This is a genomic window from Streptomyces sp. Isolate_45 (assembly GCF_024721315.2).
In the GTDB taxonomy this organism is placed as follows: domain Bacteria; phylum Actinomycetota; class Actinomycetes; order Streptomycetales; family Streptomycetaceae; genus Streptomyces.
The window spans coordinates 1-40,992 of sequence record NZ_JANFAK020000074.1 but is presented as its reverse complement, the minus strand read 5'-3'; the positions used below and the strand labels follow the sequence as shown (position 1 = coordinate 40,992).

General features: G+C 72.2%; 29 protein-coding genes. 14 read left to right on the top strand and 15 right to left on the bottom strand.

Going from position 1 to position 40,992, the window contains the following annotated elements:
• Positions 1 to 99 precede the first annotated feature (99 nt).
• A complete protein-coding gene (locus tag NOD94_RS23060; protein ID WP_281207962.1) occupies positions 100 to 1,044 on the top strand; it encodes a GDP-L-fucose synthase in 945 nt (314 codons plus the stop codon).
• Between the two features lie 14 nt (positions 1,045 to 1,058).
• Here NOD94_RS23060 and NOD94_RS23055 read toward each other — a convergent pair whose 3' ends face one another.
• Positions 1,059 to 2,546: a sugar transferase gene (locus tag NOD94_RS23055; RefSeq protein ID WP_281207961.1), complete on the bottom strand. Its 1,488-nt coding sequence runs from the start codon at positions 2,544 to 2,546 to the stop codon at positions 1,059 to 1,061.
• Positions 2,547 to 2,928: 382 nt separating this feature from the next.
• On the opposite strand from NOD94_RS23055, the gene NOD94_RS23050 reads away from it, so the two are divergent.
• On the top strand, positions 2,929 to 5,196 hold the full coding sequence (locus NOD94_RS23050; RefSeq protein WP_281207960.1) for a M4 family metallopeptidase: 2,268 nt from the start codon (positions 2,929 to 2,931) through the stop codon (positions 5,194 to 5,196).
• A gap of 40 nt (positions 5,197 to 5,236) precedes the next feature.
• Here NOD94_RS23050 and NOD94_RS23045 read toward each other — a convergent pair whose 3' ends face one another.
• Positions 5,237 to 7,099, bottom strand: a complete 1,863-nt coding sequence (locus NOD94_RS23045) for a hypothetical protein (RefSeq protein WP_281207959.1) — start codon at positions 7,097 to 7,099, stop codon at positions 5,237 to 5,239.
• 190 nt (positions 7,100 to 7,289) lie between these two features.
• Here NOD94_RS23045 and NOD94_RS23040 point away from each other — a divergent pair, with 190 nt between their 5' ends.
• Entirely contained in the window at positions 7,290 to 8,741 is a 1,452-nt protein-coding gene (locus NOD94_RS23040; protein ID WP_281207958.1) for a nitronate monooxygenase, read from the top strand.
• Between the two features lie 85 nt (positions 8,742 to 8,826).
• On the opposite strand, the gene NOD94_RS23035 is transcribed toward NOD94_RS23040, so the two are convergent.
• The 4 genes from NOD94_RS23035 to NOD94_RS23020 form a co-directional block, all read right to left on the bottom strand.
• A complete protein-coding gene (locus tag NOD94_RS23035; RefSeq protein ID WP_281207956.1) occupies positions 8,827 to 9,285 on the bottom strand; it encodes a hypothetical protein in 459 nt (152 codons plus the stop codon).
• 224 nt (positions 9,286 to 9,509) lie between these two features.
• Positions 9,510 to 12,146, bottom strand: a complete 2,637-nt coding sequence (glgP, locus tag NOD94_RS23030) for an alpha-glucan family phosphorylase (RefSeq protein WP_281207955.1) — start codon at positions 12,144 to 12,146, stop codon at positions 9,510 to 9,512.
• Positions 12,147 to 12,280: 134 nt separating this feature from the next.
• The gene (locus tag NOD94_RS23025; protein ID WP_281207954.1) at positions 12,281 to 13,147 is read right to left on the bottom strand and encodes a hypothetical protein; all 867 of its coding nucleotides are present in this window, start codon (positions 13,145 to 13,147) and stop codon (positions 12,281 to 12,283) included.
• Between the two features lie 44 nt (positions 13,148 to 13,191).
• A complete protein-coding gene (locus NOD94_RS23020) occupies positions 13,192 to 13,728 on the bottom strand; it encodes a GNAT family N-acetyltransferase (protein WP_319192656.1) in 537 nt (178 codons plus the stop codon).
• A gap of 422 nt (positions 13,729 to 14,150) precedes the next feature.
• Between NOD94_RS23020 and NOD94_RS23015 the strand changes: the two genes are divergently transcribed.
• From NOD94_RS23015 to NOD94_RS22995, 5 genes are all read left to right on the top strand, one after another.
• Positions 14,151 to 16,145, top strand: coding sequence for an alpha-1,4-glucan--maltose-1-phosphate maltosyltransferase (locus NOD94_RS23015; protein ID WP_281207952.1), 1,995 nt, complete (start codon positions 14,151 to 14,153; stop codon positions 16,143 to 16,145).
• A complete protein-coding gene (gene treS, locus NOD94_RS23010; RefSeq protein ID WP_281207951.1) occupies positions 16,142 to 17,848 on the top strand; it encodes a maltose alpha-D-glucosyltransferase in 1,707 nt (568 codons plus the stop codon). The genes NOD94_RS23015 and treS overlap by 4 nt, the downstream gene beginning before the upstream one ends.
• Before the next feature lie 155 nt (positions 17,849 to 18,003).
• Positions 18,004 to 19,452, top strand: a complete 1,449-nt coding sequence (locus NOD94_RS23005; protein ID WP_281207950.1) for a phosphotransferase — start codon at positions 18,004 to 18,006, stop codon at positions 19,450 to 19,452.
• Complete coding sequence (glgB, locus tag NOD94_RS23000) at positions 19,449 to 21,731, top strand: 1,4-alpha-glucan branching enzyme (RefSeq protein WP_281207949.1); 2,283 nt, start codon at positions 19,449 to 19,451, stop codon at positions 21,729 to 21,731. The genes NOD94_RS23005 and glgB overlap by 4 nt, the downstream gene beginning before the upstream one ends.
• A gap of 329 nt (positions 21,732 to 22,060) precedes the next feature.
• Entirely contained in the window at positions 22,061 to 22,747 is a 687-nt protein-coding gene (locus NOD94_RS22995) for a helix-turn-helix domain-containing protein (RefSeq protein WP_281207948.1), read from the top strand.
• A gap of 121 nt (positions 22,748 to 22,868) precedes the next feature.
• Here the strand turns inward: NOD94_RS22995 and NOD94_RS22990 are convergent, their stop codons facing one another.
• Positions 22,869 to 23,894 (bottom strand): ATP-dependent 6-phosphofructokinase, encoded by a 1,026-nt coding sequence (locus NOD94_RS22990; RefSeq protein WP_281207947.1) that lies wholly within the window; start codon positions 23,892 to 23,894, stop codon positions 22,869 to 22,871.
• A gap of 310 nt (positions 23,895 to 24,204) precedes the next feature.
• On the opposite strand from NOD94_RS22990, the gene pta reads away from it, so the two are divergent.
• The 3 genes from pta (at position 24,205) to pyk (ending at position 29,092) form a co-directional block, all read left to right on the top strand.
• Positions 24,205 to 26,319: a phosphate acetyltransferase gene (gene pta, locus NOD94_RS22985; RefSeq protein WP_281207946.1), complete on the top strand. Its 2,115-nt coding sequence runs from the start codon at positions 24,205 to 24,207 to the stop codon at positions 26,317 to 26,319.
• 65 nt (positions 26,320 to 26,384) lie between these two features.
• Complete coding sequence (locus NOD94_RS22980) at positions 26,385 to 27,599, top strand: acetate kinase (RefSeq protein WP_281207945.1); 1,215 nt, start codon at positions 26,385 to 26,387, stop codon at positions 27,597 to 27,599.
• Positions 27,600 to 27,661: 62 nt separating this feature from the next.
• Complete coding sequence (pyk, locus tag NOD94_RS22975; protein ID WP_281207944.1) at positions 27,662 to 29,092, top strand: pyruvate kinase; 1,431 nt, start codon at positions 27,662 to 27,664, stop codon at positions 29,090 to 29,092.
• Positions 29,093 to 29,195: 103 nt separating this feature from the next.
• Here the strand turns inward: pyk and NOD94_RS22970 are convergent, their stop codons facing one another.
• The 4 genes from NOD94_RS22970 to NOD94_RS22955 all read right to left on the bottom strand — a co-directional run bounded on the left by NOD94_RS22970 (position 29,196) and on the right by NOD94_RS22955 (position 33,490).
• Positions 29,196 to 30,554 carry a hypothetical protein gene (locus NOD94_RS22970; RefSeq protein ID WP_281207943.1) on the bottom strand — a complete coding sequence of 453 codons (1,359 nt, stop codon included), beginning with the start codon at positions 30,552 to 30,554 and terminating at the stop codon, positions 29,196 to 29,198.
• Positions 30,544 to 31,146, bottom strand: coding sequence for a DUF6114 domain-containing protein (locus NOD94_RS22965; RefSeq protein WP_281207942.1), 603 nt, complete (start codon positions 31,144 to 31,146; stop codon positions 30,544 to 30,546). The genes NOD94_RS22970 and NOD94_RS22965 overlap by 11 nt, the downstream gene beginning before the upstream one ends.
• Positions 31,147 to 31,253: 107 nt before the next feature.
• Positions 31,254 to 31,892 (bottom strand): DUF6230 family protein, encoded by a 639-nt coding sequence (locus NOD94_RS22960; protein ID WP_281207941.1) that lies wholly within the window; start codon positions 31,890 to 31,892, stop codon positions 31,254 to 31,256.
• A 605-nt stretch (positions 31,893 to 32,497) separates the two neighbouring features.
• Complete coding sequence (locus tag NOD94_RS22955; protein ID WP_281207940.1) at positions 32,498 to 33,490, bottom strand: tetratricopeptide repeat protein; 993 nt, start codon at positions 33,488 to 33,490, stop codon at positions 32,498 to 32,500.
• A gap of 223 nt (positions 33,491 to 33,713) precedes the next feature.
• Here NOD94_RS22955 and NOD94_RS22950 point away from each other — a divergent pair, with 223 nt between their 5' ends.
• Complete coding sequence (locus tag NOD94_RS22950) at positions 33,714 to 34,352, top strand: TetR/AcrR family transcriptional regulator (RefSeq protein ID WP_281207939.1); 639 nt, start codon at positions 33,714 to 33,716, stop codon at positions 34,350 to 34,352.
• Positions 34,353 to 34,475: 123 nt separating this feature from the next.
• On the opposite strand, the gene NOD94_RS22945 is transcribed toward NOD94_RS22950, so the two are convergent.
• From NOD94_RS22945 to NOD94_RS22930, 4 genes are all read right to left on the bottom strand, one after another.
• Entirely contained in the window at positions 34,476 to 36,176 is a 1,701-nt protein-coding gene (locus NOD94_RS22945) for a methylmalonyl-CoA mutase family protein (RefSeq protein WP_281207938.1), read from the bottom strand.
• Positions 36,177 to 36,274: 98 nt separating this feature from the next.
• Positions 36,275 to 36,604 carry a DUF3817 domain-containing protein gene (locus NOD94_RS22940; RefSeq protein WP_281207937.1) on the bottom strand — a complete coding sequence of 110 codons (330 nt, stop codon included), beginning with the start codon at positions 36,602 to 36,604 and terminating at the stop codon, positions 36,275 to 36,277.
• A gap of 98 nt (positions 36,605 to 36,702) precedes the next feature.
• Positions 36,703 to 37,212, bottom strand: a complete 510-nt coding sequence (locus NOD94_RS22935) for a MarR family transcriptional regulator (RefSeq protein WP_281207936.1) — start codon at positions 37,210 to 37,212, stop codon at positions 36,703 to 36,705.
• Between the two features lie 21 nt (positions 37,213 to 37,233).
• Positions 37,234 to 38,502: an MFS transporter gene (locus tag NOD94_RS22930; protein WP_281207935.1), complete on the bottom strand. Its 1,269-nt coding sequence runs from the start codon at positions 38,500 to 38,502 to the stop codon at positions 37,234 to 37,236.
• A 93-nt stretch (positions 38,503 to 38,595) separates the two neighbouring features.
• Here NOD94_RS22930 and NOD94_RS22925 point away from each other — a divergent pair, with 93 nt between their 5' ends.
• A complete protein-coding gene (locus tag NOD94_RS22925; RefSeq protein WP_281207934.1) occupies positions 38,596 to 39,591 on the top strand; it encodes a DUF5937 family protein in 996 nt (331 codons plus the stop codon).
• Between the two features lie 286 nt (positions 39,592 to 39,877).
• Complete coding sequence (locus NOD94_RS22920; RefSeq protein WP_281207933.1) at positions 39,878 to 40,885, top strand: glycoside hydrolase family 6 protein; 1,008 nt, start codon at positions 39,878 to 39,880, stop codon at positions 40,883 to 40,885.
• The last annotated feature ends 107 nt before the right edge of the window (positions 40,886 to 40,992 follow it).

The following is a 40,992-nucleotide window of genomic DNA, read 5'->3' as shown; positions in this document are numbered from 1 at the left end:
CGCCCGGAGTCGCCGGCGGGTCCGCCGTGCCCGGGCCCGGGTACGACCGGATCCGGACCGTGCGGGAAGCCGCGGCGGCGGACTGGCATCATCGGCGGTATGACAAGTTCGCTGCCGCTCCTGCCTCCGCACGCCCGCGTCTTCGTCGCCGGTCACCGCGGCCTCGTCGGTTCCGCGGTCGCCCGCCGGCTGACCGCCGACGGCCACGAGGTGCTCACCCGGGGCCGGGCCGACCTCGACCTGCGCGACGCCGCGGCGACCGAGGCCTACCTGAGGGACGTCCGCCCCGACGCGGTCGTGCTGGCCGCCGCCAAGGTCGGCGGCATCATGGCCAACAGCACGTACCCGGTGCAGTTCCTGGAGGACAACCTCAAGATCCAGCTCAGCGTCATCGCCGGGTCGCACGCGGCCGGCGTCGGGCGCCTGCTGTTCCTCGGGTCGTCCTGCATCTACCCGAAGCTGGCCCCGCAGCCGATCAGCGAGGACGCGCTGCTGACGGGTCCGCTGGAGCCCACCAACGAGGCGTACGCCCTCGCCAAGATCGCCGGCATCGTGCAGGTCCAGTCGTACCGCAAGCAGTACGGGGCCTCGTACATCTCGGCCATGCCGACGAACCTCTACGGTCCGGGCGACAACTTCGACCTGGAGTCCTCGCACGTCCTGCCCGCGCTGATCCGCCGCTTCCACGAGGCCGCGGCCGAGGGGCGCGAGGAGGTCACGCTGTGGGGATCGGGCACCCCGCGCCGCGAGTTCCTCCACGTCGACGACCTCGCGGCCGCCTGCGCCGTGTTGTTGGAGCGCTACGACGGCGACGAGCCCGTCAACATCGGCTGCGGCGAGGACCTGACCATCAAGGCCCTCGCCGAGACGGTCGCCGAGGTGACCGGGTTCCGGGGCGAGCTCGCCTGGGACACCTCGAAGCCCGACGGGACGCCGCGCAAGCTGCTGGACGTCGGCCGCCTCACCTCGCTGGGTTGGAAGCCCGGCATCCCGCTGCGGGACGGCATCGCCGCCACCTACCGGTGGTGGCTGGACCAAAGCTGACTCCACCACGGCCCTCAGTACGCTCCGCGACCGTCGACAACGGCGCGGAGGGTACGGCCCATCACGTCGACATCGCTGGTGAAGGACCAGTTGTCGACGTACTGGAGATCTAGCTGAATCGTTTCATCCCAGGACAGGTCGGACCGTCCGCTGATCTGCCAGAGACCGGTCATACCGGGCCGCACCGCGAGCCTGCGCAGCTCGACCTCGTCGTACTCCGCCACCTCCTCGGGCAGCGGCGGGCGCGGCCCCACCAGCGACATGCTGCCGGCCAGCACGTTCAGCAGCTGGGGCAGTTCGTCCATGGAGGTCCGGCGCAGCAGCCGGCCCACCCGGGTCACCCGGGGGTCGCGGCGCATCTTGAACATCAGGCCGTCGTTCTCGTTGGCCCCGGAGAGCTCCGCCTTCAGCTTGTCCGCGTCCACCACCATCGTGCGGAACTTCCACATGACGAAGGGTTCGCCGTCGCGGCCGATCCGGTCCTGGCTGTAGAAGGCGGGGCCGCGCGAGCCCAGCCGGATCGCCAGCACGACGGCGAGGAACATCGGCGACAGCAGGATCAGGCCGACTCCCGCCCCGATGCGGTCCAGCGCCGACTTGAGCAGGGGCTGCACGCCCCGGCGCACGGGCGGCGCGATCCGCAGCACGGCGAGGCCGCCGGCGGACAGGGTCTCCAGTCGCTTGACGGATATCTCGACCAGTCCCGGGAACACCGCCAGTTCGAGCCCCTCGTCGTGCAGGGCCCACGCCACGCGGCGCAGCCGCTCCCCCGCGATCCGCACGCCGGGCGCGACGAGCACGAGGTCGGCCTGGTGGCTGCGGACGGCGCCGAGGACGGCGGCCGAGTCGCCGTTCGGCGCCTCGGGCATCCCGTCGTCGAGCCGCCCGGCGACGGGTGTTCCGCTGGTCAGGGCGCCTGCGCCGACGGGAACCACGCCGACGACGACGTACGGGTGGTCGGTCCGCGCGGCGAGGTGGGCGATGACGTGCTCGGCCGCCTCGGGCTCTCCGACCACCAGGACCCGGCTGACGGCGTGCGCCTCGCGGCGGGCCGCCGTGAGGTGGCGGTAGGTGAGCTTGTGGCAGGCGACGGTGATGAGCAGCGCCGGCAACAGCGCCCCGAGGGCCGCCAGCCGCGGGGTGCTCTCGCCCGTCACCACCCGGGCGACGGCGAGGACCCCGATGAGAATCAGCCAGTCATGGAGGACCGGCAGGACTCCTCGGGATTCTCCGAGCACGCGGGAGGTGTAACGGCGCCTCAGCGCCTGCACCCCGGTCCACGCCAGGGCGGCGCCGACGGCGCAGTAGACGGGGCGGGCCTGCTGCGCGGCCTCGAACACGAGGCCGACGGGCACGGCGGCGCCGACGAAGTCGGCGGTGATTGCGGCGGGCAGGTACCAGCGGGCCTTGTCACCGAGCCGCCGTGCCGGGGCGGTTGCCGGCCCATCGGACTCGGAGACTGCTCTGGCCACCCTTTGCGCAGGAAAATGGACATGCCTCATGGGCCCCCCTGGCACGTGGTCTATGACATTGGCGCGTGCCCGCGGCTTCCCCTGGCAACGAGCGACTGTCGCACCGGGAAACAGTACGACAAACACCCGTACGGTAAATGCCGTTTGCGTTAACGAGAGCTCTCGTTGCCCAAGTGTTAGAAACCGGTATCAACCACTCCGCATATTGGACACCCCCTTCGCACGCGAAGGTGAATGGTTCGGATACCGGATACGTATCTTCGGACAACGAACCGTTTCCGGCCAACCTTTTGACGCGGCCCTGACATCACGGCCCACAGGTGGCACTCTTCGACCGTTCATCGCACCAGCCCTGATCTGCCCGGAGGCCCTACCCAGCCGTCCGGAACCCCCCTTGCAGAAGGAGTCTGCGTTGAGTCCCACCCCCCAGAGGCGTGCCACCGCGGCCGGAGCGCTCGTCGCCGCGGCAGCACTGCTCGCCGTAGGCATACAGGCCGGCAGTGCCACCGCCGACGCCACCGCGTCGCAGGCCAGTGCGGCAGCCCAGCCCAACCCGGGCGCGGCCAACCTCAAACTCAGCGCTTCGGAGCGTGCGACGCTCCTTGCCGAGGCCAACTCCACCACCGTGCAGGCGGCCAAGGCCCTGGGCCTCGGCTCCGGCGAGAAGCTGGTCGTCCGCGACGTCGTCAAGGACGCGGACGGCACCACGCACACGTCGTACGAGCGGACCTACGACGGCCTGCCCGTGCTCGGTGGTGACCTCACCGTCCATGCCAAGGGCGGCGTCACCAGGAGCGTCACCAAGGCGACCAACCACGAGATCAAGGTCGCGGACACCAACGCCTCGGTCACGCCGGCGGCCGCCGAGAGCCAGGCCGTCTCCGCCGCCAACGCCGAGGGCTCGAAGGAGGCCAAGGCCTCCAAGAACGCCCGCAAGGTGATCTGGGCGGCCGAGGGCGCCCCGGTCCTCGCGTTCGAGACCGTCGTCGGCGGGCTCCAGCACGACGGCACCCCGAACGAGCTGCACGTGGTGACCAACGCCAAGACCGGCGCGAAGATCACCGAGTGGCAGGCCATCGAGACCGGCACCGGCAACACCATGTACAGCGGCCAGGTGACGCTCGGGTCCTCGCAGTCGGGCAGCAACTACACGCTGACCGACGCCACCCGCGGCAACCACAAGACCAACAACCTCAACCGCGGCACCTCCGGCACCGGCACCCTCTTCTCGGGCACCGATGACGTCTGGGGCAACGGCGCGGCCTCCAACCTGGAGACCGCCGCGGCCGACGCGCACTACGGCGCCGCGGTCACGTGGGACTACTACAAGAACGTCCACGGCCGCAACGGCCTGCGCAACGACGGCGTCTCGCCGTACAGCCGCGTCCACTACGGCAACAACTACGTGAACGCCTTCTGGGACGACTCCTGCTTCTGCATGACGTACGGCGACGGTGACGGCAACGCCAAGCCGCTCACCTCCACCGACGTCGCGGCGCACGAGATGACCCACGGCCTCACCTCGGTCACCGGCAACATGACCTACAGCGGTGAGCCCGGCGGCCTGAACGAGGCGACCTCCGACATCTTCGCGGCGGCCGTCGAGTTCTACGCCAACAACCCGCAGGACGTCGGCGACTACCTGGTCGGCGAGAAGATCGACATCCGCGGCAACGGCACCCCGCTGCGCTACATGGACAAGCCGAGCAAGGACGGCTCGTCCAAGGACTCCTGGTACTCGGGTCTGGGCGGCATCGACGTCCACTACTCCTCGGGTCCGGCCAACCACTGGTACTACCTGGCCTCCGAGGGCTCGGGCGCCAAGGTGGTCAACGGGGTCAGCTACGACTCCCCGACCGCGGACGGCCAGCCCGTCACCGCGATCGGCCGTGACGCCGCCTCGAAGATCTGGTTCCGCGCGCTGACGGTCGGCTACTTCAAGTCGAACACGAACTACGCCGCCGCCCGCACCGCCACCCTCCAGGCCGCCGCCGACCTGTACGGCCAGGGCTCGACCACGTACAACAACGTGGCCAACGCCTGGGCCGGCGTCGCCGTCGGTGCCCGCATCGCCAACGGCGTGACGGTCACCAACCCCGGCAACCAGAACACCATCACGGGCAGCGCGGTGAGCCTGCAGATCCAGGCGAACAGCACGAACCCGGGTGCGCTGAGCTACGCGGCGACCGGCCTGCCGGCCGGCCTGTCCATCAACTCCTCCACCGGCCTGATCTCGGGCACGGCCTCCACGGCGGGCACGTCCAACGTGACCGTCACGGTGACCGACTCGCAGGCCAAGTCCGGCACGGCGGCCTTCACCTGGACCGTCGGCACCTCGCAGCCGAGCGTGTTCGAGAACACGACCGACTACGCGATCGCGGACAACTCCACGGTCGAGTCGCCCATCACGGTGAACCGTACGGGCAACGCCTCCAGCGCCCTCAAGGTGGACGTCAACATCCTCCACACCTACGTCGGTGACCTGAAGGTCGACCTGGTCGCCCCCGACGGTTCCGTCTACAACCTGCGCAACCGCACCGGCGGCAGCGCGGACAACATCGTCCAGCAGTTCACCGTGAACGCCTCCTCCGAGGTCGCCCAGGGTGTCTGGAAGCTCCGTGTCGCGGACCTCGCCTCCGCCGACGTCGGCAAGATCGACAGCTGGAAGCTCACCTTCTGACCCACCGGGTCCGAGCGTGAACCACAGCTGAACCGTTAGATCACGGGGCCGCCCGGGAGCAGACCTCCCCGGGCGGCCCTGTTCCATTGCGCGGCGACCGCGGCTGCCGCGGCACCGGGGTGAGGGCCAACAACCCCCGGGCCAGTTCCCTCACCGCCAGGTCCGGGTGCGGCGTCCCGTCGCACGGGAACCCCCCGACGACCCGGCGCGGTGAGGAGGCGATGTGCTCCACCGCCGACCGGGCCTCCTCCGGCAGCATCCGCATCGCCGTCAGTGCGCGCAGCGCGCCCGGGTGCGGCGCGTGGAGGGCGCCCCGGCGGACGAGTTGGCGCGCGATGACCGGGGCCGTGTCGTGCCTGCGGCCCGTGACCCGCCAGACGGCGGCGGCCGCGTCCGCCCGGCTCTCCCGGTCCGGCGCGCCCAGCCGCTCTTCCACCAGCGGCAGCAGCGCCTTCGCGGCCGGGCCGAGTTCGCCCGCCACCCGGACGGCCGCCCGGCGGCGTGCCAAGGCCTCCGGCAGCCCCCGTACCGCGTCCACCGCGGGCCCCGCCTCGCCCGTGACGCGCACCAGCGCCGTGGCCGCCTCCAGGTCCCCGGCCTCGGCCCGGGCCAGCAGGGCGCGCGCCGCCACGGGTCCCGCCGCCGCGCCCAGCGCTCCCAGCACCCCGGCCGAGGTGGGCAGGAGGCGTACGAGTTCGTCCACCCGGCCGGCCGCGAGCGCGGGGAAGCGCCGCAGGGCGTCCACCCACTCGGCGCGGGGCCGGTCCGCGACCCGCCGCGCCACCGGCTCGGCGTCCGCGCCGAACACGTCCACCACCGCGGACACGATCGTGCCCGGCGCGCTGACGGGGGTGAGCCGCAGCTCGGCCGCCTCGTGCGGCAGTTCGTCCATCAGCCGCAGGACGAGGGCGACGGCGCCGGGCACCCGCAGCCGCACCGCGGCGTGCGTCGCCGCCACCCGTACGGCGGGGTCCGCGGACCGCAGGTGCGGGTCCAGCCACGGCGCGGGCCGACCCCCGTCCAGCGCGGCGGCGACGCGCGCCACCCGGCACAGGTCCTCCGCGTCCCGCGCCGTCGCGGCGAGCCACGGCAGCACGTCCCGCTCCCGGTCGCGCCACTGCTCGGTGAGCGCCGCCGCCAGCGGCAGACCCCGCTCCACCGCCCGGAACGCCGCGTCGGGATCGTCCAGCAGCCGTTCCACGAGCGGCCGGTAGGTATCGGGCCACGGATGGCCCGACCCGTCGGCGGGAGCCGCGCCGTGGGCGTCGAGCGCCGAATCCACCAGGTCCGTCGGCAGCGGCAGCGGGGCCGTGCGCAGCAGGTCCGTCACCGCGGCCCTGCGCACCAGGGGTTCCGGCGCGGACAGCAGCGCCCGGTTGCGCGCGTCCCGGCCGCCGGGCGAGACGTCGAGCAGGCCGAGGGCCGTGACGAGGTCGGCCCGCACCTCGGCGTCCCCTTCCTCCTCCATCCGGGCCCGCAACAGCGGGAGCAGCGGCAGGGAGGCCTCCTCGCAGGCGGCGACGATCCACACCATCGCGCGCCGGACCTCCCGGTCCTCGTCCGCCGTCAGGCCGAGCAGGGCCGGCAGCGCGGCGGCCACCGCCCGGCGCACCCGGCGGTGCTCGCGGCCCGTCCCGTCGGCCGCGCCGTGCAGCAACCACAGCAGTGGCAGCCGGTGACCGGGGCCGTCCTTGACGAGCCGCGCGAGGAACGGCACGGCCGCGGCCGTCGCCGAGTAGACCGTCCCCTGGTGGCAGAGCGACGAGTGCAGCTCCTCCGACGCCTCTTCCCGTACCCGGGCGTCCGCCGAGCCGGCCGCCCGCAGCAGGTCGGGCACGTCGTCCGCCCGCCCGTAGGCGTGTTCCAGTTCCGCCCAGTCGATGTCGTCGATCCCGTCCAGCATGCGCACGACCCTACGTCCGCCCCGGCCGGGCGACGGCGCGCGGGCACGTCCACCCGGCCCCCTGCGCGCGGGACCTGCTGCCCCCGACGCCGGGACCTTCGGCGCTGCCGCCGGTCACGACGTCGGGGGGATAGTGGAGTCCGGCGAACCTACGGAACCGTAGGTTCGAGTGATTCCGAGGACGTGCGCCATGCCCCAGAGCCCCACGAACGCTCCTCCCGCGCAGCGCCCCTGGCTGATCCAGGGCGGCATGGGCGTCGGCGTCTCCGGATGGCGGCTCGCCCGGGCGGTGTCCGTGACCGGTCAGTTGGGCGTGGTGTCCGGCACCGCGCTGGACGTCGTACTGGCCCGCGTCCTGCAGACCGGCGACCCGGGCGGCCACGCCCGCCGCGCCCTGGCCGCCTTCCCGCTGCCCGAGCTCGCCCAGGTCGCCCTCGACTGCTGGTTCCGTGAGGAGGGCCTGCCCGACGACCGCACCCCGATGCGGACCACCCCGCGCCTGCGCGCGGCCGGCGGGTCCCCGGCGGAGGTCCTCACCGTCCTCGGCAACTTCGTCGAGGTCTGGCTCGCCAAGGAGGGACACGATGGTGTCGTCGGCGTCAACTACCTGGAGAAGATCCAGCTGGCCACCGCCCCCGCGATGTTCGGCGCGATCCTGGCAGGCGTCGACCACGTGCTCGTGGGCGCGGGAGTCCCCGGTCAGATCCCGGCCCTCGCCACCCGATTGGCGCGCTGCGAACCGTGCGTGACCCGGGTCTCCGTCGTGGGTCAGGAGGAACCGCTGGAGCAGCTCTTCGACCCGCGGGCGCTGCTCGCCGGGCACCTGCCCGGCCCGCTGCGCCGCCCGGACGTCCTGGCCATCGTGTCGCTGCCGGTGCTCGCGGCCTACCTGGCCCGGGACGAGGCCACCCGCCCCGACGGCTTCGTGATCGAGACCAGTCGGGCCGGCGGCCACAGCGCCCCGCCGCGCGGGCCGATGACCCTGGACGCGGCGGGCGAGCCGCTCTACGGGCCTCGGGACCACCCCGATCCCGCCAGGATGGCCGCGCTCGGGCTGCCCTTCTGGCTCGCGGGCGGCCAGGCCTCCCCCGAGGCGGTGGCCGCGGCCCGGGCCGCCGGGGCCGCCGGTGTCCAGATCGGCAGCGCCTTCGCGCTGTGCGAGGAGTCGGGGATGGCCCGTCGGCTGCGCGGGGAGCTCCTCGACCGCGCCCGCGCCGGGACCCTGACGGTCCGCAACGACCCGGGGGCCTCCCCCACCGCGTTCCCGTTCAAGGTGGCCCGGCTGCCCGGCACGGTTTCCGAGCCCGAGGTGGCCGCCGGCCGGCGCCGGGTCTGTGACCTGGGATTCCTGCGCACCCCCGTCCGGGGTCCGCGCGGGCTGGTGTACTGGTGCGCGGCCGAGCCGGTGGCCGCGTACGTCCGCAAGGGCGGGGATCCGGCGGACGCCGAGGGCAAGCAGTGCCTGTGCAACGGCCTGCTGGCCACCATCGGCCTCGCGCAGCGGCGGCCGGGCGGGCGGATCGAACCCCCGCTGGTGACGATCGGCAAGGACCTGTCGTTCCTTCCCCGGCTGTCCCCCGACGCCTCCCCTTATACGGCGGCGGACGTGGTGCGGTGGTTGGAGCCGGGGGCGCGACCGTAGGACCGGGCGGGACGGCGGACGCGCGGGAGCCCGGCACCCACGGGGGTGCCGGGCCCTCATGCGGTTCGGCGTACCGGTCCCGCGATCAGCCGATGTTGCGGAAGACCGACCGGAGGTCGTCCTCGTCGTAGTGGTCGGAGTCGTCGTTGTCGTTGTCGTGGCGGCCGCCGTGGTGGCCGTTGTCGTCGGTCGGCTTGAAGTACACGGAGCGGACGTTCAGGTTCCGCGCCTCGTCGCCCGGCTCCAGCACCTCCTGGGGCTCACCGCCGCAGTTGCGGTCCCGGAAGACCAGCGCGAGCGAGTCGGTGTCGTTCTCCACCTTGAAGGCCGGGTGGTTGCGCGTGCCCGGCAGCTGGTAGCAGGTGTCGTTGTCGGCGGGTTCGATCGACCTGCGGTGTACGTCGCCCTCCTCATCGGCGTACCGGTAGTGCAGTTCGCCGAGGGAGTCGCGGTCGTGCCGGTCGTTGGCCATCGACTGGCCGGCGGTGGGCAGCACGAGCGCGAGGCCGGCGAGCAGCACGGTTGCTGTGGTGCGAAGACGCATGGGGGATCCGTTTCTCGGGGTTCACGGATGCCTGTCGGTGGGCATCCGCGAGACAACGTAGGAGCGAATCCCTTTGCCGAAACGTTTCCTCATACGCAACGTGTTCGATGGTTCACCCTCCCGGGGCGCCCCCCGGAGTGACCCGCGTCCGTACGGCCCACCGCCCCGCCCCGCGGTGGCGGGACGGGGCGGGGCGGGGCGGACGGGGTGTGCGGGACCGGGGCTCAGCGCAGGACGACGCCGCCCGGAACCTCGGTGTTCACCGGGGCGGCGACCAGCCCGAGCTCGGCCGGGGCGGCCAGCAGGGGGTGCGACGGCAGCACCCGCACGGTGTACCCGAAGGGGCCAGTACGGTCGAGGGCGAGCGGGCCCTCGTACACCCAGCGCCCCTCCAGGTCGGGGCCGGCGGCGGGCTTGAGCGGGAAGCTCCGCCCGTCCCGGATCACGTCCTGCGCGTCGACCCGGCCCGCGACGGCCTGCACCTCCACGTCCTCGGGCGCCAGCGAGTCGAGCGCCACCCGGACCCGCAGCGTGAGGGTGGCCCCCAGTTCGGCGGTGCCCCCGACGGGCGCCGCCGCGACGGCCTCCACGTGCTCGACGGCGACCCGCGGCCAGGCCGCCCGGACCCGGCCCTTCCACCAGGCCAGGTCCCGCGCCGCGTCGGCGGTGAGGGCGCGGTGGGAGCGGGCGGCCGGGGTGTAGAGCCGTTCCACGTACTCACGGACCATCCGTCCCGCGAGCACCTTCGGCCCCAGGGACACCAGGGTGCGCCGGACCATCTCGATCCACCGCACGGGCAGCCCCGTACGCCCGGTCCGGTCGTAGAACCGGGGGGCGACCCGGCTCTCGATCAGCTCGTAGAGGGCGCCGGCCTCCAGGTCGTCGCGCCGCTCCTCGTCCGTGCCGAGGCCGTCGGCGGTGGGGATGGCCCAGCCGAAGTCGGGCTCGAACCACTCGTCCCACCATCCGTCCAGGACGGAGAGGTTGAGGCAGCCGTTGAGCGCGGCCTTCATCCCGCTGGTCCCGCAGGCCTCCAGCGGACGCAGGGGGTTGTTCAGCCAGACGTCACAGCCCGGGTAGAGCTTCTGCGCCATGGCCATGCCGTAGTCCGGCAGGAAGACGATGCGGTGGCGCACCCGCGGGTCGTCCGAGAACCGCACCAGCTCCTGGACGAGCCGCTTCCCGCCGTCGTCGGCCGGGTGCGCCTTGCCCGCGACGACGATCTGCACGGGCCGGTCCGGGTCCAGCAGCAACCGGCGCAGCCGCTCGGGGTCGCGCAGCATCAGCGTGAGCCGCTTGTACGACGGCACGCGCCGGGCGAAGCCGATGGTCAGCACGTCCGGGTCGAGGACGGAGTCCACCCAGCCCAGTTCCGCGTCCGCGGCCCCGCGCTGCTTCCAGGAGGCGCGCAGCCGGTCCCGTACCTCCTGGACCAGTTGTTCGCGCAGCACCCGGCGCACGTCCCACACGTCCTGGTCGGCGATCTGCGAGACGGCGTCCCAGCGGGCGGAGCCGCCGACGGCGAGGGCGTCCTCGGTGCGCCCGGACCCGATCTGGCGGGCGCCGAGCCGCATGACCTCCGGGGCGACCCAGGTGGGGGCGTGCACCCCGTTGGTCACGGACGCGATGGGTACGTCGACGGGGTCGAAGCCCGGCCAGAGCCCGGCGAACATGCCCCGGCTGACCGCCCCGTGGAGGGTGGAGACGCCGTTGGCCCGCTGGGCGAGGCGCAGGCCCATGACGGCCATGTTGAACACCCCGGGATCGCCGCCCGGGTACGACTCCGCGCCGAGTTCCAGGATCCGGTCGACGGGTACGCCGGCCAGTTCGGCGGCCTCGCCGAAGTGCCGGGCGACCAGGCCCCGCTCGAAGCGGTCGATGCCGGCCGGGACGGGGGTGTGGGTGGTGAACACCGTCCCGGCGCGGACGGCTTCGACGGCGGCGTCGAAGCCGAGGCCGCGCTCCCCTTCCAGTTCCCTTATGCGTTCGAGCCCGAGGAAGCCGGCGTGTCCCTCGTTGGTGTGGAACACCTCGGGGTCCGGGTGCCCGGTGATCCGGCAGTACGTGCGCACCGCGCGCACGCCGCCGATCCCCAGCAGCATCTCCTGGAGCAACCGGTGGTCGCTGCCGCCGCCGTAGAGGCGGTCGGTCACCTCGCGGGCGACGGCGTCGTTGTCCTCGACGTCGGAGTCGAGGAGCAGCAGCGGGACCCGGCCGACGCGGGCCTGCCAGACGTGGGCGTGCAGGGAGCGGCCGCCGGGCAGGGTGAGCGAGACCCGGGCGGGGGCGCCGTCCTCCTCGCGGAGCAGCGAGACGGGCAGTTCGTTGGGATCGAGGACCGGGTAGTGCTCCTGCTGCCAGCCGTCACGGGACAGGGACTGGCGGAAGTACCCGTGGCGGTAGAGGAGTCCGACGCCGATGAGGGGGACGCCGAGGTCGCTGGCGGCCTTGAGGTGGTCGCCGGCGAGGATGCCGAGCCCGCCGGAGTACTGGGGGAGGGCGGCGGTGATCCCGAACTCGGGGGAGAAGTAGGCGATCCCGGCGGGCAGGTCGGCCGCGTTCTCCTGGCTCTGGTACCACCTCCCGCCGTGGAGGTAGTCATCGAGGTCGGCGACGGCGACGGCGAGGCGGCGCAGGAACCGCCGGTCGGCGGCGAGTTCCGCGAGCCGGGCCGCGGGCACGGCGCCGAGCAGCCGGACGGGATCACCACCGGCGGCCTGCCAGCCTTCGGGGTCGACGGATTGGAAGAGTTCGCGGGTTTCCGTATGCCATGACCAGCGCAGGTTGCGCGCGAGTTCGGCGAGCGGAACGAGGGGTTCGGGGAGGACGGGGCGCACGGTGAATCGACGGATAGCCTTCACGTGTTCCACCTTCGCAGGGGATTACGGATCGGAGCGGCCGCACCACGCTGTGCACCCGCGCATCGCCCCCGGAAGGCTAGCGGCGAACCCCGCCCCGGACCATCCCGCCCCTCGGGCCGCGGGCCGCGGCGCGGTCAGTGCGCCGGGTCGTCGGACGTCAGGAGCGCGTCCAGGCAGGGGTGGAGGGTCGGGGGCAGGGTGGCGCGGTCCCGTGCGCGCAGGGCGGCGCGGGCCGGCGGCGACAGGAAGCGGGCGAGTTGGAGCAGGGCGCCCAGCTCGGTCTCCAGCGCGGACGCGTCCGGCTCGTGCGCGGCGGCGCGGGCCAGGGCGGCGCACAGCAGGGTGCCCGTCTCCGGATCCCAGGAGTCGGGCCAGTCCGCGGCACCGGCGGCGGCCAGTTCCCGGACCCGTGGGTCGGGTGCCCGCAGCAGGCGTACGTACTCCCGGGCCCGGGGGTCGGCTTCGAGCCGGTCCCACTCCCCCAGGGCCCGCGCGCCGGGGCCGGACAGCAGCACTCGCGCCGAGGCACCGGTGTCCAGTCGGTCGGTGGCCCGGCCGTAGGACTCGATGCGCTCCAGCACCACCCAGGCCCCGAGCGGGGTGCGCAGGCTCAGACCGGTGCGCGGTATGCCGCGCAGGCAGCGCACCACGGCCCGGGTGCCGGCGCCGACGGGCTCCACGGGGCCGGCCACCTGGAGCCGGCCGGCCCGGGCGAGCAGCCGGGCCAGCACCGGGGGCGGCGACGGCATGACGGCGAGTCGGCCCAGGTCGGTGTCGTCCAGGCCGGTCTCCACGGAGGGCAGGGCGGCCAGCTGCGCCTCCAGCGCGCCGGGGTCGCGTTCCTCGCGGGCGGCCGTCACCAGCGCGGCCGCCAGGACCCGTTCCGCCTCGGGCCCCCACAGGGTGGCGGCCGCGTCCCGCGCGGCGGCCTCGCGCAGCCGGGGGTCGAGCGCGTGCAGGCGCCGTACGAGGGGATATTCCTGCTGCTCCATCGAACCCATGCCAGGCATTGTCCCGCCTGCGGCCCGCGGCGGGCACGGGTCGGTCAGGCGTCGGTGGCGAGTCGGGCGTGGAGGTGTTCGTCGTGCCAACCGTCGGCGTGGAGGAGGGCGCCGCGCATGGTGCCCTCCAGCGGGAAGCCGGCCTTGAGCGCGACGGCGCAGGAAGCCGGGTTCGCCACGGAGTGACAGATGCGCAGCCGGTGCAGATCACACTCTTCGAACGCCCATCGGGATACGGCCGCCACGGCCTGCGCCACGGCGCCCCGGCCGCGGCCCGCCGGCAGCAGCCAGTAGAGGAATTCCGCACTCGCGCCGAACGGATCGATGTCGGCCAAACCGATGAGGCCCACCGCCGCGCCCGGACCGCCGTCGCCGTCGGGGTGCGCCACCGCCCAGGCGGCTCCCTCACCCCCGTCCCACCGCCGGGCCCACCGCTCGATCCTTTCGACGGCGCGGGCCGGCGTCATCGGCTCGGGCCGGTTCCAGTGCCGGATGTCCGGATCCTCGTACGAGGAGGCCAGCACCTGCGCGTCCGTCTCCCGCCAGGGTCGCAGGACCATGCCGCACGGCAGCGCGAACACCGGTTGCGGCGCCCCTCCCCACCCCCTCGCCGAAGGTATTCCAGGGGCGGAAGGGGCGGGTGGGACGACGGCCGTTTCGCTGTACATCGCTTGTTCCTCACCTAATTGACGGGGCATCGGGACCCGGCGATCCGGTCCTTTGTGCGCCACGTGCCACTACGTACGAGTAGTTAACCAACGGCGCGGATTGGACGGGCTGTGCGTGGGGCAGGGCTCTGCGGGTACGCGCGGTACACGCACGGCGCACCCGCCCACCCCCTTTCCCCGCCACCCGAGTGAACGCGGACAGGAGCGGCCATGCCCGCAGCCCAGCCGTCTTCCGAGCGGCTAGAAACAGAGCGAACAGAGCGTGCACTACCAGCCGTGATTCCGGCTGGCCTGTTGTCACCGAGCCCTGCGAAATGCCCCCAGGTGATCCCATCATGATCGGTCGCATTCCCGTGCTGGACGTCCGCCCTGCCGTCGACTGCGGCGCCAGACCCGCCAAGGCGGTCGCGGACGAAGTCTTCGAGATCTCCGCCACCGTGTTCCGCGAGGGCCACGACGCCGTGGCCGCCCACGTCGTGCTGCGGGATCCGAGCGGGCGCCTGCGCCCGCCCGTCCCCCTGCGCGAGCTCGCCCCCGGCACCGACCGGTGGGGGGCCCGGATCTCCGCCGATGCCGAGGGGAGGTGGACGTACACCGTCGAGGCGTGGAGCGATCCCGTCGCCACCTGGCGGTCGCATGCCGCGATCAAGATCCCGGCGGACATCGACACCGGTCTCGTACTGCTGGAGGGCGCGGAGCTCTACGAGCGGGCCGGCGCCAAGATTCCCAAGCGGGACGGGCGCGCGGCGGTGCTGGGCGCCGCCGCGATCATGCGCGACGAGGACCGGCCCGTCGCCGAGCGGTACACGGCCGCGCTCGCGCCCGAGGTGGACGCCGCGCTCGCCAGGCGTCCGTACCGGGAGCTGGTCAGCGCCGCGAAACCGCTCCCGCTGTTGGTCGAACGCAAGCGCGCCCTCTTCGGTTCCTGGTACGAGATGTTCCCCCGTTCCGAGGGAGCGGTGCTGGAGCCGGGCTCGGCCCCGGTCAGCGGTACCTTCCGAACCGCCGCCGAGAGGCTGCCCGCGATCGCGGACATGGGCTTCGACGTGGTGTACCTGCCGCCCATCCACCCCATCGGCTCCACCTACCGCAAGGGCCCCAACAACACTCTGTCCGCCGGTAGTTGGGACCCCGGCGTGCCGTGGGCCATCGGCTCCACCGAGGGCGGCCACGACGCGGTCCACCCCGAGCTCGGCACCATCGAGGACTTCGACGCCTTCGTTGCCCGGGCCCGCGAGCTGCACCTGGAGATCGCGCTCGACTTCGCGCTCCAGTGCTCCCCCGACCACCCGTGGGTGGAGAAGCACCCCGACTGGTTCCGGCACCGGGCCGACGGCACGATCGCGTACGCCGAGAACCCGCCGAAGAAGTACCAGGACATCTACCCGGTCCACTTCGACACCGACATGGCCGGCATCGTCGAGGAGACCTGCCGGATCCTGCGGTACTGGATGGACCACGGCGTCCGGATCTTCCGCGTCGACAACCCGCACACCAAGCCGGTGGTCTTCTGGCAGAAGGTGATCGCGGACATCAACAAGTCCGACCCGGACGTGATCTTCCTCGCCGAGGCCTTCACCCGGCCGGCGATGATGCGGGCCCTGGCGGCCGTCGGGTTCCAGCAGTCGTATACGTACTTCACCTGGCGCAACACGAAGGCCGAGCTGACCGAGTACGTGAGCGAACTGGCGGACGACCGTTCGGCCTCGGTCATGCGGCCGAACTTCTTCGTCAACACGCCCGACATCCTGCACGAGTACCTCCAGCACGGCGGCCGTCCCGCCTTCGAGGTCCGCGCGGTCCTCGCCGCCACCCTCTCCCCCACCTGGGGGGTCTACGCGGGCTACGAGCTGTGCGAGAACGCCCCGGCCAAGGAGGGCAGCGAGGAGTACCTGGACTCCGAGAAGTACGAGTTCCGGCCACGCGACTGGGCCGCCGCCGAGCGCGAGGGCCGCACCATCGCCCCGCTCATCACCACCCTCAACCGGGTGCGCCGGCTCAATCCCGCCCTCCAGCAGTTGCGGGACATCCACTTCCACTCGACCGACAACGAACAGGTGATCGCCTATTCGAAGCACGCGGGCGCCAATTCCGTACTGGTGGTCGTCAACCTCGATCCGCACCACACCCAGGAGGCGACGGTCTCGTTGGACATGCCGGTACTCGGCCTCGACTGGCACGGGTCCCTCGCGGTGCGCGACGAGCTCACCGGCGATACCTATCACTGGGGCAGGGCGAACTACGTACGCCTGGAGCCGGGCCGCACGCCCGCGCACGTACTGGCCGCTCTGCGACCGTCCCCGCCCACCGGAGGGTCACCCACCACATGATGATCAACGATCCCGTCCACGACACCTTCGAGGACACCCCCGCCAAGGACCGCGACCCCGACTGGTTCAAGCGGGCGGTCTTCTACGAGGTCCTCGTCCGCTCCTTCCACGACAGCAACGGCGACGGCGTGGGTGACCTCAAGGGGCTCACCGCCAAGCTGGACTACCTCCAGTGGCTCGGCGTCGACTGCCTGTGGCTGCCGCCGTTCTTCGCCTCGCCCCTGCGCGACGGGGGCTACGACGTCTCCGACTACACGTCCGTGCTGCCCGAGTTCGGCGACCTCGCCGACTTCGTGGAGTTCGTGGACGCCGCGCACACCCGCGGCATGCGGGTGATCATCGACTTCGTCATGAACCACACGAGCGATCAGCACGAGTGGTTCCAGCAGTCGCGCAAGGACCCGGACGGGCCCTACGGCGACTACTACATGTGGGCCGACAACGACAAGCAGTACCAGGACGCCCGCATCATCTTCGTCGACACCGAGAGCTCGAACTGGACGTACGACCCCGTACGCAAGCAGTACTACTGGCACCGCTTCTTCTCGCACCAGCCGGACCTCAACTACGAGAACCCGGCCGTCGTCGAGGAGATCGTGTCCGCCCTGCGCTTCTGGCTGGACCTCGGCATCGACGGCTTCCGCCTCGACGCCGTGCCCTACCTGTACGCCGAGGAGGGCACCAACTGCGAGAACCTCCCGCGCACCCACACCCTCCTCAAGCGGGTCCGGGCGGAGATCGACGCGCACTACCCGGACACCGTGCTGCTCGCCGAGGCCAACCAGTGGCCCGAGGACGTCGTCGACTACTTCGGTGACTACGCGAAGGGCGGGGACGAGTGCCACATGGCGTTCCACTTCCCCGTCATGCCGCGCATCTTCATGGCCGTGCGAAGAGAGTCCCGCTACCCCGTCTCGGAGATCCTGGCGAAGACCCCGGCGATCCCGGACCGCTGCCAGTGGGGCATCTTCCTTCGCAACCACGACGAGCTGACCCTCGAAATGGTCACGGACGAAGAACGCGACTACATGTACGCCGAGTACGCCAAGGACCCGCGGATGCGGGCCAACATCGGCATCCGGCGCCGGCTCGCCCCGCTCCTGGACAACGACCGCAACCAGATCGAGCTGTTCACCGCCCTGCTGCTGTCCCTGCCCGGCTCGCCGATCCTCTACTACGGCGACGAGATCGGCATGGGCGACAACATCTGGCTCGGCGACCGCGACGGCGTCCGCACCCCGATGCAGTGGACCCCGGACCGCAACGCCGGTTTCTCCTCGTGCGATCCGGGCAGGCTGAACCTGCCGGTCATCATGGACCCGGTCTACGGGTACCAGGTCACCAACGTCGAGGCGGCCATGGCCTCACCCTCGTCGCTGTTGCACTGGACCCGGCGGCTGATCGAGATCCGCAAGGCGAACCCCGCCTTCGGACTCGGCTCGTACACGGAACTGCCGTCGTCCAACCCGGCGGTCCTCGCGTTCCTCCGCGAGTTCGGGGACGACCTGGTGCTGTGCGTGCACAACTTCTCGCGCTTCGCGCAGCCCACCGAGTTGGATCTCCGGTCGTTCAACGGGCGGGTCCCGGTGGAGCTCACGGGTGACGTGCGCTTCCCGCCGATCGGTGAGTGGCCGTACCTGCTGACCCTGGCGGGCCACGGCTTCTACTGGTTCCGCCTGCGGAGCGACCAGCGCGCCGACTGACGGACCGAGCAGGGGGGCGGGCACTCCTTTGGGTCAATCGCCCGCCCCTGTACGGATCATCCTGACCCGACACTCGCACATACCGGAGAAGCAACTGCCGCACATCCGGGACACTCTGCGCATTCTGTGACGGCCCGGGGAAAGGACGCGACGCCATGTCGGAGGCTGCATCCGCCCGGAGCCGGCTGACGGCCGACCGGGCCGCCGGGATCGGCCCGCTGGAACCGATGCTGAGGGCCTGGTTGCCCGCACAGCGCTGGTTCGCGGGCAAGGGCCGCACCATCAGCAGGTTGAGGGCCGTTTCGGCGGCCGAACTGCTGCCGCCGGGATCCGTTCCCGGCCTGCTCCACCTGCTCCTCGACGTGGACGGGGACTGCTACCAGCTGCTGCTGGGCATCCGCCCGTCCCCGCTCCCGCCCGCCCTGGCGCCCGCCCTGATCGGGACCGCCGAGGACGGCCCGTACGCGGGCAGGGCGGTGTACGAGGCGCTGGGCGATCCCCGGCTCGCCGCGATGCTGTTGGAGCGCCTGCGCTCCCCCGGCACCCTCGGCCCGCTCCGCTTCGACCGGGACCCGCAGGCCCCGGTCCCGGCCGGGCTGCAGCCCCGGCCGCTCTCGGGGGAGCAGACCAACTCCTCCCTCATCTACGGAGATTCGTTCATCCTCAAGGTGTTCCGCCGGGTCGGGCCGGGAGTCAACCCGGACCTGGAGCTGCCCAGAGCGCTGGCCGCCGCCGGCTGCTCCCGGGTGCCCGCGCCCGTCGCCTGGTACGAGGCCGAGCTGCCCGGGGCGGAACCGTTGACCCTGGGCGTGCTCCAGCCGTACCTGCGCGGCTCCGACGACGGCTGGCAGCTGGCCCTGCGCCGGCTGGGCGCCGGCGCCGACTTCACCGCGGAGGCGCACGCGCTGGGCCGGGCCACCGCCGAGGTGCACAGCGCCCTCGCCTCCGCCCTGCCCACCATCGCGCTCGGGCCCGAGCAGACCGCCCGGCTCGCCGCCGGGATGACCGCCCGGCTCGCCGCCACGGCGCGCGAGGTCCCCGCGCTCCAGCCCTACGAGGCGGGCCTGCGCGGTGCCTTCGACGCGCTGGCCGCCTCCCGGGGCGCCGGTGTCCCCGCCCAGCGCATCCACGGCGACCTGCACCTGGGCCAGACCCTGCGCACCGCCGACGGCACCTGGGCGCTGATCGACTTCGAGGGCGAACCGGCCCGGTCGTTGGCCGACCGGCGCCGACCCGAACCGGCCGTGCGCGACATCGCCGGGATACTGCGTTCCTTCGACTACGCCGCCCGCTCGCACCGGCCGTTCGCCCCCGCCTGGGCGGACGCCTGCCGGGCCGCGTTCTGCGAGGGCTACGCCCGCACCACCGGCCGCGATCCGCGCGAGGACCCCGTCCTGCTGCGCGCGTACGAGACCGACAAGGCGGTGTACGAGGCCCGCTACGAGTCCCGGCACCGCCCCGACTGGCTGCACGTCCCCATGGCGGCGATCCGCCGCCTGTCGGAACCGCAGCGGCCCGCCCACCGCGTGCCGCCGACCCCGCCCGCCCCCGGTTCCGTCTCCCCCCATCCGCACCCGAAGCCCCCGAGGAGGCCGCTCGCGTGAGCGCCGCACGACAGCCGTCACCGACCGTCCGCGACGAAACCGCCCCCGAGGCCGGGAAGAAGCCCCGTACCCCGCGGGCCCGGCGGGCCGACCCGCAGCACGGCGGCGTCCGGCCCGCGCCCGGGCTCGCCGCCGAGGAACGCGCCCGGCTCCTGGAGGGCCGCCACCACGACCCGCACGGGGTGCTGGGCGCGCGCGCCCAGCGCGGCGGGGTGGCCTTCCGGGTGCTGCGTCCGTACGCGAAGGCCGTCACGATCGTGGCGAAGGGGCTGCGGGCCGAGCTCTTCGACGACGGGGACGGGCTGTTCTCGGGGCTGCTGCCGCTGACCGGCGTGCCGGACTACCGGCTGCTGGTGACGTACGACGGCGACGAGGTGGAGCTCCACGACCCGTACCGCTTCCTGCCCGCCCTCGGTGAACTGGACCTGCACCTGATCGGCGAGGGCCGGCACGAGGAGCTGTGGACCGCGCTCGGCTCGGAGCCCATGGAACACCAGGGCGTGACGGGCACCCGGTTCACCGTGTGGGCGCCGAACGCCCAGGGCGTCCGGGTCACGGGTGACTTCTCGTACTGGGACCCGGGCGCCTTCCCGATGCGCTCGCTCGGTTCGACCGGGGTGTGGGAGCTGTTCCTGCCGGGGGTGGGCGAGGGAACCCTCTACAAGTACGACATCACGCGCCCGGACGGCAGCCACACCCTGCGCGCCGACCCGATGGCCCGGTACGCGGAGGTCCCCCCGGCGACCGCGTCGGTGGTGACGACCTCCCGGTACGAGTGGCAGGACGCCGACTGGATGCTGACGCGCGGGGCGCGCCCCCCGCACCAGGCGCCGTTCTCGGTGTACGAGCTGCACCTGGCCTCCTGGCGGCCGGGGCTCGGCTACCGGCAGCTCGCCGAGCAGTTGCCCGCGTACGTCAAGGAGCTGGGCTTCACGCACGTGGAGCTGATGCCGGTCGCCGAGCACCCCTTCGGCGGCTCCTGGGGCTACCAGGTCACCGGCTTCTACGCGCCGACCTCGCGGATGGGCACCCCGGACGACTTCCGGTTCCTGGTGGACTCGCTGCACCGGGCGGGCATCGGGGTGATCGTGGACTGGGTGCCGGCGCACTTCCCGCGCGACGAGTGGGCGTTGGCCGAGTTCGACGGCCGGCCGCTGTACGAGCACGGTGACCCGCGCCGGGCCGCGCACCCGGACTGGGGCACGCTGGAGTTCGACTACGGCCGCAAGGAGGTCCGCAACTTCCTCGTCGCCAACGCCGTGTACTGGTGCCAGGAGTTCCACGTGGACGGCCTGCGCGTGGACGCGGTGGCCTCGATGCTGTACCTGGACTACTCGCGCGAGGACGGCGAGTGGTCGCCGAACGAGCACGGCGGCCGGGAGAACCTGGACGCGGTGGCCTTCCTCCAGGAGATGAACGCGACGGTCTACCGGCGCTGCCCGGGCGTGGTGACGGTCGCGGAGGAGTCCACGGCCTGGGACGGGGTGACCCGGCCGACGGACTCGGGCGGGCTCGGCTTCGGTCTGAAGTGGAACATGGGTTGGATGCACGACACCCTGCGGTACGTGTCGAAGGAGCCGGTGCACCGCAAGTACCACCACAACGACATGACGTTCGGGATGGTGTACGCGTTCAGCGAGAACTACGTGCTGCCGATCTCGCACGACGAGGTGGTGCACGGCAAGCGGGCGCTGGTGTCCAAGATCCCGGGCGACTGGTGGCAGCAGCGGGCCACGCACCGGGCGTACCTCGGGTTCATGTGGGCCCACCCGGGCAAGCAACTCCTCTTCATGGGACAGGAGTTCGCGCAGGGTTCGGAGTGGTCGGAGTCGCACGGGCCGGACTGGTGGCTGCTGGACTCCTCCTACTCGGCGGCCGGTGACCACCGGGGCGTGCGCGACCTCGTCCGGGACCTGAACGGTACGTACGGGGCGACGCCCGCGCTGTGGGAGCGGGACACCGTGCCGGAGGGCTTCGCCTGGGTGGCGGGGGACGCCGCCGAGGACAACGTGCTGGCGTTCCTGCGGTTCGCGCAGGACGGTTCGCAGCTGCTGTGCGTGTCGAACTTCTCCCCGGTGGTCCGGCACGCGTACCGGATCGGGGTGCCGGAGGAGGTGCCCGCGTGGCGGGAGGTCCTCAACACCGACCGGGAGGCCTACGGCGGGAGCGACGTCCACCACGCCGCGCCGTTGCGGCCGGAGCCGGTGCCGACCCAGGGGCGCGCGGCGAGCCTGCGGCTGACGCTCCCGCCGATGGCGACGATCTGGCTCAAGCCGTGATCCCCCGCACCGCCTGACGGTCCCGGGTCACTGTCCGCGTCGATCACGACGGGGGCCCTCGCCACCCCCGTATGCGAGGGCCCCCGATATGGATCACGTACGGGGCGGGCGGCGGGTTCAGGGGCTGTGACGGGGATCACTTCGCGGGTATCGCCGGACACCTGAAATGGAGTGGCTAAATCCGTACGCTATAAATGGATCTTCGACTGATCCGGTTACCGGACAGTCGCAGGGAAACCCGGCCAAAGCCCTTATCTCAATAGGACTTTCCTACGAGTTATGAGCTTGTTTGAACGGTTGGTAGTCGCCAAGCCTTGGCCACTTCTACCGTGTGCCCTGTGCACTCCAGCCCACCTTTCAATGCCCCCGCCGCGCGTCGTCTGCGCGCGGCCCTGGGCATGGCTCCCGGTCATGTCGCCTATGGCCTGCGGGCCCAGTACGGACTGCTCGTCGCGCCCGAGACCGTGATGGCCTGGGAGCGCGGCGAACTGTCGCCGAGCTCGACCGAGCTCACGGCCCTCGCCGGCGTGCTCTGGTGTTCCCCGGCGGAACTGCTCGCCGAGCCGGTCACCCTGCGGGAACACCGTGTCGCCCGCGGCTTCGACCCCGACGACCTGGCCCGGCGGGTCGGCCTCGACGCGAACGCCTACCAGAAGATGGAGGACACCGGGCGCTGGAAGGGCAACGAGCGGCAGTCCGCCGCCCTGGCCTCGGTGCTCGGCCTGACGCTGGCCCAGTTCATCACGGCGACCGGCAAGCACGACGAGCTCGCCGACCTGCTCCGCAGCGCGGTGACCACCCGCTGGCAGGCGTACGTGAAACCGCTCGCCAAACTACTGCCGGTGCCCAAGGCCAACCTGGAACGGGCGCTGGAGCTCCTGCACGGCGACTACCAGGCCCGGATGGTGTCCACCCTGAGCTGGGGCGGCGCCGAGGGCGCCGGAGCGGGCAACTCGGGCCGGGAGTTCCTCGCGGAGATCACCGACCGGTTCTGGGCGCTGGTCGGCGGTGCGTGACGGGACACACCGCCGCCCCGCGGACCGGAACGCCGAACGACCCCGGCCGCTCCGCGGGGGAGCCGCACCGGGGTCGTTCGGCGGGTGAGGAGGGGCCGGAGGTCCCGGCCGGGCGGGCCGGTCAGAAGACCGACTCGGCCTCGTACATCCGCTCCTCGGGGACGGTCTTCAGCTCGGTGACGGCGTGGGCCAGCGGGGCCATCACGATGTCGGTGCCGCGCAGCGCGGTCATGTTGCCGAACTCGCCGCGGTGTACGGCCTCCACCGCGTGCCAGCCGAAGCGGGTCGCGAGGACGCGGTCGTAGGCGGTGGGGGTGCCGCCGCGCTGGACGTGGCCGAGGATGACCGGACGGGCCTCCTTGCCGAGCCGGTGTTCCAGCTCGACGGCGAGGCGGTTGCCGATGCCGGCGAAGCGCTCGTGACCGTACTGGTCGATGGCGCCCTTCTCGTACGGCATGGAGCCCTCGGCCGGGTGCGCGCCCTCCGCCACGCAGACGACCGCGAACTTCTTGCCCCGGGCGAAGCGTTCCTCCACCATCTTGACCAGGGCGTCCACCTCGAAGGGGCGCTCCGGCAGGCAGATTCCGTGGGCGCCGCCGGCCATGCCGGACTCCAGGGCGATCCAGCCGGCGTGCCGGCCCATGACCTCGACGACCATCACGCGCTGGTGCGATTCGGCGGTGGTCTTCAACCGGTCGATGGCTTCGGTGGCCACCATGACGGCGGTGTCGAAACCGAAGGTGCGGTCCGTGGAGGAGATGTCGTTGTCGATGGTCTTCGGTACGCCGACGACGGGCATCCCGGCGTCGGACAGCATGCGGGCGGCGGTCAGGGTGCCCTCGCCGCCGATCGGGATCAGCGCGTCGATCTCGTACCGCCTGGCCAACTCGGCCGCGTTCTCGGCGGCTTCGTGGAGGCGGGCCCGCTCCATGCGGGCCGAGCCGAGGATCGTGCCGCCGCGGGCCAGGATGCCGCTGACGGCGTTGATGTCGAGGGGACGGTAGTGGCCGTCGAGCAGGCCCTTGAAGCCGTCCTCGAAGCCGATGACCTCGTCCCCGTGGCCGACGACGGCGCGGTGTACGACCGACCGGATGACAGCGTTCAGGCCCGGGCAGTCGCCGCCTGCGGTGAGAACTCCGATACGCATCGTCCTGTGTCTCCTGCTCCTGGTCGTACCCGGCCGTACGCGTGCGGGCGGACGGCCGTACATATGAAGGGCGTATTGATGGCGCCTGTCCGATTGTTCCACGTGCCCGGGGGGACGCGCTCTTCGCGCCACTCCGCCCACCGGGCCTTTCGACCCTCCTCCAGGGCCTTTGTTCCGGCGGGCGCCCTATCCATTGGCGGAGGTATTGTCAAGAGGTCAATCCCAGCCCATTCGGGATGACCGACGCACGGATCGGCCCGCCGCACGGTGGGGCGCCACGACCATCACAGACCACGGACGGAGAGCACGCGTGACGCGCAGCGTGTACGTGACCGGTATCGAGCGGGGTGACGGCCGTCAGGTCGTCGAGCTGGGGATCATGGAGCTCCTGACCCGGCAGACGGGCCGGGTGGGCGTGTACCGCCCCCTGCTCCACGACGCCCCGGACCGGCTCTTCGACCTGCTCAAGGCCCGCTACCGGATCGAGCAGGACGCGGCCACCGCCTACGGCATGGAGTACCACGAGGCCTCCGCCATCCTGGCCGAGAAGGGTACCGACGAGCTGGTCTCCCGGCTGGTCGACCGCTTCCACCGGGTGGCCCGCGACTACGAGGTCATGCTGGTCCTCGGCACCGACTACGCCGACACCAACCTCCCCGACGAGCTGGCGCTGAACGCCCGCCTCGCCAACGAGCTCGGCGCGGTCGTCGTCCCCGTCGTGGGCGGCACCAAGCACCCGGCCGAGGCCGTCCGCGCCGAGACCCGCAACGCGTACCGCGCCTACGAGAGCCTGGGCTGCCACGTCGTGGCGATGGTCGTGAACCGGGTGGCCCCCGAGGACCGGGACGTCATAGCCGAACGGCTGGCGGCCCGGCTCCCCGTCCCCTGCTACGTGCTGCCGGACGACAAGTCCCTGTCCGCCCCGACCGTCGCGCAGATCACCCGCGCGCTCGGCGGCGAGGTGCTCCTGGGCGACGAGGCGGGGCTGGCGCGCGACGCCGTCGACTTCGTCTTCGGTGGTGCGATGCTGCCGAACTTCCTGAACGCCCTGACCCCCGGCTGCCTCGTCGTCACCCCCGGGGACCGCTCGGACCTGGTCATCGGCGCGCTCGCCGCGCACACCTCCGGGACCCCGCCGATCGCCGGCGTGCTGCTGACGCTCAACGAGCGCCCGGGCCAGGACATCCTGACGCTGGCCTCGAAGCTGGCGCCCGGCACCCCCGTCGTCTCGGTGGCCGGCAACAGCTTCCCGACCGCCGCCGAGCTGTTCTCCCTCCAGAGCCGCCTGAACTCGGCGACGCCGCGCAAGCTGGAGACCGCGCTCGGCCTCTTCGAGCGGCACGTCGACACCACCGAGCTGCGCGGCCTGCTGTCGGTGGCCCGCTCGGAGCGCGTCACCCCGATGATGTTCGAGCACGAGCTGCTGGAGCGGGCCCGCTCCGAGCGGCGTCGCGTGGTGCTGCCCGAGGGCACCGAGGAGCGGGTGCTGCGTGCCGCGGACGTGGTGCTGCGGCGCGGTGTCTGCGACCTGACCCTGCTGGGCGAGGAGCCGGCCATCCTGAAGAAGGCGGCCGACCTGGGCATCGACATCTCGGGCGCGCAGCTGATCGACCCGGCGACCTCACCCCTGCGGGAACGCTTCGCCGAGTACTACGCGAAGGCCCGCGCCCACAAGGGGATGACCGTCGAGCTGGCCAACGACGTGGTCACCGACGTCAATTACTTCGGCACCCTGATGGTCCAGGAGGGGCTGGCCGACGGCATGGTCTCCGGCTCGGTGCACTCCACCGCGGCCACCATCCGCCCCGCCTTCGAGATCATCAAGACCAAGCCCGACGCGGCGATCGTCTCCTCGGTCTTCTTCATGTGCCTGGCCGACAAGGTCCTCGTCTACGGTGACTGCGCGGTCAATCCGGACCCCGACGCCGAGCAGCTCGCGGACATCGCCGTGCAGGCCTCCGCCACCGCCGCCGCGTTCGGCGTCGAGCCGCGGATCGCGATGCTCTCGTACTCCACCGGCACCTCGGGTTCCGGGGCGGACGTGGACAAGGTCCGCAAGGCCACCGAGATCGTCCGCTCGCAGCGGCCCGACCTGTTGATCGAGGGGCCGATCCAGTACGACGCCGCCGTCGAGCCCTCGGTCGCCGCGACCAAGCTGCCGGGGTCCGAGGTGGCCGGCCGGGCGACCGTGCTGATCTTCCCCGACCTCAACACGGGCAACAACACCTACAAGGCCGTGCAGCGTTCGGCCGGCGCCGTCGCCGTCGGCCCGGTGCTCCAGGGTCTGCGCAAACCGGTCAACGACCTGTCGCGCGGCGCGCTGGTGCAGGACATCGTCACCACCGTGGCGATCACCGCGATCCAGGCGCAGAACCAGGGAACGCGGCCCCAGGACGCTCCCTCACCGGGCACCCCCGCCGCCTGACGGGCGGCGCCCGGCCGGCCCCGCCCGCATCCCCCCACCGACCGCGACAAGGAAAGACCCTCATCGTGACCGCATCGCGCGTACTCGTCCTCAACTCCGGCTCCTCGTCGGTGAAGTACCAGCTCCTCGACATGGCGGACCGGTCCCGGCTGGCCGCCGGCCTGGTGGAGCGCATCGGCGAGGACACCTCGCGGCTCACCCACGAGCCGCTGACCGGACCCGGCGCCGCGGGCGGCAAGCGCGAGCGGCTCGGCCCGATCGCCGACCACGGGGCCGCGCTGAAGGCGGTCGCGGCGGAACTGGCCGCCGACGGCATGGGGCTGGACTCCCCCGAGCTGGCCGCCGTGGGCCACCGGGTGGTGCACGGCGGGACCCGCTTCACCGAGCCGACGGTCATCGACGACGAGGTGCTGGCGGAGATCCGCCACCTGATCCCGCTGGCCCCGCTGCACAACCCGGCGAACGTCACGGGCATCGAGGTGGCGCGCGCGCTGCGTCCGGACCTCCCGCAGGTCGCGGTGTTCGACACCGCGTTCCACTCGACGATGCCGGAGCACGTGGCGCGGTACGCGATCGACGCGGCCACGGCCGACAAGTACGCCATCCGGCGGTACGGCTTCCACGGCACCTCCCACGCCTACGTCTCCCGGGCGACCGCCGCGCTCCTGGGCAAGCCGGTGGAGGACGTGAACGTGATCGTGCTGCACCTGGGCAACGGCGCGTCCGCCTCGGCCGTGCGGGGCGGGGTGTGCGTGGAGACGTCCATGGGGCTGACCCCGCTGGAGGGCCTGGTCATGGGGACCCGTTCGGGCGACCTGGACCCGGCGGTGATCTTCCACCTGGCGCGGGTGGGCGGGCTGTCCATCGACGAGATCGACTCGCTGCTCAACAAGAAGAGCGGTCTGCTGGGTCTGTGCGGCGACAACGACATGCGCGAGGTGCAGCGGCGGGCCGACGGGGGCGACACCGCCGCCCGGCTGGCCCTGGACGCGTACGTGCACCGGCTGAAGAAGTACATCGGCGCCTACACGGCGGTACTGGGCCGGGTGGACGCGGTGGTGTTCACCGCGGGCGTCGGCGAGAACGCGTCGCACATCCGGGCAGCAGCGGTGCAGGGGCTGGAGGAGCTCGGCCTGGCGCTGGACCTGGAGGCCAATGCGGCGAGGTCCTCCGAGCCCCGACTGGTGTCGGCGGAGTACGCCAGGGTGGCGGTGGCGGTGGTCCCCACCGATGAGGAACTGGAGATCGCCACCCAGGTGCACGCGCTGGTTACCCGCTAGTCACTTGGACTTTCCACCAGACGGAATATTCCGCTACGAAACAAACGGATAGGATCCGCTTCATGCGCCGTTCCAAAATCGTCTGCACGCTGGGCCCCGCCGTCGACTCGTATGAGCAGCTGAAAGCGCTCATCGAGGCAGGTATGAACGTGGCCCGATTCAACTTCAGCCACGGATCCCAGGCAGAACACCAGGAGCGGTACGACCGCGTCCGGAAGGTCTCCGAGGACACCGGCCGTGCGGTCGGCGTCCTCGCCGACCTCCAGGGTCCGAAGATCCGTCTCGAAACCTTCGCCGAGGGTCCCGTCGAGCTGGTGCGCGGTGACGAGTTCACCATCACCATCGAGGACGTCCCCGGTGACAAGTCCATCTGCGGCACCACCTACAAGGGTCTCCCGGGCGACGTGTCCAAGGGTGACCAGGTCCTGATCAACGACGGCAACGTCGAGCTCCGCGTGACCGGCGTCGAGGGCCCCCGGGTCAAGACCATCGTCATCGAGGGCGGTGTCATCTCGGACCACAAGGGCATCAACCTGCCGGGTGCCGCCGTGAACGTCCCCGCCCTGTCGGAGAAGGACGTCGACGACCTGCGGTTCGCCCTGCGGATGGGCTGCGACATGGTCGCCCTGTCCTTCGTCCGGGACGCCAACGACGTCAAGGACGTCCACAAGGTCATGGACGAGGAGGGCCGTCGGGTCCCCGTCATCGCCAAGGTGGAGAAGCCGCAGGCCGTCGAGAACATGGAGGCCGTGGTAGCGGCCTTCGACGCGGTCATGGTGGCCCGCGGTGACCTCGCCGTCGAGTACCCGCTCGAAAAGGTCCCGATGGTCCAGAAGCGGCTCATCGAGATGTGCCGCCGCAACGCCAAGCCGGTGATCGTCGCGACCCAGATGATGGAGTCGATGATCACCAACTCGCGTCCGACGCGCGCCGAGGCGTCCGACGTCGCCAACGCGATCCTCGACGGCGCGGACGCGGTCATGCTGTCCGCCGAGTCCTCGGTCGGCGCCTACCCGATCGAGACCGTCAAGACGATGTCGAAGATCGTCACGGCGGCCGAGGAGGAGCTCCTGTCCAAGGGCCTCCAGCCGCTGGTCCCGGGCAAGAAGCCCCGTACCCAGGGCGGCTCCGTCGCCCGCGCGGCCTGCGAGATCGCGGACTTCCTCGACGGCAAGGCGCTCATCGCCTTCACCCAGTCCGGGGACACGGCCCGCCGGCTCTCGCGCTACCGCGCGACCCAGCCGATCCTGGCGTTCACCACGGACGTCAACACCCGCAACCAGCTCACGCTGAGCTGGGGCGTCGAGTCCTACGTCGTCCCGCACGTGGACAACACGGACGCGATGGTCGACCTCGTGGACGGCGAGCTGCACAAGCTGGCCCGCTACAACGAGGGCGACACCATGGTCATCACGGCCGGCTCGCCCCCCGGCGTCCCGGGCACCACCAACATGGTGCGCGTCCACCACGTCGGTGGCTCCACCCGCGACTGACCTCGCCCGTCCCACCGCCGAGAAGACTCTGCCGCACAGAGACCGAGGGCGGCACCCCGGATCATCGGGGTGCCGCCCTCGGTGCGCGTGCCGTGCCGTCCGGCTACTTCGGGCCGATGTAGTTCTTGAGGCCCGGGACGGTGAGGTTGCCGCCGAACTGGCCGGCCTGGACGACCTTGACGTTCGTGAAGAACGCGAACGGGACGTTCAGCGGCGGCGGACTGTTCGGGGTGAACTCGATCGGGATGAGTCCGAACAGGTTCCCCTTGAGGCTCTCGGTGTACATCGTCACCTTGCCGCCGCGGATGGTGGACGTGGAACCCGGACGGGACTTCAGCTGAGCGGTGTTCGCGCCCTTCCCGACCGTTTGGTACAGGTCCTTGATGTCGAGCGAGTCCGCCGTGAACTTCAGGACCTTCTTGGTCTTGCCGCCCGCCGTCTTCACCTCGACGATGCCCTCGTAGTCGAGGCCGTAGAGGGTCAGCAGCGAGCTGTCGAGGTACCAGGGCTCGTCGGGCAGGAGCGGTACGCCCTGCTCCAGCTTGGCGTCGGCCAGTGCCTTGGCGTCGTAGGTCGGGCAGGGGAAGGGTTCCTTCCCGTCCGGGTCCTTCGTGGCCTCGGCCTTGTCCTTGTCCTCGGCGTCCTTGTCGGCCTCGTCGGCGTCCTTGTCGGCCTCGTCGGCGTCGGCGTCCTTGTCCTTCGGGTCCTCGACGGGCGTCTTGCCCGTCTCGTCCTTGGGGGACTTGGCGGTGTCCTTGACGTCCTGCGGCAGTTCCTTGACCGGGACGCCGGCCTTCTTCGCCGCGTCGCGGATCGCGTCCGCGGCCGGGTCCGGGGTCTGCGCACCGCTCGGGGTGGGCGCGGGCGTCGGGGTGACCGGCTTCTTCGCGTCCTGGAGGGGCCTGCCGAGTTCGTCGAAGAGGCCCTTGACGGCATCCCCGACGCCCAGCGGGTCCAGCGGGTTCGGCGTCTTCGACGCCGAGGGGGTCGGGGCGGTGCTCGTGGTGGGCGCCGCCGTGGGGCTCTGCTTCCCGGTCGTCGCGGCCCCGGAGGGCTTGGCGGCGGAGGGGGTCTTCGACGCCGAGGGGGTCGCCCCCGGCTTCGGTGCGCCGGTCGCGCTCGGCGAGGGGCCGGCGCTGGGCGACGTACTCGGTGACGGCGTCTTCGACGGGGAACCGCTCGGTGACGGCGAGGCCGACTCCGACTCCGCGGGTTCGTCGGAGCGCGTCACGCACGGACCCGGCGCGAAGGGGATGTCCTTCTCGTCGGCCAGTGCCATCTTCGGGGCCATGCCCATCCCGACGAACACCGCCGTCGGCATCGCCGCCAGCGCCATCGTCTTGCCGACGGGTATCTGGAGCTTGTTCAGCAGCGACTTCCTGGGCGCCGCGTGCCGCGGGCCCTTTCTCTCACGGGACTCTGCGCCTGGGGCCACGCCCCGCTGCGTCTCGTCACCCCGCACTGTTCCTCCCGCCATCGGCGTGGGCAGTCGTCTCGGTCACGTGCGCCGTTTCCGTGTCACGGGGAGCCGGGATGCCGTACGGGTTGCCCGCCGGCACCTGCGCCTTGGCCTCCGTCCGGGCGGCCGCCTCGGCCTCCGCCGCCTCGGCCTCCGCCGCCTCGGCCTCCGCCTCCGCCTCCTCGTCCACCGGTTCGCCGGGAGCCCAGGACAGTGCGAGGGCGCCGCCGATCATGGAGGACAGGAAGCCCATGAAGAAGCCGCCGAGGTTGGACACCGGGATCGACACCAGGGCCAGCAGGATCGCGGCGACACCCGCGAAGACGCGGATGGTCTGCTGGAACCAGAGGGCCAGCCCGAGCGTGATCAGCAGGACCCCGATGATCAGCGCACCGGCCCCACCCGTCGTGGCCATCGCGAGGGTGACGTTGCCCAGCCTCAGGTCCGCGTACGGGAAGTAGGCGATCGGTACACCGCCGAGGAGCGTGAACAGGCCCGCCCAGAAGGGACGTCGGCCTCTCCAGGCGCGGAATTGGTAGTACACCACGGTGAGCCAAGCGTCGTCTGCGGCGCGAACCGGGGCCTGGGGGTTCATGGACAACAGCTCCCTGGAAACGGTGGTACGGAGAACTATGTGGAGCCCGCGGGGGCGGACGGCGACGGCTGCCGCCGTCCGCCCCCGCGGTCACGCACCGGGACCGACTACTTCTCGTCCTGGTAGCACGGCTGGTCGCCGCCGAGCAGACGCAGCTTCAGGTCGGGCAGCTTGAAGGTGCCCGCCGTGGTCGCCCACGCCTTCTGCCGGACGTTCGACAGGACGGCCTTGTCCGCACGCTGGGAGAACGCGTACGGGCTGGTGACCGTACCGGCCTGCGGCTTCGTCTTGTGGCTCGGGTCGCCGACCGCGACACCGATGTCAAGGTTCTTGAACTCGGCGTCGGTGTCGAGCTCCGCCACATCCAGGTAGATGTTGTCGGCGACGGCCGGCTTGCCCTTGTGGCCGGTCCTCAGCTGCAGGGTGATGTTGCCCAGCGGCGTCGGGGTGACCAGGGACTGGCACATGTTGGTGATCTCGGCGTGACTGAAGCCCGAGATGGTGACCGGGTGCTTCTGCGGGTTGCCCTTGAGGTCGTGACCCTCGGCGATGCCGCCGTACTGGATGAGGTTGTCACCGTCGAGCTTGTCCGCCGAGACCTTGAAGTCCTGGCCGGAGACGCTGAAGGACGCCGCGAGGGCACCCTGCGCCAGACCCACACCGACCGCGGCCGTGGCCGCGATGCTCGGCACCATGACGAGCGCGAAGCGCTTCCATCTGGTGCCGCCACGAACCTGAGAATTCATTTCGTTCCTCCTTCTCGGACGTACATCTCCGGTCCGGGCCGTGCCCGTCCTGGGATGGGAGAAGTGCTACGTCCTCGGGAAGGAGCGCAGGCGGCCGAGCCGCGGCGCAGCCGCGTCCGATACACCGGCGTTCACCCCCGAGCGACAACCACTGGGCCACGCGTTCGCGCAACCTGGAGGACAGGCCCTGCCGGTGCGGCAGGGACCCCCCTGTCCACGGCCGGTGACACTGCCACCGGTCGGCTCGGTGGGGACCCTCCACCGCGGCTCCGGGTGAGCGGCGCTGCGGGAAGGACCGAGCGTCGCCGATCGTGGTGCATTCCCGGCCGGGGCACAAGGGGGTTCGTTACTGGCGGGTAACGGGTGGATAACCGGAGTGAGGCCCGGTGCTGTCGGGCGGGCACGCAGGGTGTCACCCAGGGCCACGACAGATCGGTGGAAGAGCGAACCAACCGGACAGTTCACGGGGTTCGACTTACTACGAGTAACAGCGGCCGCGATTGCCAAGATTTGGCAAAGCGCGGCCGCTGTTTATCTACGTGTCAACAAATCGCCGCCGGCCTCCGGGCGCCCTCGGGCGTCCTCCGGCCTGGCCCGGACGGGCCCTAGAAGAGCACCCGCGCGAGCGCCGTGCGGGCCGCCGACACCCGGGGGTCGTCCGCCCCGATGACCTCGAACAGCTCCAGGAGCCGGACGCGGACCGCGTCCCGGTCGTCACCGAACGTCACCCTCACGGTGTCGACGAGACGACCGAAGGCGTCCTCCACGTGGCCGCCCGCCAGGTCCAGGTCGGCGGCGTCCATCTGCGCGGCCGGGTCCTTCGGGTTCTCGGCCGCCGCGGCGCGCACCGCCTGCGGGTCCATGCCCCCCACGCGGGTCAGCAGCGCGGCCTGGGCCAGGCCCAGCTTCGCCTCGGTGTTGGCCGGGTCCTCCGCGAGCACGCTCCGGTACGCCCGCACCGCTCCGGCGAAGTCACCGGCGTCCAGCGCGCCGACCGCCGCCTCCAGCAGCGCGTCGTACGGACCGACCGGCGCGGAGTCCTCGGCCGCGACGGGGGCGCCCTCGGCGTCGGGGTCGACCTGGATGCCGATGAGACCGAAGCGCTCCTCGGCGACCTGCACCAGCTGGGCCAGGGTCTCGCGGATCTGCTGTTCGGGGGCGAGGCCCTGGAACAGCGGCAGCACCTGGCCCGCGACCACGGCGAAGACGGCCGGGATGCCCTGGATGCCGAACTGCTGCATCAACGTCTGGTTGGCCTCGACGTCGACCTTGGCCAGCACGAGGCGGCCGTTCGCCTCGACGGTCAGCCGCTCCAGGAGCGGGCTGAGCTGCTTGCACGGTTCGCACCACTCGGCCCAGAAGTCGAGGACGACCGGGACCTCGTTGGACAGCTGGATGACATCGCTCTCGAAGCCGGCCTCGGTGACGTCGAAGACGAGGGCGGACGGCGGTACGGCGCCGCCGGGGGCGCTTCCCGCGCCGCCGCCCTGCCGGGCCGCGTCCGCGCGCGCCTGCTCGGCCTTCGCCTTGGCTTCGCCGGCCGCCTTCACCGCGGCGAGGTCGACGACGCCGCTCATGGACATGTTTCTGGGCTGCATGCGTACATCCTCCCCCGAGTGCGCGCGCCGACGAAAAAGATCCCGAAAGATCGTCGTGAAATGCGGCGCCGGGTCCCCACCCGGCACCAGTAGCTCTTCGCGTGGTTGTCGCTCTTACGCTACGAGCCGTAGCGTAACTCGCCGGAGCCCGCGGCGCCCCGTGATCTGAACCACAGCGAAAGGCCCCCCGACGGTTCCCCTACCGGCGGGTATGGTCTCGGCCATGCGCAACCCCTGCCCCGGCTCCAGCTCCCCGCACGGCCGCACCGGCCGGCCCCGCAGCGTCGCTGCGGACGCCGCGATCCTCGCGGCGACGCGGGACGCGCTGGTCGACCTGGGCTGGTCGAAGCTGACGATGGGCGACGTGTCGGCCCGCGCGGGCGTCGCCAAGACCACCCTGTACCGGCGCTGGGCGGGCAAGAACGAGTTGGTCGTGGACGCGGTCGCGGAGCTCTTCGACGCGCTGGAGCTCCCCGACCGCGGTTCGCTCGAAGCCGACATCGAGCACGTGGTGCTCCAGTTCGCCCAGTTGCTGCGCCGACCCGAGGCCCGTACCGCGCTGATGGCGGTCGTGGCCGAGTCCACCCGGGACGAGGCCCTGCGCGACCGGATCCGCTCGGCGATCGTGGACCGGCAGAAACGTCTCGTCGTACTGGGCCGCGAGCGGGCCCAGGCCCGTGGGGAACTTCCGTACGAGGAGGACGAGTCCGTCGCCGCCCACACCACGGACCTGATCTTCGACGTGATCGCGGGCACGGTGGTCCACCGGGCGCTGGTGAGCGCCGAACCGGTGGACGAGGTGTGGGTATCCGCCTTCACCACCCTGCTGATGCACGGCCTCCAGGGCGTGGACCGGTCCTGAGCCCGGGGCGACCCGCCCGCTCCGACCGCGGCCGCGGCCCGGTCCGGCCCGGCCCCGGGAAACGGAAGGGCCGGTCGTGGCCTCGCCGCGAGGGCGTGCCACGACCGGCCCGTCGAGCCGGGATCAGAAGCCGGGCGGCTCGGTGTAGGTGCCCCACTCGTCGCGGAGCACGTTGCAGATCTCGCCCATCGTCGCCTCGGCGCGCACCGCGTCCAGCATGGCCGGGATCATGTTCGAGCCGTCGCGGGCGGCTTCCAGCATGGCCTTCAGCGCCGCCGTCACCTTCGCGTCGTCGCGGCGGGCCTTGCGCTCGGCAAGCTCGCGCACCTGGACGGTCTCCACCTCGTGGCTGACGCGGAGGATCTCCAGGTCGCCGGTGACCGAACCGTGGTGCACGTTGACGCCGACTACCCGCTTGTCGCCCTTCTCCAGGGACCGCTGGTACTGGAAGGCCGATTCGGCGATCTCGCCGGTGAACCAGCCGTCCTCGATGCCGCGCAGGATGCCCGAGGTGATCGGCCCGATGGGGTGCTGCCCGTCCGGGTGGGCGCGCAGGCCGCGCTCCTTGATCTGCTCGAAGATCTTCTCGGCGTCCGCCTCGATGCGGTCGGTGAGCTGCTCGACGTACCAGGAACCGCCCAGCGGGTCGGCCACGTTGGCCACGCCGGTCTCCTCCATCAGCACCTGCTGCGTGCGCAGGGCGATCTCGGCGGCCTGCTCGCTCGGCAGCGCGAGGGTCTCGTCGAGGGCGTTGGTGTGGAGGGAGTTGGTGCCTCCGAGCACGGCCGCGAGGGCTTCGACCGCGGTGCGCACGACGTTGTTGTACGGCTGCTGCGCGGTGAGGGAGACACCGGCGGTCTGGGTGTGGAAGCGCAGCCACATGGTCTTGTCGGACTTGGCCCCGTAGACCTCCTTCATCCAACGGGCCCAGATCCGGCGGGCCGCGCGGAACTTGGCGATCTCCTCGAAGAAGTCGAGGTGCGCGTCGAAGAAGAAGGACAGGCCGGAGGCGAAGTGGTCGACGTCCAGACCGCGGGAGAGCCCGAGCTCCACGTACCCGAAGCCGTCGGCCAGGGTGTAGGCGAGCTCCTGGGCGGCCGTCGCCCCGGCCTCGCGGATGTGGTAGCCCGAGACGGACAGCGGCTTGTAGGCCGGGATGCCGTTCGCGCAGTACTCCATGAGGTCGCCGATGAGGCGCAGGTGCGGCTCGGGTTCGAAGAGCCACTCCTTCTGGGCGATGTACTCCTTGAAGATGTCGGTCTGGAGCGTGCCGTTGAGCACGGCGGGGTCGACGCCCTGGCGCTCGGCGGCGACGAGGTACATGCAGAAGGCGGGGACGGCCGGCCCGCTGATGGTCATGGAGGTGGTGACGTCGCCGAGCGGGATGTCCTTGAACAGGACCTCCATGTCGGCGGCGGAGTCGATGGCGACGCCGCAGTGCCCGACCTCGCCCAGGGCCCGGGGGTCGTCCGAGTCCCGGCCCATGAGGGTGGGCATGTCGAAGGCGACGGAGAGCCCGCCGCCACCGGCGGCCAGGATCATCTTGTAGCGCTCGTTGGTCTGCTCGGCGTTGCCGAATCCGGCGAACTGCCGGATGGTCCAGGTCCGGCCGCGGTAGCCGGTGGCGTGCAGCCCGCGGGTGAAGGGGTACTCCCCCGGCCAGCCGATGCGCTCGAACCCCTCGTACGAGTCACCGGGCCGGGGGCCGTAGACGGGGTCGACGTCATCTCCGGAGAGCGTCGTGAAATCGGCCTCGCGCTTGCGGGCCTTGTCGTACCGGGCCTGCCAGCGACGGCGGCCCTCCTCGATGACGTCAGCGTCCATACCCATGAATTTACTAGGACGTCCTAGTAAATGTCGATGGGAAACCCCCGGGGACTCCCCCGGGGGTGGATTTCCTCAAGCCCGGACCGGGCCGCGCGCTAGGCCTTCGCGGTGGCGGGACCGCCGATGACCAGCGGCTCGATCTCGGCGCGGACCTTGCGCTCGACGAAGAACGCGACCAGCGGGATCGTGCCGCTCACCAGCACCCACAGCAGCTTGCCGAAGGGCCACCTGGCCTTGGAGCCCAGGTCGAAGGCGAAGACCAGGTAGATCATGAAGAGCACGCCGTGTGCCTGGGAGACCGCGAAGGTCAGGTCGGCACCGGTGTCGAAGCCGTACTTGGCCACCATGCAGGCGCAGAGGATCAGGAGCATGACCGCGGTCACGTAGGCCATGACGCGGTAGCGGGTCAGCACGCTTCGTTTCATGCCGACGAGCCTAACCGTCCGTTTTGCTCGATCTTGACGCGGGCCCCGGCTCCGGGAGGAGGAGCGCGGCTCCCGGTCCGGACCGGGATCCGGACCGCCTACGCCTCCTCGAAGTCGGCGGCGGCCACCCGCAGCGGGCGGAGCAGCGCGAAGATCTCCGCGCACTCCTCCGCGTCGTAGGCGCCGAGCCCGAACTCGATCTCCATCAGGTCCTTCGTCGCCGCCTCGACGACCTCGCGGCCCTTCTCCGTGATGGAGGCGAGCGTGCCGCGCCCGTCGTGCGGGTTGGGGCGCTTGGCCACCAGCCCGGCCGCCATCAGCCGGTCCACGGTGTTCGTCACCGAGGTCGGGTGGACCATCAGGCGCTCGCCGATCTTCGACATCGTCAGCTCGCCGGCCTGGGAGAAGGTGAGGAGCACGAGCGCCTCGTAGCGCGCGAAGGTCAGTCCGTACGGCTTCACCACCGCGTCGACCTCGCCGAGCAGGATCTGGTGCGCGCGCATGATGGAGGTGATCGCGGCCATCGACGGCACCGGCCCCCAGCGCTGCTGCCAGAGTTCGTCGGCGCGGGCGATGGGGTCGAAGGGGAGACTGAGCGGCTTCGGCATCCACCAGACCCTACCGGGCGGTCATTTGGTGCCCGGCCCCGTCTCACCCCTCGGCCGCCCGGCCGCGCGCAGCGCGGCGAGGAGCATGAGGACGACGGCCGCCCCGAGGACAGCCGCACCGGTGACGACCGCGTGCACCGGGAAGAACTCGGCCGCCAGACCGGCCAGGGCCATGCCGACGCCCTGGAAGGTCATCATGCCGGTCCCGAGCAGGGTCATCGCACGGCCGCGCGCCTCCTCGGGTACGGCGTCGACGAACATCCGGTCGAGGCCGAGGGTGTACGCCTGGGCCAACCCGGCCAGGAGCAGCGCCCCGAGGACGACGGGGGCGGCCGGCCGGACGACGTAGACGAGGAGCGGGAGCGGGGCGAGGGCGGCCAACGGCGCCACGATCCGCGAACGCGTTCGTGCGGTGAGGGCGGAGCCCGCCCAGACCTCCCCCGCGACGGTGCCGACGGGCAGGGCGCACATGAGGATCCCGAGGGTGACGGTGCCGGCGCCGATCCCGTCGGCGTAGGGGGTGAGCAGCGCCTCGGGTACGACGACGAAGGCGGGCGGCAGCCAGAACAACAGGGTGAGCGCGCGCAACCGCCGGTCCCCGAGCAGCACCCGCAGGCCGCCGGTCGGGGCGGCCGCGGCGCCCGGGGCGCGGGCGGGCCTGGCCCGCGTACCGAATCGCAGCAGCAGCGCGGAGGCCAGGAACCCGGCGGCGGTCAGCGCTATCGCGCCGCGCGGCGCGAGGAGGGTGAGCAGCAGTCCGCCGAGGCCGAACCCGACGAGTTGGGCGCTCTGGGAGACCATGCGCAGCAGGGACCGGCCGAGGACGAAGGCCTCGCCGGAGCCGAGGATGTCGGCGAGCGAGGCGCTGCGCGCGCCCTGGAAGAGCGGTGCGACGAAGGCCATGGCGCAGCGCAGTACGAGCAGCCCCGCGACGGGGGTTCCCGGCCAGACCATGGCGGCGGCGCAGGCGGCGCACAACAGGTCGCAGGTGACGAGCAGGCGGCGGGCGGGCAGCCGGTCGGCGAGTCCGGCGAGGAGGGTGCCGCCGAGGGCGTAGGGCAGGAAGCCGAGGGCGAAGGTGAGGGCGCTCATCAGGGGTGAGCCGGTGGCGCGGTAGACGAGGACGGTGAGGGCGATCTCGGCGACGACGACGCCGAGCAGGGACAGCAGGTGCGCGGCGAAGACCGTACGGAACTCCCGGACCCGGAAGACCCCGCGGTAGCCCGCGCCCTCCGGTGCGGGAGGGCTCGGGGAGCCGGCGCCGCCCCGGTCGAGGGACGTGGATGTCATGGCGGCCACCCTGGCCGGAACCTACGCTGCGGCGTAGGGATTCGTCCCCGGGCGAATCCGCGGGCCGGGGGTGGCGTTCGGGAGGGCACGTCCATGGGGTACCACTACCGCTTCGGGGCGGCCGACCTGCTCCGCTGCCGGTTCGCGGTCTCGCCGCGCTGGGAGACCCAGGAGGCGGTGCGGGTGCTGCTGAGGCGGAGCCGGCAGGCGTACCACCTGCCGTGGCTGAGCCGGATCCGGGACGCCGCGGCCGGGCTGGACCTGCGGCCGCTGTGGCTGCTGATGCCGCGCGCCGGGCACCACCCGGACCTGCTGAGCCCGCCGCCGCTCGGCCCCTCGGTGACCTTCGAGGAGGAGATGGCCCGGGTACGGGCGGCCGACCCGGAGGCGGCCCGGGAGGACCTGCGCCGGTCGCTGGTCTGCACCCCGGGCGCGTTGGAGAGCGACATCGGCCGGCGGATGCTGGCCGATCCCGCGCGGGCCGTGCGGGAACTCGCCGATCTGACGGAGGCGGCCTGGCATGCCCTGGTCGCCCCGCACTGGCCGCGGCTGCGGGCCCTGTTGGAGGCGGACATCCTGTTCCACTCCCGGCGGCTGGCCGCGGGCGGGCTGGCGGCCATGTTCGACGGCCTGCACCCCGATCTGCGGTGGGACGGCGGGGGTTCCACCCTGACCATCGAGCGCCCCGGTCACCACGACCGCGAAGCCGGCGGTCAGGGGCTGCTGCTGATGCCGAGCGCGTTCGTGTGGCCGGACGTGGTCGGAGGCTACGACCCGCCCTGGCAACCGACCCTGGTGTACCCGGCGCGCGGCATCGGCGCGCTGTGGACGGCCTCGGACGGTCCGGTCCCGCAGGCGCTGGCCGGGCTGCTGGGGCGGGGCCGCGCGGACGTGCTGTGCGCGTTGCGCGAGCCCGCCTCGACGACGACCCTCGCGCGGCGGCTCGGGCTGGCCCCCTCGACGGTGTCGGCGCACCTCAAGGCGCTCCGGGCGGCGGGCCTGCTGATCCCCTCCCGCCACGGGCACCAGGTCCTCTACGAACGGACCCCGTTGGCCATAGCCCTGATCGGGGGCACGACCGCCGCGTGATCCGACGGCGCCCGCGCCCGCCCGCACCGCACGCCTCGACCTGACCCCTCGTCAACCGGCCCGTCGCCACCCGGTCCGTCGTCATCCGGCCCGTCGCCACCCGGCCCGTCGCCACCCGGCCCGGCGGCCCCGGATCGCCCGCGCGGTGTCGTACGGGAGGGACGGATGTCCGCTATGTCACGATGTCCCGGTCCGCGGAGGCGCCGGTCCGCCGAGGCACCGATCCGCCGAGGCACCCGCTCCCCCGCGACCCGCCCCCCACCGCCCCTTCTCCCCGAGGAGCCGGATGTCCGTCGCCGTCCGACGTCGCCCCGCCACCGCCCTCGGGCTCGTCCTGCTCCTCGCGGCCACCGCCGGCTGCGCCTCCGGCTCCGCGCCCGCCGAGGGGCTGCCCGGTGCGGCGGGCGTGGCCGCCGGGTCCCCGTTCTGGGTCGACCCGCGGAGCGCCGCCGCCCGGCAGGTCGCCGATTGGGAGGCCCTGGGCCGCAACAGTGACGCCCAGGTCCTGCGCAGGATCTCCGACCGTCCGCTGGCCCTGTGGGTGCCGGCCGGGAACCCGGCCCCGGAGGTCCGCCGGGCCCGTGCGGGCGCGAAGGCGGCGGGGCGGACCCTGGTGCTCGTCGCGCACAACATCCCGCACCGCGGCTGCGGCCCCTCCGCGACCGGCGGCGCCCCGGACGCCCGCGCCTACCGCGCCTGGACCGGAGCCGTCGCCGACGCCGTCGGGGAGGCGAAGGCGTTCGTCGTCCTGGAGCCGGAGGCCGTCCCGCACCTCGTCGTCGGCTGCACCCGCGCCGAACACCACGCCGAGCGCTACCGGCTGCTCGCCGAGGCCGTCGACCGGCTCAAGCGGAACAAGAACACCAAGGTCTACCTGGACGCCGGGAACCCGGCGTGGATCCCGCACCCGGCGGACCTCGTCGAGCCCCTGAAGAAGGCGGGCCTCGCCCGCGCCGACGGCTTCGCCCTGAACGTCTCCGGCTTCCAGCCCGACGCCCCGAGCCGCGCGTACGGGGCGAGGCTCTCCAAGGCCACCGGCGGCAAGCACTTCGTCATCGACACCGGCCGCAACGGCGCCGGCCCCCTGCCCGGCGACCGGAACCAGGCCTGGTGCAACCCGCCAGGCCGGGCCCTGGGCACGCCGCCGAGCGACCGGACGGGCCACCCGCTCGTGGACGCGTACCTGTGGGTCAAACGGCCCGGCGAGTCGGACGGCACCTGCCGCGGCGGCCCGCGGGCCGGCGAGTGGTGGCCCGACTACGCGCTCGGCCTGGCCCGCCGCGCCCGGGACTGAACCCCCGCGACCCCGCGCCCGGACACGGCAGTGGGGGGGGGGGGGGGGGGGGGGGGGGGGGGGGGGGGGGGGGGGGGGGGGGGGGGGGGGGGGGGGGGGGGGGGGGG

Coding starts and splice junctions, on each gene's coding strand:
- pyk (WP_281207944.1), top strand. CDS start 27,662: ATGCGCCGTTCCAAAATCGTCTGCACGCTGGGCCCCGCCGTCGACTCG.
- NOD94_RS22960 (WP_281207941.1), bottom strand. CDS start 31,892: ATGAATTCTCAGGTTCGTGGCGGCACCAGATGGAAGCGCTTCGCGCTC.
- NOD94_RS23060 (WP_281207962.1), top strand. CDS start 100: ATGACAAGTTCGCTGCCGCTCCTGCCTCCGCACGCCCGCGTCTTCGTC.
- NOD94_RS22925 (WP_281207934.1), top strand. CDS start 38,596: ATGGGGTACCACTACCGCTTCGGGGCGGCCGACCTGCTCCGCTGCCGG.
- NOD94_RS22965 (WP_281207942.1), bottom strand. CDS start 31,146: ATGAACCCCCAGGCCCCGGTTCGCGCCGCAGACGACGCTTGGCTCACC.
- NOD94_RS22955 (WP_281207940.1), bottom strand. CDS start 33,490: ATGCAGCCCAGAAACATGTCCATGAGCGGCGTCGTCGACCTCGCCGCG.
- NOD94_RS22950 (WP_281207939.1), top strand. CDS start 33,714: ATGCGCAACCCCTGCCCCGGCTCCAGCTCCCCGCACGGCCGCACCGGC.
- NOD94_RS22940 (WP_281207937.1), bottom strand. CDS start 36,604: ATGAAACGAAGCGTGCTGACCCGCTACCGCGTCATGGCCTACGTGACC.
- NOD94_RS23055 (WP_281207961.1), bottom strand. CDS start 2,546: ATGAGGCATGTCCATTTTCCTGCGCAAAGGGTGGCCAGAGCAGTCTCC.
- NOD94_RS23025 (WP_281207954.1), bottom strand. CDS start 13,147: ATGGGTTCGATGGAGCAGCAGGAATATCCCCTCGTACGGCGCCTGCAC.
- NOD94_RS22935 (WP_281207936.1), bottom strand. CDS start 37,212: ATGCCGAAGCCGCTCAGTCTCCCCTTCGACCCCATCGCCCGCGCCGAC.
- NOD94_RS23035 (WP_281207956.1), bottom strand. CDS start 9,285: ATGCGTCTTCGCACCACAGCAACCGTGCTGCTCGCCGGCCTCGCGCTC.
- NOD94_RS23040 (WP_281207958.1), top strand. CDS start 7,290: ATGCCCCAGAGCCCCACGAACGCTCCTCCCGCGCAGCGCCCCTGGCTG.
- NOD94_RS22945 (WP_281207938.1), bottom strand. CDS start 36,176: ATGGACGCTGACGTCATCGAGGAGGGCCGCCGTCGCTGGCAGGCCCGG.
- NOD94_RS23005 (WP_281207950.1), top strand. CDS start 18,004: ATGTCGGAGGCTGCATCCGCCCGGAGCCGGCTGACGGCCGACCGGGCC.
- NOD94_RS22930 (WP_281207935.1), bottom strand. CDS start 38,502: ATGACATCCACGTCCCTCGACCGGGGCGGCGCCGGCTCCCCGAGCCCT.
- NOD94_RS23045 (WP_281207959.1), bottom strand. CDS start 7,099: ATGCTGGACGGGATCGACGACATCGACTGGGCGGAACTGGAACACGCC.
- NOD94_RS22990 (WP_281207947.1), bottom strand. CDS start 23,894: ATGCGTATCGGAGTTCTCACCGCAGGCGGCGACTGCCCGGGCCTGAAC.
- treS (WP_281207951.1), top strand. CDS start 16,142: ATGATGATCAACGATCCCGTCCACGACACCTTCGAGGACACCCCCGCC.
- NOD94_RS22920 (WP_281207933.1), top strand. CDS start 39,878: ATGTCCGTCGCCGTCCGACGTCGCCCCGCCACCGCCCTCGGGCTCGTC.
- NOD94_RS23015 (WP_281207952.1), top strand. CDS start 14,151: ATGATCGGTCGCATTCCCGTGCTGGACGTCCGCCCTGCCGTCGACTGC.